Genomic DNA, 55,684 nt, shown 5'->3' on the forward strand with positions numbered 1-55,684 from the left:
CCCAGGATGGTCCGGGGGGCGGCGGCGCGAGGAGCTGCCGCACCTCGTCCCGTACCGCGAGCGCCTGCTCCACGTCCCGGGCCGCCGCCATCGCCGCGTCGAAGACCCGCTCCCCGATCGGCACGGCGTCGCGCAGCGCCCCGTACAGCACGCCGCGCACCTTGCGCCGTACGACGACGGGGACCGCGACGACCGAGCGCAGACCCTCCGCCGAGACGGGGCCGTCGTACTCGTGGGTGATGTGCCGGGCGGAGGGGTAGTCGGTGACCGCGCACGGCCGGGACAGCGCCAGGCACTTCCCGCCGAGCCCGGAACCGGCCGAGATCGCGAGGCCGCGAAGGGCCGGCGTCACCGCCCCGCTGAGCTCGGCGATCCGCATCGTGCGGCCCTCCTGGAGCAGTCCGCCGAAGACCACGGGCAGCCCGCTGCCGCGACGCAGCCGCAGCAGCGCCGTCCGCAACTCCACCGCTTCCATCCGCTCGGGCACGGAACCACTCCTTCACCCCCGAACGGGGGTAGTGAGACCTGGGTCACCGATTACACGATGTCCGGGACAGGTCCCGCAATGAGGAGGACATATGACGCCCACGAGCGCGACCGGCGCGACGGAGAGGTTCCGGGCCGCCCGGGACTTCCTGCTCCAGCACCGTGAGGACTACGAGACGGCCTACGAGGGCTTCGTCTGGCCCCGGTTCGAGCGGTTCAACTGGGCGCTCGAATGGTTCGACGTCATCGCGGAGGGGAACGACCGGACCGCGCTCCACCTCGTCGAGGAGGACGGCTCCGAGACGAAGGTGTCCTTCGCCGCGATGTCCGCCCGCTCGAACCGGGTCGCGAACTGGCTGCGGGCCCAGGGCGTCCGCGCCGGGGACCGGATCATCGTGATGCTCGGCAACCAGGTCGAGCTGTGGGAGACCGTGCTCGCCGCCATGAAGCTGCGCGCCGTCGTCATCCCCGCCACCCCGCTCCTCGGCCCCGCCGACCTGCGTGACCGCGTCGACCGGGGCCACGCCCGCCATGTGATCGTGCGCGCCGAGGACATCGCCAAGTTCGACGACGTCCCCGGGGAGTACACCCGGATCGCGGTCGGCGGCGACGGGACGGACTGGCTGGAGTACGAGCACGCCGACCGCGCGTCCGACGTCTTCGAGCCCGACGGGGTCACCCTCGCCGACGACACCCTGATGCTGTACTTCACCTCCGGCACCACCGCCCGGCCCAAGCTGGTCGAGCACACCCACACCTCGTACCCGGTCGGGCACCTCTCGACGATGTACTGGATCGGCCTCAGGCCCGGGGACGTGCACCTCAACATCTCCTCGCCGGGCTGGGCCAAGCACGCCTGGTCCAACCTCTTCGCCCCGTGGAACGCGGAGGCGACCGTCTTCATCCACAACTACACGCGCTTCGACCCGGCCCGGCTGCTGCGCGAGATGGAGCGCCACGGCGTCACCAGCTTCTGCGCCCCGCCGACCGTCTGGCGGATGCTGATCCAGGCCGACCTGAGCCGGCTGAAGACACCGCCGCGCGAGGTCGTCGCCGCCGGCGAACCGCTCAACCCCGAGGTCATCGAGTCGGTGCGGCGCGCCTGGGGCGTCACCGTCCGGGACGGTTTCGGCCAGACCGAGACAGCCGTCCAGGTCTCCAACAGCCCCGGTCAGCGGCTCAAGGAAGGCTCCATGGGCCGCCCGAGCCCCGGCTTCCGGGTCACTCTCGTCGACCCGGTCAGCGGCCGGCCGGACGCGGAGGAGGGCGAGATCTGTCTCGATCTCTCCGCCCACCCGGTGGGCCTGATGACCGGCTACCACGGCGATCCGGAGCGTACGGCGGAGGCGATGGCCGACGGCTACTACCGCACCGGTGACATCGGCTCCCGGGACGAAGAGGGATACATTACTTATATCGGGCGTTCGGACGACGTTTTCAAGGCCTCCGACTACAAGATCAGCCCCTTCGAGCTGGAGAGCGCCCTCCTGGAGCACGAGGCCGTCGCCGAGGCGGCCGTCGTCCCCGCCCCCGACCCGCTGCGGCTCGCCGTCCCCAAGGCGTACGTCGTCCTCGCGGCGGGCTGGGAGCCGGGCGACGAGACCGCGAAGGCGCTCTTCGCGCACTCGCGCGCGGTCCTCGCCCCGTACAAGCGGATCCGGCGCGTCGAGTTCGCCGAGCTGCCCAAGACCGTATCGGGCAAGATCCGGCGGGTGGAGCTGCGCCGGCTGACCGCGGAAGGCGGCGGCAAGGAGTACGCGGAGGGGGACCTCGCGTGAACCTCTCCTACGACCACGGGACGTCCGGCACAGCCCTCCTGGGCGACACCGTCGGAGCCAACCTCGACCGGGCCGTCGCCGCCTGGCCCGAGCGCGAGGCGCTCGTCGACGTCCCCACCGGGCGCCGCTGGACGTACGCGCAGTTCGGCGCGGACGTCGACCGGCTGGCCGGCTCCCTGCTCGGCAGCGGCGTCCGGAAGGGCGACCGGGTCGGCATCTGGGCGGTGAACTGCGCCGAGTGGGTCCTCGTCCAGTACGCCACCGCCCGCATCGGCGCGGTCATGGTCACCATCAACCCGGCCTACCGGGCCCATGAGTTGGCCTACGTCCTCAACCAGGCCGGGATCTCGCTGCTCTTCGCCTCGCTCGCCCACAAGACCAGCGACTACCGGGCCATGGTCGAGCAAGTGCGCGGTGAATGCTCCGCGTTGCGGGAAGCGGTCTACTTCGGCGACCCGACCTGGGACGCGCTCCTCACCCGCACCGCCGGCGAGCTGCTCCCGGAAGCCCTCTCCTGCGACGAGCCCGTCAACATCCAGTACACCTCAGGGACGACGGGCTTCCCCAAGGGCGCCACCCTCTCCCACCACAACATCCTCAACAACGGTTACTTCGTCGGCGAGATGATCGCCTACACCGAGCATGACCGGATCTGCGTCCCGGTGCCCTTCTACCACTGCTTCGGCATGGTCATGGGAAACCTGGCGGCCACCTCGCACGGCGCCTGCATCGTGATCCCCGCGCCCTCCTTCGACCCCGCGGCCACCCTCCGCGCGGTGCAGGAGGAACGCTGCACCTCCCTCTACGGCGTCCCGACGATGTTCATCGCGGAGCTGAACCTCCCCGATTTCGCCTCGTACGACCTCTCCAGTCTGCGCACCGGCATCATGGCCGGCTCGCCGTGCCCGGTGGAGGTGATGAAGCGGGTCGTCGCCGAGATGAACATGGCGGAGGTGTCGATCTGTTACGGCATGACGGAGACCTCGCCCGTCTCCACCCAGACCCGCCGCGACGACGACCTGGAGCGCCGCACGGGCACGGTCGGCCGGGTCATGCCGCACGTCGAGGTGAAGGTCGTCGACCCGGTGAGCGGACTCACGGTGGAGCGGGGCACGGCGGGCGAGCTGTGCACCCGCGGCTACAGCGTGATGCTCGGCTACTGGGACGAACCGGAGAAGACCGACGGGGCGATCGACAGCGGCCGCTGGATGCACACCGGGGACCTGGCGGTGATGCGCGACGACGGCTACGTGCAGATCGTCGGCCGCATCAAGGACATGATCATCCGGGGCGGCGAGAACGTGTACCCGCGCGAGATCGAGGAGTTCCTCTACGGACACCCGAAGATCGCCGACGTCCAGGTCGTCGGCGTCCCCGACGAGCGGTACGGCGAGGAGATCCTGGCCTGCGTCATCCCCCGCGACCCGGCCGACGCCCCCACTCTGGCCGACGTCACGGCCTTCTGCCGGGACCGGCTCGCCCACTACAAGGTCCCGCGCAGGGTGGAGATCCTCACCGCGTTCCCGATGACGGTGAGCGGCAAGGTACGGAAGGTGGAACTGCGCCGGCTGTACGGGGAGGAGCGGCAGGGCACCGCTTGAGCGAGCCCGCCGTCAGCCCGGAGCGACCGTCCGTCCGGAGCGCCGTCCGTCCGGATCGCCGGGCGGACGGCGGGCCTCCTAGGCGTTCCGTACCTCGCGGCGCATGCAGACGCGGGGCCAGGCGGAGAGGCCGTGGGCCGCCTCCGCCCGGCTGATCGCGCGGAGGCCCTCCGTCAGTGCCGGGTCGGATTCCGTGAGCGGGCGGAAGCCGAGGCGCGTGTAGTACGGCGCGTTCCACGGCACCTCGGTGAACGTCGTCAGGGTCAGCGCCGCCAGGCCCTGTTCCAGGGCGGCCTCGGCCAGGTGCTCGATCAGCGCCCGGCCCACGCCCCGGCGCCCGGCGTCCGGATGCACCGACACCTGCTCGATGTGGGCCGCACCGTCGACCGTGTCGGCGAGGAGGTACGCGACCGGGCGGTCGGCGGTGTCCACCGCCACCCACGCCCGGCCGGCGTGCCGGTACGACTCCAGGACGTCCAGAGGCAGCGGGTCGTCGTCGGCGATCGCCGCCATGCCGAGCGAGCGGAACGGCTCGCCCGCCGCCCGTTCGATGTCCTGGAGCAGCGGGAGTTCGGCCGAGGCGGCCGCTCTGATGCGCATACGACAGTATGGCGCGGCCTCACCCCGGACGGTCACCCGCGGGCGGGACCCGGATCCGTCGGCGGCCGGTTCCGCTCCGCCTCCCCGGGCCGGTCCAGCAGCCCGCCCTCCCGTGAGAACCGCGGCAGGAACATGGCGAGAGCCGGATCGCCGTACAGCGCCACGTACAGCTGGACCAGCCACCCGTCCGTCACCTCCCGCCGATGCGCGGGCAGCGGGTACCGCTCGCGGAGGCCGGCGAGCAGCTGCCGCGCCGCCCGGGTGGTCGGCGGCAGCCGCAGCAGCGCCACCGCCGCGAGCAGGGGCAGCGCGCCCGCGGAGAACACCACGGTCAGAGCCGCACCGGACGGTGCCGTCACATACGCACCGACGCCCAGCGTGAACGGTACGCAGCCGAGCAGCGCCCCGGCCGTCCCCAGCCGCGTGGGCGACTCGAGCAGCCCCGCCGCGCGCAGCTCGCCGCGCAGCGTGTCCACCGCCCGCCGCGCCTCTGGGCGCAGCACGAGGTCCCGCAACGCGAAGGCCCGGCGGAGCGCTCGGTGCACCCCGAGCTGTACGGCGTCCGTGGTGCGCCCCGGCCCGCCGTTGGCCCGAATCGTATGTTTGCGTCCCGCCGCGACCGCCCCGCGCTGGTGCAGCGCCACCAGTGCCACGGTGACGGCCGCCCGCCGCCCGCCCCGCAGCAGCGCCAGGGCCTGCGGCGGCGGCACGACGCCCGTAACCGGCGCTCCGCTTCCCCGGCTGCGGGTTCGCAACAACACGGCGGCGAACAGCAGCTGTCCGCAGGCCGCTCCGATGAACCACCACATCCCCGTCGGCATGGCACCCACCCCCGAGGGTGTTGTGCCCGGGAGAGCGTGATCGTCACGCGTGAATGGCCGGATTCCTCTGTCGAGGCGCGGTGGCCGAGCCCGGCATGATCCAAAAGGCAGGCCCTAGGTGCCGCTCGCGGCCAGGTCGTCGGCGGCGTCGTTCACCGGCTGCGGTGTGCCGGTCAGATCGAGGACGAAGAGCGGGAGATGAACCTCCGCGGCACGTGAACGGGCCTCGGGCGTGTAGCCCGCGAGCGAGAAGCACACGCTCACCGCGGAGGCGCTCAGCCCGTTGAGCCACAGGCACTCGACGGCCTTCAGTCCCGTGGGACGGGTGCTCGGATCGACCTGCGCGACGAGCCCCGGCGCCCGCAGGTCCACGCCGGAGGCGGGGCGCTCCTCCGGCTGGACGACGTCCCGGAACCCCAGCCAGCGGAGATACCCGGCGGCCGCGGCGACCGCGTCCCGCGCGGTCCGGATCGTCACGGGCCGGAAGGCCCCTCGCGCCGGAGCGGGGCGCGGGGCGGTGGGCGGCAGCGGTATGTGCGGCGGATAGCGCTCGGCGAAGGTGCGCGGCACCTCGGGACGACGCCCCGGATTCTCTGGCTGCGGGTGATCGGAGGGGCCGGGGTGACCGGAGCGAGGGGAGGGGCCTGAGGGGCCTGACGGGCCGGGGGACGGTGTGGCGGCGCCGGAGGACGAGGGACTGCCGGGGGCTGTGGGGGCGTCGGCGCCGGGTATGGGGGTGCCCGGACCCGCCGCGGCGGCCCGGCCGGTACCCGTACCCGTACCCGTGTACGGCTCAGCGCCCCCCGCACCCCGCCCGCCCGTACCGGCTCCCGCGCCGCGCCCGCGTGTGGGACCCGTACCGAACCACTCCGCGCCCGGCTCGAACGCCCGGGACGGCGCCGTACCGGAGACTCCCCGCGTGTCGGCTCGGCCGGGGCCGCCCGGCGCCGGTTCCCGGCCGCGCCGCCCGGTCGCCGGAGCCGTACCGGAAGGCCCGGGACCGTCGCCGCCCGGTCCCGTACCGGCCGCCTCCGGCCCGCCGCCCGCGCCCGCTTCCGGTCCGCCGGAGGCCCCGGCGCCCACCGGAAGGACCGGGACCCGCAGGACGGTCCCGCAGGCGCAGCCCAGCTCCGGGTGGGGCCAGTCGCCCGTGCGGCCGCAGGCGCCGCAGCGGACGGTGACCCATTCGTCCGCCCAGTTCCGGCGCGTGATCGGTTCCGCCGTCGCGCCCGCCTTCACGGGTGGCGTCACGGGGCTCCCGCACGCGCAGGGGAAGACGGGTGCCGCGTACGCCTGCGTGCGCTGGCATTCCGGGCAGCGCACGGGTACCGACTCGGCCACAACCAACCCCCTGTCGTTCCGCCCCATCGTCCCCCCATCGGCCACCCGGGGGGAGGGTGTTCGGCCACTTCCGTGATCCCGCAGCGCGGACTTCTCTTGACGGCTCTCCGGAGGCCGACCTACATTGCTTCCGTATAGCAGAACAGTATTTCCGCATTACGGAAACAAGCCGTCCGGGGCCCCGAGCCGACCGGTGGGCTTGGATCCGCCCGGCCGAAGCAGGAGCACTCCCATGCCTCGTATGACCGCCGCCGCAGCGGCCGTTGAGATCCTCAAGCGCGAAGGCGTCACCCAGGCGTTCGGCGTCCCCGGCGCGGCGATCAACCCCTTCTACCGCGAGCTCAAGAACGTGGGCGGCGTCGGCCACACGCTGGCCCGCCACGTCGAGGGCGCGTCCCACATGGCCGAGGGCTACACCCGGGCCAAGGCCGGCAACATCGGTGTCTGCATCGGTACCTCAGGCCCCGCCGGCACCGACATGATCACCGGCCTGTACTCGGCCATCGCGGACTCGATCCCGATCCTCTGCATCACCGGCCAGGCCCCGGTCTCGAAGCTCCACAAGGAGGACTTCCAGGCCGTCGACATCGCCACGATCGCCAAGCCGGTCACCAAGGCCGCCACCACCGTCCTGGAGGCCGCGCAGGTCCCCGGCGTCTTCCAGCAGGCCTTCCACCTCATGCGTTCCGGCCGGCCCGGCCCGGTCCTCATCGACCTGCCGATCGACGTCCAGCTGACCGAGATCGAGTTCGACCCGGAGACCTACGAGCCGCTGCCGGTCTACAAGCCGCGGGCGACCCGGGCGCAGGCCGCGAAGGCGCTGAGCTTCCTCCTGGAGTCCGAGCGCCCGCTGATCGTCGCCGGCGGCGGCATCATCAACGCCGACGCCACCGACCTCCTCGTCGAGTTCGCCGAGCTGACCGGCATCCCGGTCATCTCCACCCTGATGGGCTGGGGCACCATCCCGGACGACCACGAGCTGGCCGCCGGCATGGTCGGCGTCCAGACCGCGCACCGCTACGGCAACGCGACGTTCCTGGAGTCGGACTTCGTCCTCGGCATCGGCAACCGCTGGGCCAACCGCCACACCGGTTACAACCTGGACGCCTACACCAAGGGCCGTAAGTTCGTCCACGTCGACGTCGAGCCCACGCAGCTCGGCAAGATCTTCGCCCCGGACTACGGCATCGCCTCCGACGCCAAGGCCGCGCTCGAGCTCTTCATCGAGATCGCCAAGGAGCTGAAGGCCGCCGGCACGCTGCCCGACTTCTCCGCGTGGGCCGCCTCCGCGCAGGAGCGCAAGGCCACCCTCCAGCGCCGCACGCACTTCGACAACATCCCGATGAAGCCGCAGCGCGTCTACGAGGAGATGAACAAGGCCTTCGGCCCCGACACCCGTTACGTCACCACCATCGGCCTCTCCCAGATCGCGGCCGCGCAGTTCCTGCACGTCTACAAGCCGCGCCACTGGATCAACTGCGGCCAGGCCGGCCCGCTCGGCTGGACGATCCCGGCCGCGATCGGCGCCGCCACCGCCGACCCGGAGACCCCGGTCGTCGCGCTCTCCGGCGACTACGACTTCCAGTTCATGATCGAGGAGCTGGCGGTCGCCGCCCAGCACAAGGTCCCCTACGTCCACGTCCTCGTGAACAACGCCTACCTGGGCCTGATCCGTCAGGCGCAGGGCGGCCTCGGCATCAACTTCGAGGTCAACCTCGAGTTCGAGAACATCAACACCCCGGAGATCGGCGTCTACGGCGTCGACCACGTCAAGGTCGCCGAGGGCCTCGGCGTCAAGGCGATCCGCGTCACCGACCCGGACAAGCTGGGCGAGGCGCTTGAGGAGGCCAAGAAGCTGGCCGTCGAGCACCAGGTCCCGGTCGTCGTCGAGGCGATCCTGGAGCGCATCACCAACATCGCCATGAGCAAGACGGTCGACATGAGCGACGTCACCGAGTTCGAGGAGCTGGCCACCGAGCCCGGCCACGCGCCGACCGCGATCAAGGCCCTCCAGGCCTGACGAGCCTGACCGGCCTCACGGCCTGATCAGGGCGCTGTGACACGGCCCCCGTCCCGAGGAGCACCGGGACGGGGGCCGTGTCACGCTCAGACGCCGGTCCCGGCCCGCTGTGCCCGTACGAGCACCGCGCCCGCCTCCGTCCACTCGTACAGGACCGACCGCCCCGCCCGGTCCCGCCGCACGAGCCCCGCGTCGAGCAGGACCTTCAAGTGGCGTCCCACCGAGCCGAGCCCCTGCCCGGTCAGCGCCACCAACTGGCTGGTGGACTTGGGCGATTGCAGCCGTACGAGCACTCCCGCGCGTGCCCCGCCGAGCAGCGCCCCGAGCGCCTCGGGCACCACCGGCCCGGTTGTGTCCGCGAGGGCGCCGGAGCACGCGTACACGAGCGCGAACCGCTCGGAGCCCTCCCAGGAGACCCAGCCCTGCTTCGGCGTCACAGGGACGAAGAGCAGCCGGCCGCCGTCGACCCGTCTCGGCGGGTACGCCCGGGGGTTGACCTGGAGACGCCCGTCGCCCAGCCAGCGCGTCCTCCCCGGGCACAGTTCGTCGAGCGCCGCCGCCCAGCCGTCCCGTGCGAGACGCGCGGTCCGCGCCACCACATCGGCCTCCAGGACCCGGCGGCGGCGCGGCCAGTCGGGCAGCACCGTCTCCCGCCACACCCACTCGAGGACCCCCGCCATGCGGTGCGGCAGGTCCCCCGCCGTCCGCAGCGGCCCGGGTACGGGACCGCCGACCGCCACCTCCAACTGCGGTACCGCGTCGGCCGGTTCGCACGCGCGGACCGCCACGACCTCCTCCTCGAAGGAGCGCTCTCGGTCGCCCGGCGGCGTCGGCGTCAGGAAGTCGGCGTTCCACGTGGGCCCGAGGGCCGCCCGTACGAGCAGCGCGTCGAGCGGTTCGGCGGCGAGACGCTCCCGGTACGCGGGCAGGTGCGCGGCCAGCCACGCCCGCTCGCCGGGATGCGTACCGGCCGCCGTGTGCAGGGTCTTGAGCGCCGCGACCGTCTCGGCCAGCGGCGAGACGACGAATCTACTCCCGGCCAGCGAGTCCGTACCGATCTGCCACCAGCCCACGCCGCGCCTCGGTCCTTCCGCCATAGTGAGGCGCTCCGGCCCGCGCCTCGATCGTTCGGCCTTCGTGGGGCGCTCCGGCCCGCGCCTCGATCGTTCGGCCTTCGTGGGGCGCTTCGGTCCGCGCCTCGGTCGTTCGGCCTCGTGGGGCGCTCCGGTCCGCGCTCCCGTCCTCCCGCGTCCGCGAGACGACCCGGCCCGCGCTCCCGTCCTCCGTGTCCGTGAGGCGCCCCGTCCTTTCGCCTCCCGGCGAAACAATATCGGCGACGACCGCGCCCCCGGAGACTCCCGGCATGCCCCGCTACCGTGACCTGTTCCGCACGCCCGAGTTCACCCCGCTCTTCCTCACCGGCTCCGCCCACACCGCCGCCCAGACGGTGGCCGGGCTCGGTCTCGCCACCCTCGTGTTCCGGGCGACCGGCTCCCCGCTCCTCTCCGCCCTCGCACTCTTCGGCCCCTCCCTCGCCCAGCTGCTCGGCGCGACGACCCTGCTCTCGGCTGCCGACCGGCTGCCGCCGCGCGGCGCGCTCGCCGGAATGGCGCTCTTCTTCGCCCTGGGCACCGCGGTACTGGCGATACCGGCCCTGCCGACCTGGGCGCTCTTCGTGATCCTGCTCGCCGAGGGGCTCGTGGCCTCGCTGGGCGGCGGCGTGCGCTACGGGCTCCTCGACGAGATCCTCGCCCGCGAGGACTTCCTCCTCGGCCGCTCGGTGATGAACATGGCCGTCGGCGCCTGCCAGATCGGCGGCTTCGTGACCGGCGGCGCGCTGGTCACCCTGCTCTCGCCGCGCGGCGCCGTCCTCGTCGGCGCGGGCCTCTACCTCGCCGCCGCGCTCGTCGCCCGCACCGGCCTCGGGGCGCGCCCGCCGCGTGCCGCGGGGCGCGCGTCGGTCGCCGAGACCTGGCGCACCAACCGGCGGCTGTGGTCCTCGCCCGAGCGCCGCCGCTGCTACCTCGCGCTCTGGGTGCCCAACGGGCTGATCGTGGGCTGCGAGTCGCTCTTCGTGCCGTACGACCCCGGGCGGGCCGGGCTTCTCTTCGCCTGCGCCGCGCTCGGCATGCTGGTCGGGGACGTCGCTGTCGGCCGGTTCGTACCGGCACGGCTGCGCGGCCGGATCCGCTTCCCGCTCCAGGCGCTGCTCGCGGCCCCGTTCCTGGTGTTCGCCCTCGACCCGGCGCTGCCGCTCGCGCTGGTCGCGGTGACGGTTTCAGCGGTCGGGTACGGGGCGAGCCTCCTGCACCAGGAGCGGCTGATGGCCCTGGTGCCGGAGGAGTCGAGCGGGCACGCCCTCGGACTGCACACCTCGGGGATGCTCGCCCTCCAGGGGGTGAGCGCGGCGCTGGCCGGCACCCTCGCCCAGTACACGTCACCGCGCACCGGGATGGTGCTGCTCGCCCTCGCCTCGCTCACCGTCACCCTGGCGCTCGCGCGGGCCGACCGGAGGGCCGGCGGGGCGCCGCCCAGCGAGGCGCCGCCTAGCGAGGCGCCGTCGAGCGGTGCACGACCGTGTCCTCGCACGGCCCGTCGGCGAACAGCTTGAGCGCCTCCATCTCGTCCTTGTCGACCGACAGGCCCCAGCGGAGCTTGGTGCCCACCCACTCGCCGACGTAACGGCAGTACCGGTCCTTGTCCGCGGGCACCCATTCGGCGGGGTCGCGGCCGGCCTTGTCCTTCTGGCTGCGGGCGGTGACGGCGACGAGGGTGGCGGCCGCGCCCTGGTCGTTGGCGTACTTCTCGCGCCGGTCGGCCGTCCAGCCGGACGCCCCCGACTGCCAGGCCTCTTCGAGCGCGACGAGGTGGTCGACGCGGAGGAGGGCCGGGTCGGTGACGTTCTGACCGTCGTAGTACGAGGTCCACATGCCCTCGGTGAGGGCGCAGTCCTTGCCGGTCTTCGGGGCGTCGACGGCCTCGGCGACGAGTACCTCGCCGCGGGTGTCGCAGCCGTCCGCCGGGTCGAGGCCCTGGTTCCAGTGCGGGAACGCCGTCTCCTTGTAGCCGGCCGTGTCCTCGGCGGCCTCGGTGAGTTCGGCGAGCGCGTCGGGGAAGAGGACGATGCCGGCGGAGAGGGCGGGGGAGGGGACGGCGAGCGGGGAGAGGATCAGGGCGAGCGGGGCGAGCCCGCGCATCAGGTTCTTGATCATGTACCAGTGGATAGCGCGGGCCGTGGGGCGCGTAGGACCCGAATCGCGGTGCGCTCCTCCGACCGGGTGCGGATCTTCACCGCAGAAACGATGCGCTGCGGGCCCGTACGCGGACACGGAAGAAGCCCGTACACGGACAAGAAAAAGCCCGTACACGGACACGGAGAAGAGCGCGGAACCAGGGACCGTAAACCTGGTTCCGCGCTCTTCGTCCTGAGACCGCCCGACGGCACGAGGCTGGCGCGACAGGACGTTCGCGCCGCCGGGCGGTGGCTTTGGGGGGCTCCCTCTTCTGGGTACGCCCGTGGGGGCGTTGGGACCGCGGCGGTGTCGACGGGCGCACCGGCCGTCCCTTCTTTCAGGTCAAGAAGGGGGCCCGGCGCCCTTACCACCGCACTGGCTCGGCGCCGCCGCGGTCCTCACGCTTGTCCGGTTCGCCGGCCACCCCTCATCCGGGTCGGCGATCCGGACCACGCACGGCACTGACCTCCCGTCAGGTGCCGTACGCAGTCTGGGTGTCGTGGTGCGGTCAGTCCTCGCGCAGGGCGTTGACCGCCTCCGCCACGCGCTTGCCGTACTCCGCGTCGGCGGCGGCGAAGTGCGCGAGGTTCTTCTCGATGACGTCCTCGCGGGACACCTGGGAGAGACCGCCGGCGATGTTGGCGATCAGACGGCTCTTCTCGTCCTCGGACATCAGGCGGTAGAGCTCACCGGCCTGGAAGAAGTCGTCGTCCTTGGTGTGCTGGGGCGCCTCGTGGGTGCCGGTCCAGCCGTGGATCGCGAGCGGGGCGGAGAGCGCCGCGTCGGTCTGGGCCGGGCCCCGGTACGAGTTGGGCTCGTAGTTCTTGTCGTGGCGCGAGCCCTGGCGGGTGGCCATGGCGCCGTCGCGGCCGTAGTTCTCGGCCACGGTGGCCTTCGGGGCGTTCACCGGCAGCTGGGTGTGGTTGACGCCGAGGCGGTAGCGGTGGGCGTCCGCGTAGGCGAAGAGACGGCCCTGGAGCATCTTGTCCGGCGAGGGACCGATGCCCGGGACGAAGTTGTTGGGGGAGAAGGCGGCCTGCTCGACCTCGGCGAAGACGTTGTCCGGGTTGCGGTCGAGGACCAGACGGCCCACGCGCTGCAGCGGGTAGTCCGCGTGCGGCCACACCTTGGTGAGGTCGAACGGGTTGAAGCGGTAGTCCGCGGCCTCGGCGGCCGGCATCACCTGGACGTACAGGGTCCAGGAGGGGTTCACACCGCGCTCGATCGCCTGCAGCAGGTCGGTCTGGTGCGAGTTGGCGTCCTTGCCGACGAGCTCGGCGGCCTGGTCGGCGGAGAGGCTGCGGATGCCCTGGTTCGTCTTGAAGTGGTACTTGACGAAGAAGGCCTCGCCCGCCTCGTTGGTCCACTGGTAGGTGTGCGAGCCGTAGCCGTTCATGTGACGGTACGAGGCCGGGATGCCGCGGTCGCCCATGAGCCAGGTGATCTGGTGGGTGGCCTCGGGGGCGTGCGCCCAGAAGTCCCAGACGTTGTCCGGCTCCTGCTTGCCCGTGAAGGGGTCGCGCTTCTGCGAGTGGATGAAGTCGGGGAACTTGATCGGGTCCTTGATGAAGAACACCGGGGTGTTGTTGCCGACGAGGTCGTAGTTGCCCTCTTCGGTGTAGAACTTCAGGGCGAAGCCGCGCGGGTCGCGGACCGCGTCCGCGCCGCCGAGCGAGTCGGCCACGGTGGAGAAGCGGATGAACGTCTCGGTCTTCTTGCCGACCTCGGAGAGGAACGCGGCCTTCGTGAAGCCGGTGACGTCATCGGTCACCTCGAAGTAGCCGTACGCGCCCGAGCCGCGGGCGTGCACCACGCGCTCCGGGATCCGCTCACGGTTGAAGCGCGCGAGCTTCTCCAGCAGGTGCTGGTCCTGGAGGAGGAGAGGGCCACCGACGCCGGCGGTGGCGGAGTTCTGGTTGTCGGCGACGGGGGCGCCGGACTCGGTCGTAAGCACGCGCTTCGACATCGTGACCTTCCGTACGGGAGCTCTGCTGAACGGTGCGAGGAGCGTAGATTCGGCTCGAACGTAACGTCAACAGTTTGTTGAAAAGGAAGTGTGGTGTTCCGGTCGGCGGCGGCGCCTGGGCGCGACAGGACAGGTGTCAGCGCCGCCACCGACCGGAAATCAGGGGCCCCGTCGTACCGGGGCGGGGGATCAGACCTGCTGGCCGGAGAGGCGCTCGACGGCGCGCAGCAGGGCCGAGTGGTCCAGACCGCCGTCACCCTGGGCGCGCAGCGAGGCCACGAGCTGGGCGACGACCGCGCCGACGGGGAGGGCCGCGCCGACGTTGCGGGCGGCGTCGGTGACGATGCCCATGTCCTTGTGGTGCAGGTCGATCCGGAAGCCGGGCTTGAAGTCGCGGTTCAGGAAGTTGTCCTTCTTGCGGGTCAGGACCGTGGAGCCGGCCAGACCGCCGTTGAGGACGTCCAGGGCGGCCTGGAGGTTCACGCCGGACTTCTCCAGGAAGACCACGGCCTCGGCGCACGCCTGGATGTTGACCGCGACGATCAGCTGGTTGGCGGCCTTCACCGTCTGGCCGGAGCCGTGCGGCCCGCAGAGCACGATGGTCTTGCCGAGGGCCTCCAGGATCGGGAGGGCCTCGTCGAAGTCGGCCTGCTCGCCACCGACCATGATCGAGAGGACGGCCTCGATGGCGCCGGCCTCGCCGCCGGAGACGGGCGCGTCGATGACGCGGATGCCCTTCTCCTTGGCGTTCTTGGCCAGGTCGACCGAGGTCTGCGGGGTGATCGACGACATGTCGACGATCAGCGCGCCCTGCTTCGCGTTCTCCAGGATGCCGTTCTCGCCATAGGCGATCGCCTCGACCTGCGGGGAGGCCGGAACCATCGTGATGATGACGTCGGCGTCCTTGACGGCCTCGGCGATCGACCCGGCGGCGGTGCCGCCGGCCTTGGCCAGCCGGTCCAGCTTGTCCTGCTCCAGGGTGAAGCCGGTGACCGAGTAGCCGGCCTTCAGGAGGTTCTCGGACATGGGGGAGCCCATGATGCCGAGACCGATCCACGCAATCGCCGGGCGGGTGGGCTGGGGGGAATCAGCAAGGTTGCTCATGGTGAGGGTGCCTCTCGAAAAAACTGGTCGTACGGGGAGGGGGTCGGCCGGTCAGCGGGCCGGGCGGGCCTCGGCGGGGAGCCACGCGAAGGAAGCGGCGGCGTCGGCGGCCTTGTACTCCAGGCCGATCCAGCCGTCGTAACCGGCCTTCCTGAGCTCGTCGAGCAGCTGCTCGAGCGGCAGCTCGCCGGTGCCCGGCGCGCCACGGCCCGGGTTGTCCGCGATCTGGACGTGGCCGGTCTTGGCGGCGTACTCCGCGATGACCTGGCTGACGTCCTCGCCGTTCATCGACAGGTGGTAGATGTCGAGGAGGAACTTGGCGTTGCCGAGTCCGGTGGCCGCGTTGACCTTGTCGACGACCTCGATGGCGGAGGGGGCGCTCACCAGGGGGTAGAGCGGCGACTCCGGCTTGTTGAGGGTCTCGATGAGCAGGATCGCGCCGATCCGGTCCGCCGCACGGGCGGCCAGGACCAGGTTCTCCAGGGCGAGGGTGTCCTGGATCTGCGGGTCGACGCCCTCGACGCGGTTGCCGTAGAGCGCGTTGAGCGCCTTGCAGCCGACCGAGGCGGCGAAGTCGGCCGCCACCTCGATGTTGGCGCGGAAGCGGTCCGACTCGTCACCGGGCACGGAGAGGGCTCCGCGGTCCGGGCCGGGGAGCTGCCCGGCGTAGAAGTTCAGGCCCACCAGCTGGGTGCCGGCGTCCTCAAGAGCCTTCTTGAGGGCGTCGAGCTCGCTCTGCTCGGGGGTGGCGGTGTCGATCCAGGGCCACCACAGCTCGACCGCCGTGAAGCCCGCCGCGGCGGCGGCCGCGGGGCGCTCCAGGAGCGGGAGTTCCGTGAAGAGGATCGACAGGTTCACATCGAAGCGCTGGTCCGTGTATCCCATGAGGGGCGGCGCTCCTTCCGTATAGCGGAAGTAAGTTTCTGTCTGACGGAATGTTGCAAGGTGGGCGCCGCGCTTGTCAAGAGGTCCCCGCAGGTCCGGGGCTCCCCTCGGGCCGGGCGGGGCCGTAGCGTGGGGCCATGGTGCGTTTGAGAGTGGAGTTCACGACCGAGCCGTTCGACCTCGACGAGGCGCCGGCGCACGCGGTCGTGGCCCGTGAGGTCATCCAGTCCGCCGAGCTGGACGCGGTCGACGTCGGCCCCTTCGGCAACACGGCGGAGGGTGGCGCCGACGCGGTGCTCACCGCCGTCGACGAGCTGCTGCGCTCGTCGCTCGCGGCCGGCGCCACCCGCGTCTCGCTCCAGGTGAACGTGATCGGGGAGGGCGAGAAGTGAGCGAGCACCCCTTGGTCGCCGCGGTGAAGCCCCTGGTCGACGCCATGGGTGCCGAGGTGCTGGTCCCCGCGCAGGCGGAAGCCGACGACGTCGTCCTCTCCTGGGAGGGGGAGGACGTGCTCGCCGTGCGGCTGCCGCAGCTGTCCGACTCCCTCGATCACATCCTGGCGGCGATGGAGCGACGGCACGGGATGCCACTGGCCGAACTCGATCGGAAGTCCAAGCAGGAGGCGGTCCGGCTGCTTGAGGCGCGGGGCGCCTTCTCGGTACGTCATGGGGTGGAGACGGTGGCGGGTGCACTGGGTGTCAGCCGCTTCACCGTGTACAACTACCTCAACAGGGAGACCGCCCTGAGCAGGGAAAAGACCCCCAAGGCCGACTAGTTGATCATGTGGTGACCAGGAGCCGTCGTCCGGATGTCGGGACGACGGCTTTTGCGTGGCCGAGTTTTCAACAAAGTGTTGACGTTGTGTTGCGGAGGGCGTTAGCTATCCGCAGCCCGTCCGACGCACAGCGAAAAACAGCCACGGAGGCTTCCCGTGACTTCAGGTACGACACCGGGCCTCACCCGGTTCAACACCTCAACGGACAGCGAGGCCGTCGCCACGCTCCACGAGGTGTGTTCCAGTTCGGCGTGGGGGAGCAAGATCCTCGCCCAGCGCCCGTACACCACCGCCGAAGCTCTCTTCCTCGCCAGCGACGCCGCCATGGCCGAGCTGACCGCCGAGGACCTGGCCGAGGCGATGGCGGGGCACCCGCCGATCGGTCGTCCGAAGGCAGGGGACCCGACCTCCTCCCGCGAACAGAGCGGGATGGCCGGCGCCTCCGCGGAGCTCAAGACCGAGATGCTCGAACTCAACCTGGCCTACCAGGACACGTTCGGACACGTCTTCCTCATCTGCGCCACCGGCCTCACCGGAGAGCAGATGCGCGACGCGCTCCGGCAGCGGATCGGCAACTCGCCCGAGACGGAGCGGGAGATCGTCCGCACCGAACTGGGCAAGATCAACCGCATCCGGCTGACCCGTCTCGTAGAGACCTCCGAGGAAGAGAGCTCCGCATGAGCACCGACACCACGGCCTCGGTGTCCACCCACATCCTGGACACCAGCATCGGCCGCCCCGCCGAGGGCGTCGCCATCACGCTCGCGGCCCGCAGCGGCTCCGGCGCCGAGTGGGTCGCGCTCGGCGGTTCGGCCACCGACGCCGACGGACGGTGCAAGGACCTCCCGGCGCTGCCGGAGGGCACCACCCACGTACGTCTCGACTTCGAGGTCGAGCAGTACTTCGCGAACAAGAAGCAAGCCGAGGCGCAGCAGGACGCCCCCCGCGTAAGGGACAGCGGTGCGTTCTTCCCCGAGGTGGCGATCACGTTCGCCGTCACCCCGGGCGAGCATTACCACGTACCGCTGCTGCTCAACCCGTTCGGCTACTCCGTATACCGAGGGAGCTAGCAGACATGCCCACGATTCTCGGCCAGAACCAGTACGGCAAAGCAGAGAACCGCGTCGTCAAGATCACGCGGGACGGCGACACCCACCACATCAAGGACCTCAACGTCTCCGTCGCCCTCTCCGGTGACCTCGACGACGTCCACCTCACCGGCTCCAACGCCCACTGCCTCCCCACCGACACGACGAAGAACACCGTCTTCGCGTTCGCCAAGGAGTACGGCATCGAGTCCGCCGAGCAGTTCGGCATCCACCTCGCCCGCCACTTCGTGACGAGCCAGGAGCCGATCAAGCGGGCACGCATCCGGATCGAGGAGTACGCCTGGGAGCGCATAGCCCCCTCCGACGCCAACTCCAAGTTCATCGGGGCCGACGAGGTCAACCACTCCTTCGCCCGCAAGGGCCAGGAGACCCGCGTCACCCAGGTCACCTACGACGGCGAGAAGTGGGAGGTCATCTCCGGCCTCAAGGACCTCGTCGTCATGAACTCCACCAACTCGGAGTTCTGGGGCTACATCAAGGACCAGTACACGACGCTCCAGGAAGCGTACGACCGCATCCTGGCCACGCAGGTGTCCGCCCGCTGGCGGTTCAACTGGACCGACGACGACCAGCGGATGCCCAACTGGGAGCGGTCCTACGAGCAGACCAGGAAGCACATGCTCGAGGCCTTCTCGGAGACGTACTCGTACTCCCTCCAGCAGACGCTGTACCAGATGGCCACGCGCATCATCAACCACCGCTCGGAGATCGACGAAGTCCGCTTCTCGCTCCCGAACAAGCACCACTTCCTGGTCGACCTCGAGCCCTTCGGCCTGAAGAACGACAACGAGGTCTACTACGCCGCCGACCGCATGTACGGCCTCATCGAGGCCACCGTCCTCCGCGACGGAGCCACGGCGCAGATCCCGGTCGACATGACCAACCTCTAAGCGGCATCCGCGTGACCGGCCCCGCCCGCCCGCAGTCGGGCGGGGCCGGACCACCGGACCGGAGGGAACCCCCATGGCACAGCCCGCAAAGGGGCCGGCGCACGCCGAAGGCCCGTGTTCCACCTCGCCGTCCACCCCTGCCACGGCCTCGGCCGAGTGTCACCCGGTGGACGAGAAGCTCCCCGCCTCGCGGCTCGTTCCCGCGGCACTCCAGCACATCGCCGCCATGTACGCCGGCGTCGTCACCCCTCCGCTCATCATCGGTCAGGCCGTCGGCCTGGACGCCGCCGCGATGACCCGGCTCATCGCGGCCAGCCTGCTCATCGCCGGCTGCGCGACCGTCCTGCAGACCCTCGGCGTCGGACGCTTCGCCGGCAACCGGCTCCCGTTCGTCAACGCCGCCTCCTCCGCCGGTATCGCCCCGATGCTCGCCATCGCCGAGACCAGCGCCCCCGGGCACCAGCTCCCCGCCATCTACGGCGCGGTGATGGTCGCCGGAGTCTTCTGCCTCGCCGTCGGGCCCTTCTTCGGCAGGCTCCTGCGCTTCTTCCCGCCGCTCGTCACCGGCGTCGTCATCACCCTCATCGGGGTCACCCTGATGCCCGTGCCCGTCGGCTGGGCGCAGGGCGGCGACAAGACCGCCGCCGACTTCGGCGCCATGAAGTACCTGGCGCTCGCCGGATTCACCCTCGTCGTCATCCTGCTGTTCCAGCGCTTCGGCAAGGGCTTCGTCAAGCAGATCGCCCTGCTCCTCGGCCTCTTCATCGGCACCCTCGCCGCGATCCCCTTCGGGATGGCCGACTTCACCGCCCTGCGCGAGGCACCCGTCGCGGCCCTGCCCGCCCCCTTCGCCTTCGGCGCCCCCGAGTTCCAGCCCGCCGCGATCCTCTCCCTGTGCATCGTCATGCTGGTCCTGATGACGGAGTCCAGCGCCGGCATGCTCGCCCTCGGCGAGATCTGCGAGCGGCGCAGCGACGGCCGGACCATCACCCGCGGCCTGCGCACCGACGGCATCGCCACCCTGCTCGGCCCCGTCTTCGGCGGCTTCCCGACCTCGGCCTTCGCCCAGAACGTCGGTGTCGTCTCGCTGACCAGGGTGCGCTCCCGGTACGTGGTCGCCGTCGCCGGCGGCGCCCTGCTCGTCCTCGGCGCCTTCCCCGTCCTCGGCGCGGTCGTCTCGATGGTCCCGATGCCCGTCCTCGGCGGCGCCGGCATCGTCCTCTTCGGCTCGATCGCGGTCAGCGGCATCCGCACCCTGTCGGAAGCCGGACTCGACGACAGCTCCAACATCATCCTGGTCGCCGTCGCGCTCGGCGCGGGCATCATCCCGCTCGCCGCGCCCACCTTCTACGCCGGCTTCCCCGCCTGGGCGCAGACGGTGCTCGGCTCCGGCATCAGCGCGGGCGCGCTCGTCGCCGTCCTGCTCAATCTGTTCTTCCACCATCTCGGCACCCGGAGCCGTCACACGGCCCCGGCACTCAAATCCTCCTAGGGTCCTGCCGTGCCCACTCCACCCCAGAGGAATGAAGGAACCACCGCCATGGCAGCACCTTCGGCAGCCCAGCGCGTCGTCATCGAGAACGCGGCGATCGCGACCGTCGACGCGCACGACACCGAGTACGCCTCCGGCCACCTCGTCGTCGCCGACAACAAGATCGAGTCCATCGGTGCCGGCAAGGCTCCCGAAGGCCTGGAGAACGTGGTCCGGAGGATCGACGCCACCGGCCATCTCATCACGCCCGGTCTCGTCAACACCCACCACCACTTCTACCAGTGGATCACCCGGGGTATGGCGACCGACCACAACCTCTTCAACTGGCTCGTCGCGCTCTACCCGACCTGGGCGCGGATCGACGAGCAGATGGTGCGCGCCGCCGCCCAGGGCTCGCTGGCCATGATGGCCCGCGGCGGTGTCACCACCGCCATGGACCACCACTACGTCTACCCGAAGAACTCCGGAGACCTCTCCGGCGCCATCATCGGTGCCGCCTCCGACATGGGCGTCCGCTTCACCCTCGCCCGCGGCTCGATGGACATGAGCGAGAAGGACGGCTTCCTGCCGCCGGACTTCGCCGTCGAGACCACCGAGGGCGCGCTCGCCGCGACCGAGGAGACGGTCAAGAAGTTCCACGACGCCTCCTTCGACGCGATGACCCAGGTCGCCGTCGCCCCCTGCTCCCCGTTCTCCATCTCCACCCAGCTGCTCAAGCAGGGTGCCGAGCTGGCCCGCCGCCTCGGGGTGCGCATGCACACCCACGGCTCGGAGACGGTGGAGGAGGAGAAGTTCTGCCACGAGCTCTTCGGCATGGGGCCGACGGACTACTTCGAGTCCACCGGCTTCCTCGGCGAGGACGTGTGGATGGCGCACTGCGTCCACATGAACGACTCCGACATCGCGGCCTTCGCCCGCACCGGAACGGGCGTGGCGCACTGCCCGTCCTCCAACGCGCGCCTCGCCGCCGGCATCGCCCGCGTCCCCGACATGCTGAAGGCGGGCGTACCCGTCGGCCTCGGTGTCGACGGCACCGCGTCCAACGAGTCCGGCGAGCTCCACACCGAGCTGCGCAACGCCCTCCTCATCAACCGCCTCGGCGCCCACCGCGAGGCCGCGCTCAACGCCCGCCAGGCCCTGCGCCTCGGCACCTACGGCGGCGCGCAGGTCCTCGGCCGCGCCGACAGCATCGGCTCCCTCGAAGCCGGCAAGCTCGCCGACTTCGTCCTCTGGAAGATCGACGGCCTCGGCCACTCCTCGATCGCCGACCCGGTCACCGCCGTCGTCTTCGGCGCGGCGGCCCCGGTCACCGCCTCCTTCGTCAACGGCAGGCAGATCGTCGAGAACAACCGACTGCTGTTCGCCGACGAGGAGCAGATCGCGCGCGACGCGCGCGCGGAGGCGCAGCGCCTGGCCCGCATCACGGCCCAGGGCTGACCCTCCCCATGGAGTCCGACCGAGGGGGACGGCCCTCGGTCGGTCGCCGCGGACCCGAGCGGGGTCCGCGGCAGCCCGACCGGGAGGTGCCGTACGCAGAAGACGTACGGCACCTCCCGGGACGGTGACACCCGCCCGTACCCCCACCGGGCACCCCGTCACCGCGTCGCGGACTCCCCACGCGCGCACCGCATCGCACCACACCGCATCGCCCCCGCAACGAGCCGCACCTCCTGCACCTCGCACCGCATCGCACCACCTCCCTGAACCCCGCGTCCCCGCCGACGTGTAACCGACCGGAGGAACCGCCGTGGCCGCCAAGCCCCAGGTTCGCAATGCACCAGACGCAGGCTCCGCCCCCGAAGACCGGGAAATACATCCGGTCGACGAGACGCTGCCCCCAGTAAAGATGCTCACGAGCGGCCTCCAGCACGTCGCCGCCATGTACGCGGGCGTCGTCGCTCCGCCCCTGATCGTCGGAGCGGCCGTCGGCCTCTCCGGCACCGAACTCACCTTCCTGACCGGCGCCAGCCTCTTCACCGCCGGACTCGCCACCTTCCTGCAGACGCTCGGCGTCTGGAAGATCGGCGCCCGGCTGCCGTTCGTCAACGGCGTCACCTTCGCCGGCGTCGCGCCGATGCTCGCGATCGTCGACACCACGGAGAACAAGGCCGACGCGCTCCCCGTGATCTTCGGCGCGATCATCGTCGCCGGACTCCTCGGCTTCCTCGCCGCCCCCTGGTTCTCCCGGCTCGTGCGGTTCTTCCCGCCGGTCGTCACCGGCACCGTGATCACCCTCATCGGTGTCTCCCTCCTCCCGGTCGCGTTCGGCTGGGCCCAGGGGCCCAACCCCAAGGCGGAGGACTACGGTTCGACCACGTTCCTCACCCTGGCCGGCATCACGCTCGTCGTCGTCCTGCTGCTCCGCCGCTTCACCCGCGGCTTCCTCAAGCAGATCGCCGTCCTCGTCGGCCTCGTCATCGGCACCCTCATCGCCATACCGTTCGGCGTCACCGACTTCTCCCCGGTGACCGAGGCGGACATCGTCGGCTTCCCGACCCCGTTCCACTTCGGCGGCCCGCAGTTCGCCCTCGCCGCGATCATCTCCATGTGCGTGGTCATGCTGGTCTCCATGACCGAGTCGACCGCCGACATGCTGGCGCTCGGCGAGATCGTCGACCGGCCGGCCGACGAGAAGACCATCGCGGCCGGACTGCGCGCCGACACCCTCGGCTCCGCGATCAGCCCGCTCTTCAACGGCTTCATGTGCAGCGCCTTCGCGCAGAACATCGGCCTGGTCGCCATGACCCGGATCCGCAGCCGGTTCGTCGTCGCCTGCGGCGGTGGCTTCCTGGTCCTCATGGGTCTCTCGCCTGTCGCCGCCTCGCTGATCTCGGTCGTCCCCCGGCCGGTCCTCGGCGGCGCGGGCGTCGTCCTCTTCGGCTCGGTCGCCGCCAGCGGCATCCAGACCCTGGTCAAGGCCGGTCTCGAGAAGGACAACAACGTGCTGATCGTGGCGGTCTCCCTGGCCGTCGGCATCATCCCCATCACGGCGCCGGAGTTCTACCACGCCTTCCCCGAGACGGCGAAGATCATCCTGGACTCGGGCATCTCGACCGGTTGCGTCGCCGCGGTCCTGCTCAACGTGGTCTTCAACCACCTGGGCCGGGGCCGGGACGACGACGAGGTCACCGCGCCGATGGAGCCGGGCGAGGAGATCTCCGGCACCCACACGGCGAAGGCGGCGCACGTCCACTGATCCCGCCCCTCGCCCCACCGCCCGCCCCGGTTCCCGCGCACGCCGCGGGGCCCGGGGCCGTGGTGCTGATCAACCCCAACACCTCCACCGCCACGACCGCGATGATGACCGCCATCGCCCGGCGGAGCCTCGGCCGCACCCGCGAGGTCCGCGGCGTCACCGTGCCCCGGGGCCCCCGCATGCTCACCGACCCGGCCGCGCTGCTCGCCGCCGCCCCCGAGGTCCTCGCCGAGGGCCTCCGCGCCACGGCCGCCGGCGACTGCGCGGCGCTCCTCGTCGGAGCGTTCGGCGACCCGGGCGTGGCGGAGCTGCGCGCGGCGGCCGGCGTCCCCGTGGTCGGCATCGGTGAAGCGGCCCTCAGGGAGGCGGCCGCCGACGGGACCCCCTTCGGCGTCGCCACCACGACGCCGCTCCTGGCCGACGCCGTCACCGCGCACGTGACGGCCCTCGGCCTCCTCGGCCGGTATACCGGTATCCGCCTCACCACAGGGGAACCCGAACAGCTCTCCGCCGACCCGGCGTCCCTCCTCGACCAGCTGGAACGCGCCGTCCGCGCCTGCGTGGAACACGACGGGGCACGGGCGGTCGTCATCGGCGGCGGCCCACTGGGCGAGGCGGCGGAGGCGCTCAGGACCCGGTGCGCGGCCAGGATCATCGCCCCGATCCCAGCGGCCTGCCGGGCGATCGCACGCATGCCGATCCGGTAGCGATCCCTGCCGTCCCTGGAACGATCACGGAGCCGGACCGCGACACGGTTCACCGCTCCCCTCACCGCCCCGGTAGCTGCTCCCCTCACCGCTCCCCTCACCGCTCCCCTCACCGCTCGCCTCGCCGTTCCACCGCGATCCGGCGCCGGCACTCGGCGGCCAGCGCCGGGTACGCGGCACCGATCGCCTCGTACAGCCGCCGCCGCAGCAGTCGCCCGGCCTCTCCGCGGCCGGTCTCCCCGTACAGCCCGTCGAGCAGCACCTCGTACCGTGAGACGGCGTGCCGCAGATACGTCACCTGCCACCGCACGAGGGCCCCGGCGGGCGGCTCGGCCGACGCCCCTGGCGAGGCGCCGGGGCTCCGAGCCGCGAGGAACTGCCGGTGGCGGACGGCCCGCCGCTCCAGCTCGGGTCCCGGCAGCCGGGGCACCTCGATCGGTTCCGCGCGGATCGCGGCCAGCACGGCGGCCCTGCGCCGCTCGGCATAGGCCGCGGCGGCGGAGGACCGGGCGGGGGCGAGCGCCGATGTCTCGGCGAACTCCGGTGTCCGCTCCACCGTCTCGACCCGGGCCAGGAGGTAGAGCCGCAGTGGCGCGAGGGACCAGCGGCGCGGGTCACGGCCCTGCACGTCGGGCGTGCCGAGCAGCTCCCGCACCATCGTGTCGGTCCAGCCCCTGCTGCGTACTCCGGCGAAGCTCACATAGGTCGTACGGTCCGTCATGATTTCCCCCTGGTTCGACTACGGAGAGTGATGTTCTCAGTGAAGCGCACACCACTGACAACGCCCCCTTGCCGTGGTCGACCCGGCTGTGGGATATAGGTCTGGACCTTTTGGGCGGACTGTTTCGGACGGAGGCCGGCCTGTGCAACGCCCGCTCGCCGTAAGCCTGTTGACCTCACTCGCACTCGCCGTCGTGCTCAGCCTCACCGGATGCTCGGGCGCCGCCGAACCCACGCCGAAGGACGGACGCGCCCCCACCGCCCCCACCGGAGTCACCGCGACCGCCGGCAGCGCGAGCACCGTCCACGTCATGTGGAACGCGGCCACCGACGACCGGGCCGTCACCGGCTACACCGTCTACAGCGAGGGCCGCAGGATCAAGGACCTCCCCGCCACCACCCTCATGACCGACGTCACCGGACTCGCCCCGGCCACCCGGCACCGCTTCACGGTCCGCGCCCGCGACGCCGCCGGAAACACCTCACCCGCGAGCGCCACCGTCACCGCCCTCACCCTCCGCGCCGCCGCCGAGGACCGCACACCGCCCACCACGCCGACGGCCCTCCGCGTCACGCCCGATGGCAGCCGCGCCGCCATCCTCCGCTGGTCCCCGGCCAGGGACGACACCCGGGTCACCGCGTACGACGTCCACCAGGCCGACATCCGCATCCACACCGTGCCGGGCACCGCCACCAGCGCCCGCGTCACCGGCCTCCGCCCCGGTACCGCCTACGCGTTCACCGTCCGCGCCCGCGACGCCGCCGAGAACTCCTCCCCGGACAGCGCCCCCGCCGACCTCACCACGGCCCCCGCCCCAGGGGCACCCCCGAACACCGCCCCCACCCGTCTCACCGCGACCGCCGCCGAGGGCGAGATCACCGTCACCTGGACCCCACCGGACACCGGCGCCCCGGTCACCCACCACGAACTCCACCTCGACGGCCGCTTCGCCACCACCATCATCTGGGGCACCACCCCACCACCCGGCCGCGCCACCTACACCTTCCCCGTCCAGGACCCCCCGGGCACCCGCCACACCATCACCCTCCGCGCCCGCCTCCCGGACGGCACCTGGGGCGACTTCTCGGCACCCCGCACCGTGGCGGTGCGCTGACGACGCCGCACGGTGGCGATGCGCTGACGACGCCGCACGGTGGCGGTGCGCTGACGACGCCGCACGGTGGCGGGAATCGCCCCAGGTCGTCCGCGCCCTGCGGAGACGCCTGTGATTCCGCGCCCCGCCCCGCCTGCGTCGTACGCCCGATTCGTCCCCGCCGAACTACCCTGGGAAGCGTGGCCGAGACCGTTCTCACCAACACCGGGCTCGACAGCTTCCTCGACGGAGCGCCCGAGCGCCGCGATCCCGTTTTCGTCCGTGCCGCCGAGGCGGTCCTGGGACTGCTCGCCCTCCGGGGAGCCGACCGGGTGAGCGGACTGCCCGAGCCGACGCCCGCGCTCGTGCGGCAGCTGCTGGTCGAGGACCTGCCCGCGTTCGTGTACGCGGCACCAGGGGAGCTGAACGCCTATCCGGCCGTCCTCGGCGAACTGGCCGGACGGTTCGACGGGGAGCTGCGCGAGCGGGTCGCCGCCGTCGTGGACGAGGCCGGGCCCGACTTCGAGCGGGCCATGTGCGACCCGGGGAACCTCACCTGGCACCGCTGGTACGCCTCCCTGCTGCGGGCCTGCGGCGCCGACCTGAGCGACCCCGAGGACGTCCGGCGCCGGCTCCCCGCCCTCGACGGCGCCCCGCTGCCCGACGGGGTGCACCGGGCCGATCTCATGGGGCGTACGGCGCTCGCGGACGTCGTCCTCGCCGAGGCCCTCACACGCGCGTACGTACGGGACGCCGAGGAGCCGCCACCCGCGGGGCCGCTGCTCACCGATCACGCCGTCGCGACGGGCATCGGCCAGGTGGCCGCGGCGCTCCAGGACCGGTGGACCGCCGCAGGTCTCGCCGAAGAGCTCGCCGGACCGTACGCGCGGTTCGCGCCGGGGCCCGACGCCTTCCCCCACCTCGTGCTCGCCGACGCCCTGCTCGACGAGCACCTCGACCACTACGGCGACATCGCCTGCCCCGTACCCCCGCCGCCCGCGATTGACTCCGGGCCCGTCGAGGAGGACGCCGACACCCTCATCACCGCCGTCGAGGAACTGGCGGAGGAGGAGTTCGAGCCGTACGGCGGGGAGGCTCCGCATCTCCTGTACGTGGTCTACCGGCGTGGCTGCTCGGCCGAGTCCATCGCCCGCAAGGCCGCCGAGTACGAGGACTGGTCCGTCGACCCGGACCTGGAGGACCTGCCCGTACCGGTGCCGGCCGAGGCGTCCGACGGATACGCGCTGCCGCCGCTGCCCGAGCTCGTCCGGCTCCTCGGAACGACCGGGCCGACCGAGGCCGACCGGGCCGGGCTCGAAGGCCCGGCCCGCGACCTGGCCGCCGTCGTCGACCGGCTCGCCGCCACCGGCCTGGTCTTCCGCGCGGGCGACGCCTTCGGGCTCACCCCCCGCGGCGCGGGCGCCGTGCGGTATCTGCTCCGGGTCCGCGGGATCGCCGCGCCCCGAGCCGCCGAGGTCCGGGAGTGGGCGGCCCCCGAGCTGGTCGCCGCCGCGGCGGGCTGGCCCGGCTGTGCCGCCTCCCGCGTCCTCGCCGACTGGCTCCACGCGCGCGTGGACACCGCCGGCGCCTGGTCCCAGCTGCTCACCGCGCTCGGCACCGTGCACGCCGGGACCTCCGACGCGGCGGCCGTCCGGGGCCTCTTCACCGCCCTCGACACCGCCGCCGCCCCGGCCGACGCCCTGCGCGGGGCCCTGCGGGACCCGGTGATCGGCGCGTACGCCCACCAGGCCCTGCGTCTGCGGGGCGAACCGTCCGACCTGATCCAGGTGGGCACCTCGGCGCGCGCCCTGTACATCCTCGACGCGCTGCCCGCCAAGAAGGGCCCCCTGGAAGCCCGCCGTACCGCCTTCGACACGGCGGCCGCCACGTGGCCCGGCGGGTCCGCCGCCCTGGTACGGGCGATGACCGCGGCGGACCGCCACGAGACGGAGCGGGTCCTCGGCCCGCTCGGCCTCGTCCCGTCGTGATCCTCAGCCCGGTCGCCACGAGCCTCAGCCCCGTCGTGACGAGCCTCGGTCTGTCATGACGAGCCTCAGCCCGTCATCATGAGCCTCAGCCCGTCATGACCCCTGTGTTCACCCCGCCGTGAGGTACATCCCCGACGGTCCCGACCCCGCCGTGTTGCGGCAGCTGTGGTTGCCGGTGGGGCGGGCGTGGATCAGGGCCAGGCAGCGGCCGAGGGCCTGCTGGCCGTAGGCGTTGGGGTGCACGGACTCCTGGACGAGCCCCTGGGTGCTCTGGCTGTCGATCCAGCGCGCCCACTCGCTCGTCGTCCCCGAAGCGGGCGCGGTCGAGGTCACCTGGCGGCTCGCCTTCGCGCACACCTCACGCCCCTGGAGCGTGTCGCGCAGGTCCATGAACTGCACGCCCTTGGCCGCCGCGACGCCCTTGAGGCGGTTGGCGATCTGCGGGACGAGGGAGTCGCGGGCCCAGTCGGAGTCGGCGTTCCAGAAGGGGCAGCCGCCGGTGTTCGTGCGGGACCAGCCGCTCTCGGAGTAGCGGTTGTCGGCGGCCCGGGGAATGGGGGAGGGGTACGACTGAAGGACGATCCGGTAGTCGGAGGAGCCGTATCCGGCGGCGGACATGACCGCCCGGATCTCGTCGACGGACTTGCCGACGTCCGCCATCACCCCGTCGATCTTCGCGTCGACCTCGGCCTGCTGGTCGTCGTGGCAGTACGAGTACCAGACGATGTAGTCGGTCGCACAGGTGGTGATGATGTCGGCGAACCCGAGGTCGTTGCCGCCGACGGAGAGCGCGATCAGCTCGACGTCGTGCGAGGCGGCGACGGCCGCCAGCTGGTCGGCCTGAGGGGCCTCGCCCTTGAAGGCCACGCCGCCCCGCGAGGCGCGGAAGACGTTCTCCGTCGTCGCGCCGGAGCAGGCGAGGTTGATGAGGGAGCTCGCGATCGGGCCCGCGCTCTTCACCTCGGAGGTGTCCGAGCGGTGACAGCCGCCCGCGGTGCTTCCGTACACCCGGGAAGGGTCGTAGCCGCTGCCGGTCCAGGCGCGGTCGGTGCCGTTGCGGCTGCCGGAGTTGGTGAGGCTGTTGCCCAGCCAGCGGCCGGCCTCGCCGGAGATGTAGCTGTCGCCCATGGTGACGACGGCGGTGGGCCCGCTGCCGGGGGAGGCCTGGGCGGCGGGGACGGCGACGGAGGCGAGCCCGGCGGCGGTACACAGAGCCAGGAACGCGCGCAGTGCGCGGTGGGGGGTCGAAGGCATGGCTGTGCTCCTGCGGTATGCGGTGCGCAGTGACGTGGGGGACAGCCGCCGGCCGGTGGCATGGCGGAATCTCGCACGCACTGGCTTGTTACCGCTAGGTAGCTGCATATCTCGGTTGCGTCACGTCCCCTGTGGCGCACCAGGCACGCCACAGGGCTCTGCCCCCGGTGCCTGTGCGAGCACCGGGGGCAGAGCCCTGTTTCAGTGAGCTGTTCGGCCGCTGTGCGGTCAGCCGACCAGCTGTTCGTACGCGGGGAGCGTCAGGAAGTCCGCGTAGTCCGCGTCGAGGGAGACATGGAGCAGCAGGTCGTGCGCCTGCTGCCACTTGCCGGCCGCGAAGGCCTCCTCGCCGATCTCGGCGCGGATCGCGGCCAGCTCCTCGGCGGCGACCTTCCGGGCCAGCTCGGGGGTGGCCGTCTCGCCGTTCTCGAACACGACACCCGCGTTGATCCACTGCCAGATCTGCGAACGCGAGATCTCGGCGGTGGCCGCGTCCTCCATCAGGTTGAAGATGGCGACGGCGCCCAGGCCGCGCAGCCACGCCTCGATGTAGCGGATGCCGACCTGCACCGCGCTCACCAGACCGGCGTACGTGGGCCTGGCGTCCAGCGAGTCGATGGCGATCAGGTCGCCGGCCGCGACCGAGACGTCCTCGCGGAGGCGGTCCTTCTGGTTCGGCTTCTCGCCGAGGACGGCGTCGAAGGAGGCCATCGCGATCGGCACCAGGTCCGGGTGGGCGACCCAGGAGCCGTCGAAGCCGTCGCCGGCCTCGCGGTCCTTGTCGGCCTTGACCTTCTCGAAGGCCACCTTGTTGACCTCGGCGTCCCTGCGGGACGGGATGAACGCCGCCATGCCGCCGATCGCGTGCGCGCCGCGCTTGTGGCAGGTGCGCACGAGGAGTTCGGTGTACGCGCGCATGAACGGGGCCGTCATCGTGACCGCGTTGCGGTCCGGCAGGACGAACTTGGCTCCGCCGTCACGGAAGTTCTTGACGATGGAGAAGAGGTAGTCCCAGCGGCCCGCGTTCAACCCGGCGGCGTGCTCGCGGAGTTCGTAGAGGATCTCCTCCATCTCGTACGCGGCCGTGATGGTCTCGATGAGGACCGTGGCGCGGACGGTGCCCCGCGGGATGCCGACGTAGTCCTGGGCGAAGACGAAGATCTCGTTCCAGAGGCGGGCCTCCAGGTGCGACTCCGTCTTCGGCAGGTAGAAGTACGGGCCCTTGCCGAGGTCGATGAGGCGCTGCGCGTTGTGGAAGAAGTACAGGCCGAAGTCGACCAGCGCACCCGGCACCGGCCGTCCGTCGAAGGTGAGGTGACGCTCCTCCAGGTGCCAGCCGCGCGGCCGCATGACGACGGTGGCGAGCTCGCCGGCGGGCTTGAGGGCGTACGACTTGCCCGAGCGGGGGTCGGTGAAGTCGATGTTCCGGGTGTACGCGTCGATCAGGTTGAGCTGGCCCAGGACGACGTTCTCCCAGGTGGGCGCCGAGGCGTCCTCGAAGTCGGCGAGCCAGACCCTGGCGCCGGAGTTCAGCGCGTTGATCGTCATCTTGCGGTCGGTCGGACCGGTGATCTCGACACGGCGGTCGTTCAGGGCCGCCGGGGCCGGAGCGACCTTCCAGGAGTCGTCGGCGCGGATCGCCGCGGTCTCCGGCAGGAAGTCCAGGGTGGAGGTACGGGCGATCTCGGCGCGGCGCTCCGCCCGGCGGGCGAGGAGCTCGTCCCGGCGCGGGGTGAACCGCCGGTGCAGTTCGGCGACGAAGGCCAGGGCGGCCTCGGTGAGCACCTCTTCCTGACGCGGCAGGGGCTCGGCATCGACGACGGCCAGGGGGGACGGCGCTGGTGCGGACATGAACTGTCACTTCCTTCAGCGGACTTCACGGGCGGTGCCAGGCGGCCGCCGGGCGTCGCGGGACGGCACGGAGTGCCGCAGGCGCCGAGATACGGCCGCAAGCGCCTTCTGTACGAGCAGGCGCTTCTGAACAGTGGATACTAGTTTCCTCATGGTGGAAGTTCAATGGTTTGTTGATGTCGAGATTCTCTGGATCGAGGGAACGTGGCGCTCGGTGCCAGGCCGTGTACGCCGCGCTCATGCCCCCTTCGCGCCCCGCTCACGCCCCTCACTCCAGACGGGCCAGATCCGCCTCCGTGTCGATGTCGTACGGCTCGGCCACATCCGAACAGTCCACCGGCGTGATCGCATCCCGGTGCGCCGCCAGATAGTCCCGCGCACCCCGGTCGCCGACCGCCGACTCGGCGATGCCCGCCCAGTGCCCGGCCCCGAACAGCACCGGATGGCCGCGCTCCCCGCCGTACGAGGCCGCCGCCAGCGTCTCCCGCGAGCCGTACGCCGCCCGCACCCGGGCCACCGCCTCCCTCCCGATGCCCGGCTGGTCGACGAGCAGCACCAGGGCCGCGTCCACCCCGCGCGGATCGGTGGCGAGCGACACCAGCCCCGCCCGCAGCGAGGACCCCATTCCCTCCGCCCAGTCCGGGTTGTCCACCAGCACACAGCCGGGCAGCTCGGCCCGCTCCCGCACGGCACCGGCCGACGCGCCGAGCACCACATGCACCACCTCGCAACCGGCCGCGCGTAGCACCCCCACCGCGTGCTCCACCAGGGGCCGCCCCCGATGGGACAGCAGCGCCTTGGGCCGCCCTCCGAGCCGCCGCCCGCCCCCGGCGGCGAGCAGCAGACCGGCGACGACGGGGGTTCGATCCTTCGCAGTTGTCATGGGGAGTGCATACCGCATCAGGCGGAATGACACGGTCGCCTGAATTCCGTCCACCAAGGGTGGCGCGCCGGGGTGGCGAAGGAGTTAACTGGCCCGCGACTCGCGGCGCCCGGCCACCGTCCGCCGGGTCGTCTCGGTCCGCGCGGTCTGTGGTGCGCGGTGTGGGTGATGTGGTCGGTGTGTTCGGAGTACGGCGTTCTGCGCACAGTGTGGTGCGAGGGGGAGAACCGTGTTGCGAAGCGTGGGGCAGAGGCGAGTGACCGGCGAGGGCGTGGACCCCAGGGTGGCCGAACTGCGGTTGGCCGTGTCCCGGCTGCGGCGCGAACTGGCCGCCCACCGGGTGGAGTTCGCCGATCGCGGCATCGCCGAGGACGAGCTCGCCGCCCTGGACGCGATGGCACTCAGCGGCGCCCCCGAGGTACGGCGGCTGCGCCGCTCGCTGCTGCTCGTGGCCGGTTCCGTCGGTTCCGTCAGCGCCCTCGCCGAGGGGCTCGCCGCGGTCCGCCACGCCGTCGAACTCTTCGGGCCGCCGCCCGCCCCGGACACCGGACCCGCCGCCTGACCGGTCTCGGACCACGGGCTGCCTGTCCGGAAGACCCGCGCGAGACCGGCCGGGGACCGCTGCCTGACCGGCCGGAGCCGGCCGCCTCGATCGGCCGGGACCTGCCGCCCCGAACGGCCGGAGCCGGCCGCCTCGATCGGCCGGGACCTGCCGCCCCGAACGGCCGGAGCCCGCCGCCTCGATCGGCCGGGACCTACCGTCTGATCAGCCGGCGTGCCGTGGCCGTCGCCACCGCCGCCGTGCGCGAGTCCACGCCCAGCTTCGCGAAGATGTGCACCAGATGGGACTTCACCGTCGCCTGGCTCAGGAACAGGACCTTGCTGATCTGCTGGTTCGACAGGCCCTCGCCCACCAGCTGGAGCACCTCCAGCTCGCGCTTGGTCAGCGCCTCCGCCGGGGTCCGCATCCGGTCCATGAGCCGGTGCGCCACCGCCGGAGCCAGGGCCGACTGCCCGGCCGCCGCCGTCCGCACCGCCGCCGCCAGCTCCTCCGGCGGCGCGTCCTTGAGGAGGTAGCCGGAGGCGCCCGCCTCCACCGCCGCCAGGATGTCCGCGTCCGTGTCGTACGTCGTCAGGACCAGCACCTTCGGCCCGCCCGGCGCCGCCGTGATCGCCGCCGTCGCCTCGGAACCGTGCATCCCGGAGCCGAACTGCAGGTCCATCAGGACCACGTCCACACCCCCGGCGCCGGCCAGCTCCACCGCGCGCTCGGCGGTGGCGGCCTCCGCGACGACGGCGAAGTCCGGTTCCGTGTCGAGGACCGCGCGCAGGCCCGCCCGTACGACCGGATGGTCGTCGGCCAGGAGAAGACGGATGGTCATGGCTCAGACTCCAGCGGGGAGAGGGAGGGACACGGCGACCGCCGTGCCCTGGCCGGGTGCGGACTCCACGGTGAACGTGCCGCCCAGCGACTCCGCCCGCGAGCGCATCGCCGGAAGCCCGAAACCGCCGTCGGACGAGGGACGGCGTACGGAGGCGGGATCAAAACCCTTGCCGTCGTCGACCACGTCCAGGGTGACCGAGGCGTCCATGAACGACAGGGTGATCTCCGCCCGCGAGGCCGCCGCGTGCCTGACCGTGTTCGCGAGCGCCGACTGCGCGATCCGCAGCAGCGCCACCTCGTACGGCGTCGGCAGCTCGACCGGCGTCCCGCTCACCGAGAAGCGGACCCGGGGCCCGGCGTCACCCGGCCCGTGCGTACCTGATCCGGCCCCCGGCTCGCACAGCCGCTCAAGTGCCCCCGCCAGGGACCCGTGTTCCAGGTCCGGCGGTGACAGCGCGCGGACGAAGCGTCGCGCTTCCGCCAGGTTGTCCTGCGCCGCCCGGCGCGCCCGGTCGATGTGGCCGGCGGCCGGGGAGCCCGGCGGCAGTGCCCGCTCGGCTGCCCGCAGCAGCAGCTGGATCGAGGACAGACCCTGCGCCAGCGTGTCGTGGATCTCCCGCGCGAGACGCTCCCGCTCCGCGAGCGTCCCCGCGTGCCGCTCCGCCGTCGCCAGCTCCGCCCGCGTCGTGATCAGCTCCTCGATGAGCCGGCGCCGCCGCTCGCTCTCCCGGTAGAGCGCCTGGTAGCCGAGGACCGTCGCCACCGCGACCGCCGCGCCGAGCAGCGGCCCGATGAACACGCCCGGATTGAGGGCGGCGCCGTGCCCCACGTACGAGAGGATCGCCGCGCCAGCCGTCAGCGCCACCACCGGCAGCGACCAGCGTGCGGGCAGCAGATGCAGCTGTACGAAGTAGAGCGGGAAGGCCACCCAGAGCGCCTCCGGGGTCTGCCAGAGCAGCGCGAGCCAGGACGCGCCCAGGACCCCCAGCCACACGGCGGCCGCCCGCTGTGACCTCCGTACCGACGGCAGATGGGAACCGGCCGCGTACACCGCTCCCGTCACCACCGCGAGCGCCGTCCCCGCGGCCGAGTCCGCCCGTACCGCCGCGAGCGTGAGCAGGCCCGCCATCAGCAGGTGCAGACAGAGGCGCAGCGCGCGCAGGGCGGGGGTGAGGGCTCGGGGATCCATGATCCCTCCAGCGTAGACACCGGGCGACAATCCGGACTCAACCGAAAGATTGATTACGGAGCCATCCGTGGCGCGATGCCCGCCGGGCACCGATCGGACCACTCTGGTCAGCATGTTCGTGGCATGGAGAGACCTCAGATTCGCCAAGGGGCGATTCGCCCTCATGGGCACCGTGATCGTCCTGATCACCCTGCTCGTGGGGCTGCTGTCAGGGCTGACCGCCGGGCTCGCGCGGGAGAACATCTCCGCGATCACCGGGCTGCCCGCCGACCGGCTGGCCTTCGCGGCGCCGCCGTCCGGACAGTCGGTCTCCTTCACCAGCTCGACGGTGACGGAAGAGCAGTGGCGCCGCTGGTCGGAGCGGCCCGGAGTGACAGCCGCGGCACCGCTCGGCATCCGTACCCTCAACGCCGCCGCCGGAGACCGTACCGCCGCCGTGTCCGCCTTCGGCACCGAGCCGGGGGCCGGGCTCGCACCCGCGGACCCCGGAGCCGGGAAGGCCGTCCTCTCCGAGTCGGCGGCCGAGGAGCTGGCCGTGACCCCTGGCGACCCCGTCCGTCTCGGGCCTCTGGAGCTCGTCGTCGCGGCGGTCGCGGGCGACGCCTCGTACAGCCACACCCCCGTGGTGTGGACCTCCCTCGACGACTGGCAGCGACTCGGCCACAGCGGCACGACCACCCAGGAACAGGCCACCGTCATCGCGCTGCGCGGGGCCGGGGGGACCGACTGGGCCGCCGGTGACAAGGCCGTCGGCACCGAGGCGCGGACCGTCGACGGGGCCCTCACCGCCATAGGGTCCTACCAGGCCGAGAACGGTTCGCTCCAGCTCATGCGCGGTTTCCTCTTCGTCATCTCCGCGCTGGTCATAGGGGCCTTCTTCACCGTCTGGACCATCCAGCGCAGCGGTGACGTCGCCGTCCTCAAGGCGCTCGGCGCCTCCACCCCGTACCTCCTCAGGGACGCCCTCGGGCAGGCCGTCCTCATGCTCGGCGCGGGCACGCTGCTCGGCACCGCGCTCGCCGTCGGCATCGGGGCCCTGGTCAGCGGCGGGAACGTGCCGTTCCTCCTGGAACCGCTCACCGTCCTCGGCCCGGCCGCCGTGATCATCGTCCTCGGTGTGCTCGGCGCGGCGCTCTCCATCCGGCGGATCACCTCCGTCGACCCGCTCACCGCCCTCGGGAGCGCCCGATGAATCCCGCCCTCTGTGCCGTCACCCCGCTCCGGAGCACCCCATGAGTCTCGTCCTCGACGCCGTCACCCTCACCTACCCCGACGGGGACGGCCGCCTCACCGCCCTCGACGACGTCTCCCTCACCGTCCCCGCCGGTACGCTCACGGCGGTCGTCGGCCCTTCGGGCTCGGGCAAGTCCAGCCTGCTCGCGGTCGCCGCCACCCTGGTGACCCCGGACCGGGGCCGGGTCGTCGTCGCCGGTACGGACACGGGGCCGCTCACCCCCGCCGCCCGCGCGGAGCTGCGCCGCGAGCACATCGGGATCGTCTTCCAGCAGCCCAACCTGCTGCCCTCGCTGAGTGCGGTGGAGCAGCTCCAGGTGATGGCCCATCTGTCCGGGCGTACGCCGAAGGCGGTACGGGGCCGGGCCCTGGAACTCCTCGACGCGGTGGGCCTCGTGGACCAGGCCCGGCGCAGGCCGCACCAGCTGTCGGGCGGTCAGCGGCAGCGGGTGAACATCGCGCGGGCCCTGATGAACGAGCCGTCCGTGCTCCTCGTCGACGAGCCGACCAGCGCGCTCGACCACGAGCGGGGGGCGGCGGTCATGGACCTGCTGGCCTCGCTGACGGTGGAGCGGGGCACGGCGACGGTGCTGGTCACCCACGACCGGACCCACGTCGCCCGAGCGGACCACGTGGTGACGGTGCGGGACGGCCGGCTCGTCCGGTGACGACTGGCCACGACGGCGGGAGGGGATCAGCTCCCGCCGTCGTCCGGTGACGACTGTCGACAACGGCGGGAGGGGCTCAGCTCCCGCCGTTCCCCGCCGTGTTCGCCAGGGCCGCCGACAGCTCGCGGGCGACCTCCTGGAGGATCGGGACGATCTTCTCCGTGGCGGCCTCCGTGACCCGGCCCGCCGGACCCGAGATGGAGATCGCGGCCGCGGTGGGGGAGTCGGGCACCGACACCGCGAGGCAGCGGACCCCTATCTCCTGCTCGTTGTCGTCGACCGCGTACCCCGTCTCGCGGACGGAGACGAGCGCGTCGAGGAAGCCCTCCGGCGTGGTGATCGTCTTCTCGGTCGCGGCCGGCATGCCGGTACGGGCGAGCAGCGCGCGGACCTCCTCCGCCGGGGTGTGCGCGAGGAGCGCCTTGCCGACACCGGTGGAGTGCGGCAGCACGCGACGGCCGACCTCGGTGAACATGCGCATCGAGTGCTTGGACGGCACCTGTGCCACGTACACGATCTCGTCGCCGTCGAGCAGCGCCATGTTCGCCGTCTCGCCGGTCTCCTCGACGAGCCGCGCCAGGTACGGGCGGGCCCAGGTGCCGAGGAGGCGGGAGGCGGACTCGCCGAGCCGGATGAGCCGGGGGCCGAGCGCGTACCGCCGGTTGGGCTGCTGGCGCACGTAGCCGCAGGCGACCAGGGTGCGCATCAGACGGTGGATGGTGGGGAGCGGGAGTCCGCTGCTGGCGGAGAGCTCGCTCAGCCCGACCTCGCCCCCGGCGTCGGCCATCCGCTCCAGGAGGTCGAAGGCACGCTCAAGGGACTGGACGCCCCCGCTCGCGGCGGGTTTGGCGGCGTCGGTGGTGCTGGCGCTGGACGTCGGCACGTCAACGGTCCTTTCGAGGCAGGCGGGCAAGGCTGCAGCCTACCGGGCCCCCGGCCGGGGCACATGGCCCCGGTGCCGGCGTACGGGCCGGTCAGGGGGTGTTTGTCCGGTGTCGGCGCGGGCCCGGCGGGGCCCGGGGCCCGCCCCGCATGTGCGGAGCTACGTTCTACTGTACGGAATTCCGATTCCACTTTGTGGAAACATCCAAGCCTGCTTCGTCGGCGCCCGATGCTGGAAGTGTGCCCTTGACGACATGTCGGCCGGAAGTGAACACTCCCTTTCAACAGTTCGTTGAAATATTGCCGCAGTGCTTGAAGAAGGGGTACGGGTGGACGTCAACCTGGTCCTGCGCTCGACGCGTGTCATCACCCCCGAGGGGACGCGCCCGGCGTCGATCGCCGTCTCCGGAGGGACGATCGCGGCCGTGCTGCCGTACGACGCCGAGGTACCCGCCGGCGCCCGGCTCGAGGACGTCGGCGACGACGTCGTCCTGCCCGGACTCGTCGACACCCACGTGCACGTGAACGACCCCGGCCGCACCGAGTGGGAGGGCTTCTGGACCGCCACCCGCGCGGCCGCCGCCGGCGGCATCACCACGCTCCTCGACATGCCCCTCAACTCGCTTCCCCCCACCACCACGGTGGAGAACCTGCGGACCAAGCAGGAGGTCGCCCGCGCCAAGGCGCACATCGACGTCGGCTTCTGGGGCGGCGCCCTGCCCGACAACGTCAAGGACCTGCGGCCCCTCCACGACGCCGGCGTCTTCGGCTTCAAGTGCTTCCTCTCGCCGTCCGGCGTCGAGGAGTTCCCCGAGCTCGACCAGGAGCAGCTGGCGACCTCGCTCGCCGAGATCTCCGGCTTCGACGGGCTCATGATCGTGCACGCCGAGGACCCCCACCATCTCGCCGCCGCACCCCAGCGCCCGGGCGGCGCGTACGCAGACTTCCTCGCCTCGCGGCCCCGCGACGCCGAGAACACGGCGATCGAGAACCTGGTCAACCAGGCCCGCCGGCTGAACGCCCGCGTCCACGTCCTCCACCTCTCCTCCTCCGACGCGCTGCCGCTCATCGCCGCCGCCAAGGCCGAGGGCGTCAAGATCACCGTCGAGTCCTGCCCGCACTTCCTCACGCTCACCGCCGAGGAGATCCCGGACGGCGCCACCGAGTTCAAGTGCTGCCCGCCCATCCGGGAGGCCGCCAACCAGGACGCGCTGTGGCAGGGGCTCGCGGACGGCACGATCGACTGCATCGTCTCCGACCACTCCCCGTCCACCGCCGACCTCAAGACGCCCGACTTCGCCTCCGCCTGGGGCGGCATCTCCTCCCTCCAGCTCGGCCTGCCCGCCATCTGGACCGAGGCCCGCCGCCGCGGCCACACCCTGGAGGACGTCGTCCGCTGGATGTCCGAGGGCCCGGCCAGGCTCGCCGGACTCACCCGCAAGGGCGCCATCGAAGCCGGCCGCGACGCCGACTTCGCCGTCCTCGCCCCCGACGCCACCTTCACCGTCGACCCGGCCGAGCTCCAGCACCGCAACCGGATCACCGCCTACGCGGGCAAGACCCTCAACGGCGTCGTCACCTCCACCTGGCTGCGTGGAGAGCGCATCGTCGACCACGGCACCCTCGCCGAGCCGACCGGCCGCCTCCTCGAAAGGAACAACTGACCCGTGAGCACCGGCATACCCTCCTTCACCGGCGACGCCAGCCCCTACGGCGGCGGCGACCCGTACGCCGACTACCGCACGGCCGACTTCCCCTTCACCCGGTACGCGGACCTGGCCGACCGCCGCCTCGGCGCCGGCGTCATCGCCGCCAACGACGAGTTCTTCGCGGAGCGCGAGAACCTGCTCAAGCCCGAGGCCGCCGAGTTCGACCCCGAGCACTTCGGCCACAAGGGCAAGATCATGGACGGCTGGGAGACCCGCCGCCGCCGCGGAATCTCCGCCCGGCAGCCGCACCCCACCGAGGACGACCACGACTGGGCCCTCGTACGCCTCGGTGCGCCCGGAGTCGTCCGCGGCATCGTCGTCGACACGGCCCACTTCCGCGGCAACTACCCGCAGGCCGTCTCCGTCGAGGCCGCCGCCGTCGCCGGCTCGCCCTCGCCCGAGGAGCTCCTCGCCGACGACGTGAAGTGGACGACGCTCGTCCCGCGCACCGCCGTCGGCGGCCACGCCGCCAACGGCTTCGCCGTCGACATCGAGCAGCGCTTCACCCACCTGCGCGTCAACCAGCACCCCGACGGCGGCATCGCCCGCCTCCGCGTGTACGGCGAGGTCGCCCCCGACCCCGCGTGGCTCGCCGTCCTCGGCACCTTCGACCTCGCGGCCCTGGAGAACGGCGGCCAGGTCGAGGACGCCTCCGACCGCTTCTACTCCCCGGCCACCAACACCATCCAGCCGGGCCGCTCCCGCAAGATGGACGACGGCTGGGAGACCCGCCGCCGCCGTGACAAGGGCAACGACTGGATCCGCTACCAGCTGGCCGCCGAGTCCGAGATCCGTGCCGTCGAGATCGACACCGCGTACCTCAAGGGCAACAGCGCCGGCTGGGCCGCGCTCTCCGTCGCCGCCGAGGGCTCCGAGGAATGGACCGAGATCCTGCCCCGGACCCGCCTCCAGCCCGACACCAACCACCGCTTCGTCCTGGACAACCCGGCGGTCGGCTCCCGCGTCCGGATCGACATCTACCCGGACGGCGGCATCTCCCGCCTCCGTCTCTTCGGCTCCCTCACGGAGGCCGGTACGGCGCGGCTGACCGCCCGCCACCAGGAGCTGGGCGGCTGACCCGACTCCCCGAGAACCGGGCGGGCACGACACCCCGCCCCGGCCCGCGAGGGCGCACCGACCCGACAGCACCGGTGCGCCCTCGCGGCGCCCCCTTTTTTTGGGGCTCGGTTCGCCTCCGGGGCGCTGGAGCCGGGGGAACAGGGCCGACCGTGCTCGACCCGCTCGTTCCTCACGGGCCTCCGCGCGCTCGACCCTGTTCCCCCGGCGCGCCCCTTCGGCTCACTCGCCGGGTCCTACCTGGCGGGCGCGCTCCTGGCCGGCGTCGGGCGTCAACGCCCGCACACGTCCCCGCCCCGGACGTGCCACCCGGCTCACGCCGCGTGTCCGCCGTCCACCGCGAACTCCGCGCCCGTCACGTACCGGCCCTCCGGGCCCGCCAGGAAGGCGACCATCGCGGCCACCTCGTCCGGGGTGCCGAAACGGCCGAGCGCCGTCATCGCCGCCTGGCCCTCCGCGTACGGCCCGTCCGCCGGGTTCATGTCGGTGTCGATCGGACCGGGGTGGACGATGTTGGCCGTGATGCCGCGTCCGCCCAGCTCCCGGGCGAGTGCCTTCGTGAGGCCGACGAGCGCCGACTTGCTCGTGGTGTACAGCGTGCCGCCAGGACCCGGTACCCGCTGGGTCATGCACGTGCCGATCGTGATGATCCGCCCGCCCTCCGGCAGACGCGGGGCGGCGGCCTGCGAGGCGAGGAAGGCGCCCCGGACGTTGACCGCGAGGACCCGGTCGACGTCCGCGAGGGTCAGGGACTCCAGCGGGCCGAGGACCCCCGCACCCACGTTGTTCACGAGGACGTCGAGCCGTCCCAGCGCGTCCGCCGCCCAGTTCACGGCTCCCGCCGCGTCCCCGGCGTCGGCCGCGTCGGCCCGCAGGGGGAGCGCCCTGCGTCCGGCCGCCTCGATCAGCGAGGCGACCTCCTTGGCCCGCGTCTCGTCCTGGACGTAGGTGAAGGCCACGTCGGCGCCCTCACGGGCCAGACGCACGGCCGTGGCCGCGCCGATCCCCCTGCTGCCGCCCGTCACCAGAACCGCCGTGCCGTTCATCGTGCTGTTCGTCGTGGACATCCCGGAACCTCCGTGAGAAGTCATCAAGTGGTTGCGGGTTCAATGAAAGTCGGTGGGGCGGCCCGGCGCTGGCGGGTATCGGACGCCGACCCGGAGACCGATGAGTTCCGTCCGGCGGCGCGGTCGGAGCTTCCAGGACACGATGGTCCGGAGAACAGAAAGGGCACCCACCATGGCCACCCTCAGCCTCACCCAGTTCCTCACCCTCGACGGCGTCCACCAGGCCCCCGGCGGCCCGCAGGAGGACCCCACCGGCGGCTTCGAGCACGGCGGCTGGTCCGTGCCGTTCGGCGACGAGGACTTCGGGCAGTACATGAACGAGGTCTTCACCCGCCCGACCGCCTTCCTCCTCGGCCGCCGCACGTACGAGATCTTCGCGAGCTACTGGCCCCAGCACGACGACCCCGACGACCCGATCGCCTCCAAGCTCAACGCCCTCCCCAAGTACGTCGCCACCACCACCCTCGACTCCGCCGACTGGACCGGGACCACGCTCCTGCGCGGCGACGTGGTGAAGGAGGTCGCCGACCTCAAGGAGAGCGTCGACGGCGAGATCCAGATGCACGGCAGCGGCGGCCTCGCCCGGACCCTGCTCGACCACGACCTGATCGACACCCTGCACCTGCTCGTCTTCCCGGTGGTCCTCGGCACCGGCCGCCGTCTCTTCTCCGACGGCGTCCGCCCCGCGGCCTTCCGCAACACCGCGTCGAGCACCACGGGATCGGGCGTCGCCCTCCTCACGTACGAGCGGGCGGGACGCCCCGAGTACGGCAGCTACTGACACGGAGGCAGCGGAAAGGTGTAGCCACCACGGGCCCCGCCGGGTACGGTGATCGCTCCGAGTGCGAGCCGTCGAAGTCTCCACCCCGCCGCAAGAGTTGGAGAACGGCCCCCATGTCGGCTTCGATCGCCGCCCCCGTGTCCCTCGCCGCCCCGCGCCGCGCCTGGCTCACCGACCTGCCCGTCCTGCTCGTCGCCGTCGTCTGGGGCGCCAGCTACCTCGCGGCCAAGGGCATCACCACCACCCACACCGTCATCGCGGTCCTCGTGCTGCGGTTCGCGGTGGTGCTGCCCGTCCTCGTCGTCGCCGGCTGGTCCAAGCTGCGGGCGCTCAGCGCGGCGCAGTGGCGCGGCGCGGCGACCCTCGGGCTGATCCTCAGCGGGATCTTCCTCCTGGAGACCTACGGCGTCGTCCACACCTCCGCCACCAACGCGGGCCTGATCATCAGCCTCACCATGATCCTCACCCCGCTCGCCGAGGCCGCCGTCACCAGGGTCCCGCCGTCCCGCGCCTTCGTCGCCGCCGCCGCGCTCTCCGTCACCGGCGTCGTCCTCCTCACCCAGGGCGGCGGCTTCACCACCCCCTCCCTCGGCGACCTCCTCATGCTGCTCGCCGCCGTCGCCCGTACCGTCCACGTCCTGGTCATGTCCCGGACCAAGGCGGTCGCGTCGGCCGACTCGCTCTCCCTCACCACCGTGCAGCTCGGCTCCGCCGTCGCCGTCTTCGCCGTCATCGCGGCCTTCCCCGGCACCGGCGCCTCACCCTGGGCCGTGGCCCTCGACTTCGGCCCCCGCGAGTGGGCGGCGCTGCTCTTCCTCTCCGTCTTCTGCACGCTCTTCGCCTTCTTCGTGCAGATGTGGGCGGTCCGCCGCAGCTCCCCGTCCCGGGTCAGCCTCCTCCTCGGCACGGAACCGCTCTGGGCCGCCGCCGCCGGCATCGCCGTCGCGGGCGACCGGCCCGGCGCCGTCGGTGTCGCGGGCGCCGTGCTGGTCCTCGCGGGAACGAGCTGGGGCCGCCGCGCCGCGGACCGGGACGCCCGATAGGTTTCTGCCCCATGCGTTCACTGCCGTACGACATCGACTTCCGTGCCCGGGCCCGCCGTACCCAGGCATGGGGGCTCGGACTCCTCGCCGTGGCCGCACTCCTGTGGATCTGGCTGGCGGTGCTCCTCCTCACGCCCTACCAGAGCGGCGAGTACAGCCGCGAGTGCACCTCCCGGTTCACCAGCGAGAACCTCCACAACAGCGACAGCCGCTGCGTCAACGAGCGCGACTGGCCCGAACTCCTCGCCGTCCTTGGTGCGTCCGTGCCCGTCGCCGTCATCGGCGGCGTCCTCTTCACCAGCGGATCCGTCTCCCACCGGATGGCCGAGCACCTCGCCGAGGTGACCCGCCTCAACGCGGCGAGGGACTGACCCCCGACACGGGCGGGCCGCTCAGGACTTCCTCGGCACCCGGTCCGACACGATCAGGATCACGACGCCGAGGACCGCGATCACGATGTTGGCGAACACCTCCCTGCCCTCCAGGAACCCCACGTTCTCCGTGAGGAACCGGGTCACGCCGAGGAGCCGGAACCAGCCGTCCGTCAGCTCGCGCACCACCCCCGCCACACCGAAGAGGGCGAGCAGGAAACCGGTGACCTCCATGAACTTCTTCATGCGGTGATCATCACCGGGGCGCAGGCCCGACCGCGTCCGCCTCCCGTCCACGGTCACCACTACCGAAGTACAGACCTCCGCGACTTCGGTACCGTCCCGGCCCGCTCATGCCCGCCCGGCGCCCCCGGCTGCGTACATTGCGGACATGACTCGTACGGACCGGCAGCACCGGCTGCTCCCCTCCCACCTGGTCGAACCGGGCGGGAACGGGGCGGCCCGGCTCCGTCGTACCGCCCGCGACTGGTTCGTCGACACCGCGCTCTTCCTCCTCGCGGCCCTCGTCGGCCTCGTCGCCGCCGACGCCGCCGCGGACTACAGCAGCGAGCCGGTCATCCTCTTCGACCAGCTCGCCGGCGCCGCTGCCTGCTGCGCCCTCTGGCTGCGCCGCCGCCGGCCCGCCGGACTCGCGATCGCCCTCTCCCTGGTGAGCGTGGTGGCCCCGGTCGCGGGCGGCGCCGTCCTCGCGAGCCTGTTCAGCGTCGCCGTACGCCGTCCCTTCCGTGAGGTCGCCTGGCTCGGGGCGCTCGCCGCCGCCGCCTCCACCGTCCAGGTGTTCGTCCGGCCCGACCCGACCATCAACGCCGGTCTGTCCATCGGCATCGGTCTCGTCCTCGTCCTGCTCGTCACAGCATGGGGCATGCTCGTCCGCTCCCGCCGCCAGCTCGTCGAGGCCCTCAGGGAACGCGCCCGCCGCGCCGAGGCCGAGGCCGAGCTGCGCGCCGCCCAGGCCCAGCGGCTCGCCCGCGAGTCCATCGCCCGCGAGATGCACGACGTCCTCGCCCACCGGCTCACCCTGCTCAGCGTCCACGCCGGAGCCCTGGAGTTCCGGCCCGACGCCCCTCCCGAGCAGATCGCCCGCGCCGCCGGAGTCATCCGCGACAGCGCCCACGAAGCCCTCCAGGACCTCCGCGAGATCATCGGGGTGCTCCGGGCGCCCGGCGAGAACGGCGACGGCGACCGGCCGCAGCCCACCCTCGCCACCCTCGGCGCACTGATCGACGAATCCCGCGAGGCCGGGACGGACGTCGTCCTCGACACCACCGTGGACGACCCGGCGACCGTGCCCGCCGCCACCGGCCGCACCGTCTACCGCATCGCCCAGGAGGGCCTCACCAACGCCCGTAAGCACGCCCCCGGCACGAAGGTCACCGTCACCGTGCGGGGCCGCCCCGGCGAGGGCCTCACCGTCGGCGTCCACAACCCCGCACCCGCCGGACCGGTCCCGCACGTCCCCGGCTCCGGCCAGGGCCTCATCGGACTCACCGAACGCGCCGCCCTCACCGGCGGCCGTCTCGAGCACGGTCCCGACCCCGACGGCGGATTCAGCCTCCACGTATGGCTACCGTGGCCGGCATGACCATCCGGCTGCTCATCGTCGACGACGACCCCCTGGTCCGCGCGGGCCTCACCCTCATGCTCGGCGGCGCCGAGGACCTGGAGATCGTCGGCGAGGGCGCCGACGGCCGCGAGGTCCCCGAACTCGTCGCCCGCCTCGCCCCCGACGTCGTCCTCATGGACATCCGCATGCCCCTGGTGGACGGGCTCACCGCCACCGAACGCCCCCGAGGTCGTCGTCCTCACCACCTTCCACGCCGACGAGCAGGTGCTGCGCGCCCTGCGGGCCGGGGCCGCCGGCTTCGTCCTCAAGGACACCCCGCCCGCCGAGATCCTCGCCGCCGTCCGCCGCGTCGCCGGCGGGGACCCGGTGCTCTCCCCGGCCGTCACCCGCCAGCTCATGACCCATGTCGCCGGACAGCACGGACAGCACGGACAGGCCGGACAACACCGGCGCGCCGCCGCCGACCGGCTCACCGAACTCTCCGCCCGGGAACGGGAGGTGGCCGTCGCCGTCGGCCACGGCCGCTCCAATGCCGAGATCGGCGCCCGGCTGTACATGAGCGTCCCCACGGTCAAGGCCCACGTCAGCCGCGTACTCGCCAAACTCGGCCTCAACAACCGCGTCCAGATCGCCCTGCTCGTCCATGACGCGGGCCTCCTCGACGAGGACGACCCGGCCTGATCCACCCGAACACCCCGCGGCGGGTCGGCTAGGCTGCGTCGATGTCCGACATCGAACTGGGGGAGTACGGCGGGGACTTCGCCTCCGACCCGTACCCCTTCTACGCGCGGCTCCGTGAGGCCGGCCCCGTCCACCCGGTGCGGCTCCCCGACGGCTACCGGCTCTGGCTGGTCGTCGGTCACGAGGAAGGGCGCGCGGCGCTCGCCGACCCCCGGCTCGCCAAGTCGCCCTCCGTGATCGGCGTACGGCCGTCGGAAGAGGACATCATCGGCGTCCACCTCCTCGGCGCGGACGCCCCCGACCACACCCGGCTGCGCCGCCTGGTCGCGGGCGAGTTCACCGGCCGCCGGGTGGAGAGCCTGCGCCCCCGCATCGAGCGGCTCACCGCCGAGCTCGCCGACGCGATGGAACCGGCCGGCCGCGCCGACCTCGTCGACGCCTACGCGTACCCCCTGCCGATCACCGTCATCTGCGAACTCCTCGGCGTCCCCGCGGCGGACCGCGACACCTTCCGCCGCTGGTCGGCCGAGCTCGTCACCCCGAGCGACGTCACCGGCATCGACGAGGCCCTCAAGGGCTTCGGCGGCTACCTCGACGGACTCATCGAGGACAAGCGGGCCGCGGGACCCGCCGACGACCTGCTCTCCGGCCTGATCGCCGCCCGCGCGGAGGACGGCGACCGGCTCTCCGGGCCCGAACTCCGCGCCATGGCGTACCTGCTGCTCATCGCGGGCCACGAGACCACCGTCAACCTGATCTCCAACACCGTCCGCAACCTGCTCACCCACCCGGGGCAGCTCGCCGCCCTGCGCGCCGACCCCGGCCTCCTCGACGCGACGATCGAGGAGTCCCTGCGGTACGACGGGCCGGTGGAGACCAGCACCTTCCGCTTCACCAGGGAGGCCGTCACCCTCGGCGGCACCGACATCCCGGCGGGGGAGAGCGTGCTCGTGGCCATCGGGGCGCTCGACCGCGACCCGGCCCGCTTCCCCGAACCCGACCGCTTCGACATCCGCCGGGACACCCGCGGCCACCTCGCCTTCGGCCACGGCATCCACTACTGCCTGGGTGCCCCGCTCGCCCGCCTGGAGGGCCGGATCGCCCTCCGGACGCTCCTCGACCGCTTCCCCCGCCTGGAACTCGACCCCGAGGGCCCGCCCTGGGAGTGGCTCCCCGGCCTCCTCATGCGCGGCGTCCGCCACCTTCCGGTCCGGTGGTGACTCTCCGGGTCGGCGGGCGGTGGCGGACGTGACCTGCCGTGGCGGGTGGGACTCCAGGCAGGCAGGCAGGCGGGCGGTGGCGGACGTGACCTGCCGTGGCCGGTGGTGACTCCGGGCCGGCGGGCGGTGGCGATCGCGAGCCGCCGTGCCCGGTGGTGACCGCCGGCCCGTGAGTCCTACCCGGGGGTCCTTTCCACCCGTACCGGACGCCGCTCCCGGCGCGAGCGCTCGCACGCCTCGGCGATCCGCAGCGCCTCAAGGGCCTCCCGGCCGTCGCACGGGTTGTCCGCCTCGCCGCGCACCAGCCGGAGGAAGGCGTCGAGCTCCGCCTCGTACGCGGGCGCGAACCGCTCCAGGAACCCCGGCCAGGGCTTCCCCGGCGCGGCCGGCCCCCGCCGCTCCACCGAGGTGAGCGGGGTGCGGTCGTCCAGACCCACCGCGATCTGGTCCCGGTCGCCCGCCAGCTCCATGCGGACGTCGTACCCCGCGCCGTTGCAGCGGGTCGCCGTCGCCGTCACCAGCGTGCCGTCGTCCAGGGTGAGGAGCGCCGCCGCCGCGGACACGTCCCCCGCCTCCCGGAACATCGCGGGCCCCGCGTCCGAGCCCGTCGCGTACACCTCCACGACCTCCCGGCCGGTCACCCAGCGGACGATGTCGAAGTCGTGCACCAGACAGTCCCGGAAGAGACCGCCGGACAGCGGCAGATAGGCGGCGGGCGGCGGTTCCGGGTCGGACGTCGCCGCCCGTACGGTGTGCAGCCGGCCGAGCCGCCCCGCACGCACGGCCTCCCTGGCCGCCCGGTACCCCGCGTCGAAGCGCCGCATGAACCCGAGCTGGAGCTCGGTCCCCGCCTCCGCCACCGCCGCGAGCGCGCTCCGCGTCCCCGGTACGTCCAGGGCGATCGGCTTCTCGCAGAAGGCGGGGAGCCCGGCACGCGCCGCCCGGGCGATCAGCTCCGCGTGCGCGGCCGTCGCCGACGCGATCACCACCGCGTCCAGGGCGTGCCCGAACAGCTCCGTCACGTCCGGCGCCGCCTCCGCGCCCAGCGCCCCCGCGACCCCGGCGGCCCGGGCGGCGTCCGCGTCCGCCACGACCAGCGACGTGACCTCCGGGTGGCGGGCCAGCACTCCCGCGTGGAAACTCCCGATCCGTCCCGTACCGATGAGTCCGATGCGCATGGCCCCACCGTGGAGGCGTGCCTTCCCGGTGTCAAGGATGTGTCAGGACAACAGGACGTACACGGCTTCCCGTCCTCAGCGCCCCGGGCTACGCTCCCCCCGTGCCCAAGCAGTCCGGCTCGTCCCTGCCCCCGCTCTCCGTGGACCGTGGCAGCCCGGTCCCGCTCTACTTCCAGCTGGCCCGCCAGTTGGAGGACGCCGTGGCGGACGGGACGCTGACACCGGGCACCCTCCTCGGCAACGAGATCGACCTCGCCACCCGCCTCGGCCTCTCCCGGCCCACCGTCCGTCAGGCCATCCAGACCCTCGTCGACAAGGGCCTCCTCGTCCGCCGCCGGGGGATCGGCACCCAGGTCGTGCACAGTACGGTCCGCCGCCCGCTGGAGCTGAGCAGCCTCTACGACGACCTGGACGCCGCGGGACAGCTCCCCGCCACCCGGGTGCTTGTCAACCGCGTCGTCCCCGCCACCGTCCAGGTCGCGGCCGCCCTCGGCGTACCGGAGGGCAGCGAGGTGCGCTACCTCGAACGGCTCCGCACCGCGCACGGCGAGCCCCTGGCGTATCTGCGCAACCACCTGCCGGCCGGGCTCGTGGAGCCGGACACCGAGCGCCTGGAGACCACCGGCCTCTACCGGATGCTCCGCTCCGCCGCGCTCACCCTGCACAGCGCCCGCCAGGCCGTCGGCGCCCGCGCCGCGACCGCCGCCGAGGCGGCGCTGCTCGACGAACCGGAGGGCGCCCCGCTGCTCACGATGGAACGCGTCACCTTCGACGACACCGGCCGGGCCGTCGAGCGCGGATCCCACCTCTACCGGGCCGCCCGCTACTCCTTCGAGTTCCAGCTGATGGTCCGTCCGTAGCCTTGGAAGGCCCCCCTGACCGGCGCCACGACCCGCATGACCGATACTGCAATGCACGCAGAAGGACACAAAGGAGGGCACCGCCTCGTGACCAGGCTTCGGACCGGAGGGGTACGCGCCGTCATCGGCGCCGTGCTCGCGCTCACACTCACAGGGGCGCTCGCGGGGTGCAGCAGCACCGGCGGAAAGCGGGCGGAGGACGCCCGCAAGGCCGCCGCGGCCCAGGGCCGGGCGGCCGTCGACACCCCCCGCTGGACCTTCGCCATGGTGACCCACTCCGGTGACGGCGACACCTTCTGGGACATCGTCCAGAACGGTGCCAGGCAGGCCGCCGCCAAGGACAACATCAACTTCCTGTACGCCCACAGCGACGAGGGCAAGGAACAGGCGCAGCTGATCGACTCGTACGTCTCCAAGGGCGTCGACGGTCTCATCGTGACCCTCGCCAAGCCCGACGCCATGAAGGCCGCCGTCGAGAAGGCCGTCAAGGCCGGCATCCCGGTGATCACCGTCAACTCGGGCGCCGAGCAGTCCAAGGCGTACGGCGCGCTCACCCACATCGGCCAGGACGAGACCGTCGCGGGCGAGGCCGTTGGCGAGGAGCTCGACAAGCGGGGCAGGAAGAAGGCGCTCTGCGTCCTGCACGAGCAGGGCAACGTCGGCCACGAGCAGCGCTGCGCCGGAACGAAGAAGACCTTCGGCGGCGAACTCGTGAACCTGTACGTCGACGGCACCAACATGCCCGACGTCCTGGCGTCCATCGAGGCCAAGCTCCAGTCCGACAAGGACCTGGACGCCGTCGTCACCCTCGGCGCCCCCTTCGCCGACGCCGCCGTCCAGGCGGCCAGGAGCGCGGGCAGCAAGGCCGAGGTCGACACCTTCGACCTCAACGCCAAGGTCGCGACCGCCCTCCGGGCCGGCACCCTCGGCTTCGCCGTCGACCAGCAGCCCTATCTCCAGGGCTACCAGGCCGTCGACCTGCTCTGGCTGTACCGCTACAACGCCGACGTCCTCGGGGGCGGGAAGCCGGTCCTCACCGGCCCCCAGATCATCACGAAGGACGACGCCGCCAAGCTCGTCGACTACGCGGAGCGGGGCACCCGATGAGCTCCACGGCCCCGCCGTCGAACGGAATCGACCACGTCGACGAACGGCTGCTCCGCACCTCCCCGCTGAGGAAGCTCCTCGCCCGCCCGGAACTCGGCTCGCTCGTCGGCGCGATCGCCGTCTTCGTCTTCTTCTCGGTGGTCGCGGACAGCTTCCTGAGCGCCCCCAGCCTCGGAACCGTCCTCTACGCGGCCTCCACCCTCGGCATCATGGCGGTCCCCGTCGCGCTGCTCATGATCGGCGGCGAGTTCGACCTGTCCGCCGGTGTCATGGTCACCAGCTCGGCCCTGATCTCGTCGATGTTCAGCTACCAGATGACGGCGAACGTCTGGGTGGGCGTCGGCGTCTCGCTGCTCGTCACCCTGGCGATCGGCCTCTTCAACGGCTTCATGCTGACCCGTACCAAGCTGCCCAGCTTCATCATCACCCTGGGCACCTTCCTCATGCTGACCGGTCTGAACCTGGGCCTCACCAAGCTGATCAGCGGCACCGTCTCCACCAAGACCATCGCCGACATGGAGGGCTTCTCCTCCGCCCGGAAGCTCTTCGCCTCGCAGCTGACCGTCGGCGGCGTCGAGTTCAAGGTCACCGTCCTGTGGTGGCTCGGCCTCGTCGCACTCGCCACCTGGATCCTGCTCCGCACCCGCTTCGGCAACTGGATCTTCGCCGTCGGCGGCGGCGCCGACGCCGCCCGCGCGGTCGGGGTCCCCGTCCACCGGACGAAGATCGGCCTCTACATGGGGGTGGCCTTCTGCGCCTGGGTCTCGGGACAGCACCTGCTCTTCTCCTTCGACGTCGTCCAGTCGGGCGAAGGCGTCGGCAACGAGCTCATCTACATCATCGCGGCCGTCATCGGCGGCTGTCTGATCACCGGCGGATACGGCTCCGCCATCGGCTCGGCGGTCGGCGCCCTCATCTTCGGCATGACCAGCAAGGGCATCGTCTACGCCGAGTGGAACCCGGACTGGTTCAAGTTCTTCCTGGGAGCGATGCTCCTCCTGGCGACGCTGCTGAACGCCTGGATCCGCAAGCGCGTGGAGGCCACCAAGTGACCACAGGGACCGTCCCGCTCGTCGAGCTCGACGACGTCAGCAAGTACTACGGCAACATCCGCGCCCTCGAAGGCGTCTCCCTGGAGGTCCGCTCCGGCGAGATCACCTGCGTCCTCGGCGACAACGGGGCCGGCAAGTCCACCCTCATCAAGATCGTCGCGGGACTCCACCGGCACGACGCCGGCGTCTTCCGCGTCGAGGGTGAGGAGGTGACCCTCGCCAACCCGCGCGACGCCCTCGACCGGGGCATCGCCACCGTCTACCAGGACCTCGCCGTCGTCCCCCTCATGCCGGTCTGGCGGAACTTCTTCCTCGGTTCCGAGCCCACCAGGGGCTCCGGCCCGTTCAAGCGGCTCGACGCCGGTCTGATGCGGTCCACCACCCGTGAGGCGCTGCTCCGCATGGGCATCGACCTGCGGGACGTGGACCAGCCGATCGGCACCCTGTCCGGCGGCGAGCGCCAGTGCGTGGCCATCGCCCGCGCCGTCCACTTCGGCGCCAAGGTCCTCGTCCTCGACGAGCCGACCGCCGCGCTCGGCGTCAAGCAGTCCGGGGTGGTCCTCAAGTACGTCTCCGCCGCCCGTGACCAGGGCCTCGGCGTGGTCCTCATCACGCACAACCCGCACCACGCCTACCTCGTCGGCGACCGGTTCGTGCTCCTGAAGCGCGGTGTGATGGCCGGCAGCCACACCAAGGGCTCGGTCACCCTCGACGAGTTGACCCGGCAGATGGCCGGCGGCACCGAGCTGGAGGACCTCCGCCACGAACTGGAGAGGCCCTCCACGACGTGACGGAGCACGTCCCGATGTGACGGCCCCCGCACACCCCACCTGGCAGAATCGGAGCCGATGAGTACCTACCGTGACCTCGCCCACCGGGGCTCCGCCCGGGGCACCGTGCTGCGGACCGTCGGCACCCGGGAGCGGCGCTCCCATCTGACGGCGCCCCGCGTGCCGACTGTCGGCATCGACATCGGCGGTACGAAGGTGATGGCCGGTGTCGTCGACGCCGACGGCAACATCCTGGAGAAGCTCCGCACGGAGACCCCGGACAAGTCCAAGAGCGCCAAGGTCGTCGAGGACACCATCGTCGAGCTCGTCCTCGACCTCTCCGACCGGCACGACGTGCACGCCGTCGGCATCGGTGCGGCCGGCTGGGTCGACGCCGAGCGGTCCACGGTGCTCTTCGCCCCGCACCTGGCCTGGCGGAACGAACCCCTCCGTGACGCCCTGCAGGGCCGCCTCGCCGTCCCCGTCATGGTCGACAACGACGCGAACACCGCCGCCTGGGCCGAGTGGCGCTTCGGCGCCGGACGCGGCGAGGACCACCTCGTCATGATCACCCTCGGCACCGGCATCGGTGGCGCCATCCTGGAGGGCGGCCAGGTCAAGCGGGGCAGGTACGGGGTCGCGGGCGAGTTCGGCCACATGCAGGTCGTCCCCGGCGGACACCGCTGCCCCTGCGGCAACCGCGGCTGCTGGGAGCAGTACAGCTCCGGCAACGCGCTGGTCCGTGAGGCCCGCGAGATGGCCGCGGCCGACTCCCCGGTCGCGTACAACATCATCGAACGGGTCAAGGGCAACGTCCCCGAGATCACTGGACCGCTCATCACCGAGCTCGCCCGCGAGGGCGACGCCATGTGCGTCGAACTGCTCCAGGACATCGGCCAGTGGCTCGGTGTCGGCATCGCCAACCTCGCCGCCGCCCTCGACCCCTCCTGCTTCGTCATCGGCGGCGGCGTCTCGGCCGCCGACGACCTGCTCATCGGCCCCGCGCGGGACGCCTTCCGCCGCCACCTCACCGGCCGCGGATACCGTCCCGAGGCCCGTATCACCCGCGCCCAGCTCGGCCCCGAGGCCGGCATGGTCGGTGCCGCCGACCTCGCCAGGCTCGTGGCCCGCCGCTTCCGCCGCGCCAACCGGCGCCGGCTGGAGCGGTACGAACGGTACGAGCGCTACGCCCAGGCGCTGCGCAACGGGACCTCGGGCCGGGCCGCCCGTACCCCCGAGGAACCGCCCTCATGACCGTGCCCCACCAGTCCAGCCCACCGCGCCCCCCGCGGGACAAGCTGCCCGAGGACCGCCGGCACATGATCCGCCGCCGCTGGCTGACGGCCGTCATCATCGTGCTGCTCGTGGGAATCCCGGCCGGCTATCTGGTGATCTCCGCGGGCCAGAGCAGGGACAGCGGCCGTGACAAGGAACGCGAGTCCTCGGCGGCCGGCCTCCAGGACAACTGGCCCTCGCTGATGAAGCGCCGGGTCTTCGAGGTCCCCGTCCCCGGCGGCGCCTGGGGCGTCGCCTACTACGAGACGAGCAACTGGAAGACGAGCCGGCTGTACGTGCAGTTCACGACGACGGCCTACGGCCTCGACGCCTTCCTCGCCGAGTCCGGCACCGGTCGCACCGCGCTCACCCCGGGCCGGATCACGGTCGGCGAGCGTGACGCCGACATCGTTGGCTGGACCTTCGCCGAGGGCATGAACTGGGCGGGCACCACGGTGAAGCGCGAGGCACCGCGCCCGACCACCGACATCACGGTCGACCTGACCGACCCCGCCTTCCCCCGGGTGTACGCGGTCTCCACGACCAGCCCCTGATCCCCGGAACCGGCCGAGCGCCTGCCCCTTCCCGGGTCAGGCGCTCTTCTCCATGCCCGGGCGCAGCCGCGCGAGCAGGGCGTAGAGGGTCGTGCTCTCGTCGGCGTCGAGCGTGTCGAGCGCTCCGCTGGTGGCCTGCATCTCCTCGCGGACCCGGCGGATGACCTCGCGGCCCTCGTCGGTCGCCACGACGTTCTTGACGCGGCGGTCCGAGGGGTCGGGCTCGCGGCGGACCAGGGAGCGGGCCTCCAGGCGGTCGATGATCCCGGTGACGTTGGACGCGTCGCAGACGAGGAGGGTGGCGAGGGCGCGCATCGGCAGCGGGCCGTCGAGCTGGGCGAGGACCTTCGCCTGGGTGGAGGTCAGGCCGTGGTGGGCCGCGGCGGCCGCGAAGTCGCGCCACTGGGCCGTGCCGATGGCGGCGAGGAGCTCCAGGAGCTGGAGCTTCGTGGGGGTCTCGGGGGTTGTGGCGCTCATGGTTCGAGCGTACTCAGAACACTTGACATTATCAATTGTTTACTTGACCACCTCAAGTATCGGGGTCTACCGTCGCTCAAGTACTTGACGACATCAAACATCGACGATCTGAAGCTCTGATGCTCCAGGCACCGAGAAGGCCCCCTCTGTCATGAGTCACACCCCCGCGCCGCCCGCCGCCGACCCCCGGCGCGAGACCGTCATCGTCTTCGCCCTCAGCCTCGCCGCCATGGTCGTGTCGATGATGCAGACCCTGCCCGTCCCGATCCTCGGCCTCATCCGCTCCGACCTCGGCACCTCCACGGCCGACGTGAGCTGGGTGACCACCGCCACGCTGCTCTCCGCCGCCGTCTTCACCCCGCTCCTCGGCCGCTTCGGCGACCAGCACGGCAAGAAGCCCACCCTCGTCGCCGTCCTCGGCGTCATGGTCGCCGGCTCCGTCGTCGCCGCCCTCGCGACCTCGCTGCCCCTGCTGATCCTCGGCCGGGTCCTCCAGGGCGCCGCCACCGCGATCTTCCCGCTCGCCCTCTCCGTCCTCCGCGAGGAGGTCCGCCCGCAGAAGCTCCCCGGCGCCATGTCACTGGTCAGCGGCACCCTCGCCTTCGGCAGCGGTCTCGCGCTCGTCGCGACAGGACTGCTCACCTCCGGCCCCGAAGCCGACTACCGCAACGCCTTCTGGATGGCCACCGGCTTCGCCGCACTCGCCCTGCTCGCCGTCGTCCTCCTCGTCCCCGCGACCCGCCACAAGACCGGCGGCCGCACCGACTTCCTCGGCGCCCTGACCCTCGGCCTCACCCTGCTGCTGCTCCTGCTGCCGATCTCCCAGGGCCACGAGTGGGGCTGGACCTCCGGCCGCACCCTCGGCAGCGCCGCGGGCGCCGCCGTCATGGCCGTCGTCTGGGTCCTCACCGAACTCAGGGTCCGCGACCCGCTCGTCGACATGCGCATGTTCGTCCACCGGCCGGTGCTCATGGCCAACCTCGCCGGCATCCTCGTCGGCTTCGGCATGTTCGCGAACTTCCTCGGCGTCTCCTACCTCGTCCAGATGCCCGAGGCCCTCACCGGCTACGGCTTCGACGCGTCCATCCTCCGCGCCTCCGTGCAGTTCCTGCTGCCCGGCGCGATCGTCTCCCTGCTCGCCTCCCCGATCGGCGGCCAACTCGTCCGCCACCGCGGCCCGCGCACGGCCCTGACCCTGGCCGCCGGCCTCGGAGCCCTCGGCTTCGCCTGGCTCGCCCTCGACCACGGCCACACCGCCTCGGTGATCGGCGCCGGCGTCGTGGTCGGCGCGGCCGTCAGCTTCGGTTACGCGGCCATGCCGGCGGTCATCATGGCGAGCGTCCCGCCCCACCAGAGCGGCATCGCCAACGGCATCAACTCCATCTCCCGCTCCACCGGCAGCGCGATCGGCAGCGCCGTCGTCACGACGATCCTCGCCTCCCGGACCCTCGACCACCTCCCCGCCGGGGCCCCGCCGCTGCCCGCCGAGTCTGGCTTCACCCTCACCTTCTGGATCGGCGCCACGGCCTTCGCCCTCGTCGCCGCCCTCGCGGGTCTGGGCCTCCGCGCCCGGCCGGCCCCCCGCACGACTCCGGCGGCCCGCTCCGCCGCCGATGTCGCCGCCGCGGCCGCCGAGAAGGCGACGGTCGGCTAGGGGGTGTCGTCGCGGGCCGGGCGGGAGGGTGGCGACACGGCCAGGGCCTCGGCCCGGCGGGTGTCACGTACCG

General features: G+C 72.2%; 53 protein-coding genes and 1 pseudogene (2 of these 54 only partly in view). 33 read left to right on the top strand and 21 right to left on the bottom strand.

Annotated features, from left to right (window positions below; all coding sequences use genetic code 11):
* Window positions 1-475, bottom strand: the 5' portion of a protein-coding gene (locus ACFVYX_RS03165; protein ID WP_389680026.1) for a LuxR C-terminal-related transcriptional regulator. It extends 329 nt beyond the left edge of the window; 475 of the gene's 804 nt are visible here — the first part of the coding sequence; it begins with the start codon at window positions 473-475; its stop codon lies beyond the left edge, outside the window.
* Window positions 476-578: 103 nt separating this feature from the next.
* Between ACFVYX_RS03165 and ACFVYX_RS03170 the strand changes: the two genes are divergently transcribed.
* Together ACFVYX_RS03170 and ACFVYX_RS03175 are read left to right on the top strand one after the other, a co-directional pair.
* Window positions 579-2,264, top strand: a complete 1,686-nt coding sequence (locus ACFVYX_RS03170) for an AMP-binding protein (protein WP_389679562.1) — start codon at window positions 579-581, stop codon at window positions 2,262-2,264.
* Complete coding sequence (locus ACFVYX_RS03175) at window positions 2,261-3,865, top strand: AMP-binding protein (protein ID WP_389679563.1); 1,605 nt, start codon at window positions 2,261-2,263, stop codon at window positions 3,863-3,865. Before ACFVYX_RS03170 ends, ACFVYX_RS03175 begins: the two co-directional genes overlap by 4 nt.
* 78 nt (window positions 3,866-3,943) lie before the next feature.
* Here the strand turns inward: ACFVYX_RS03175 and ACFVYX_RS03180 are convergent, their stop codons facing one another.
* The 3 genes from ACFVYX_RS03180 to ACFVYX_RS03190 form a co-directional block, all read right to left on the bottom strand.
* A complete protein-coding gene (locus ACFVYX_RS03180; RefSeq protein ID WP_389679564.1) occupies window positions 3,944-4,465 on the bottom strand; it encodes a GNAT family N-acetyltransferase in 522 nt (173 codons plus the stop codon).
* Between the two features lie 32 nt (window positions 4,466-4,497).
* The gene (locus ACFVYX_RS03185; protein ID WP_389679565.1) at window positions 4,498-5,286 is read right to left on the bottom strand and encodes a TIGR04222 domain-containing membrane protein; all 789 of its coding nucleotides are present in this window, start codon (window positions 5,284-5,286) and stop codon (window positions 4,498-4,500) included.
* Window positions 5,287-5,400: 114 nt separating this feature from the next.
* A complete protein-coding gene (locus ACFVYX_RS03190; RefSeq protein WP_389679566.1) occupies window positions 5,401-5,763 on the bottom strand; it encodes a hypothetical protein in 363 nt (120 codons plus the stop codon).
* Window positions 5,764-6,868: 1,105 nt separating this feature from the next.
* On the opposite strand from ACFVYX_RS03190, the gene gcl reads away from it, so the two are divergent.
* Complete coding sequence (gene gcl / locus ACFVYX_RS03195) at window positions 6,869-8,647, top strand: glyoxylate carboligase (RefSeq protein ID WP_389680027.1); 1,779 nt, start codon at window positions 6,869-6,871, stop codon at window positions 8,645-8,647.
* Window positions 8,648-8,733: 86 nt separating this feature from the next.
* Here the strand turns inward: gcl and ACFVYX_RS03200 are convergent, their stop codons facing one another.
* Complete coding sequence (locus ACFVYX_RS03200) at window positions 8,734-9,720, bottom strand: ArsR family transcriptional regulator (RefSeq protein WP_389680029.1); 987 nt, start codon at window positions 9,718-9,720, stop codon at window positions 8,734-8,736.
* Window positions 9,721-10,010: 290 nt separating this feature from the next.
* Between ACFVYX_RS03200 and ACFVYX_RS03205 the strand changes: the two genes are divergently transcribed.
* On the top strand, window positions 10,011-11,258 hold the full coding sequence (locus tag ACFVYX_RS03205) for an MFS transporter (RefSeq protein WP_389679567.1): 1,248 nt from the start codon (window positions 10,011-10,013) through the stop codon (window positions 11,256-11,258).
* Here the strand turns inward: ACFVYX_RS03205 and ACFVYX_RS03210 are convergent.
* The 4 genes from ACFVYX_RS03210 to ACFVYX_RS03225 all read right to left on the bottom strand — a co-directional run bounded on the left by ACFVYX_RS03210 (window position 11,194) and on the right by ACFVYX_RS03225 (window position 15,835).
* The gene (locus ACFVYX_RS03210) at window positions 11,194-11,859 is read right to left on the bottom strand and encodes an HNH endonuclease (protein ID WP_389679568.1); all 666 of its coding nucleotides are present in this window, start codon (window positions 11,857-11,859) and stop codon (window positions 11,194-11,196) included. The genes ACFVYX_RS03205 and ACFVYX_RS03210 overlap by 65 nt on opposite strands.
* A 529-nt stretch (window positions 11,860-12,388) precedes the next feature.
* Window positions 12,389-13,846 carry a catalase gene (locus ACFVYX_RS03215; protein WP_389679569.1) on the bottom strand — a complete coding sequence of 486 codons (1,458 nt, stop codon included), beginning with the start codon at window positions 13,844-13,846 and terminating at the stop codon, window positions 12,389-12,391.
* A 189-nt stretch (window positions 13,847-14,035) separates the two neighbouring features.
* Window positions 14,036-14,950: a 2-hydroxy-3-oxopropionate reductase gene (locus ACFVYX_RS03220; RefSeq protein WP_389679570.1), complete on the bottom strand. Its 915-nt coding sequence runs from the start codon at window positions 14,948-14,950 to the stop codon at window positions 14,036-14,038.
* 51 nt (window positions 14,951-15,001) lie between these two features.
* Window positions 15,002-15,835 (bottom strand): TIM barrel protein, encoded by an 834-nt coding sequence (locus tag ACFVYX_RS03225; RefSeq protein WP_389679571.1) that lies wholly within the window; start codon window positions 15,833-15,835, stop codon window positions 15,002-15,004.
* Window positions 15,836-15,975: 140 nt separating this feature from the next.
* Here ACFVYX_RS03225 and ACFVYX_RS03230 point away from each other — a divergent pair, with 140 nt between their 5' ends.
* From ACFVYX_RS03230 to ACFVYX_RS03270, 9 genes are all read left to right on the top strand, one after another.
* On the top strand, window positions 15,976-16,227 hold the full coding sequence (locus tag ACFVYX_RS03230) for a hypothetical protein (protein ID WP_351212043.1): 252 nt from the start codon (window positions 15,976-15,978) through the stop codon (window positions 16,225-16,227).
* Window positions 16,228-16,271: 44 nt separating this feature from the next.
* The gene (locus ACFVYX_RS03235) at window positions 16,272-16,610 is read left to right on the top strand and encodes a helix-turn-helix domain-containing protein (RefSeq protein ID WP_389680030.1); all 339 of its coding nucleotides are present in this window, start codon (window positions 16,272-16,274) and stop codon (window positions 16,608-16,610) included.
* 156 nt (window positions 16,611-16,766) lie between these two features.
* Window positions 16,767-17,291: a 2-oxo-4-hydroxy-4-carboxy-5-ureidoimidazoline decarboxylase gene (gene uraD, locus ACFVYX_RS03240; RefSeq protein WP_389679572.1), complete on the top strand. Its 525-nt coding sequence runs from the start codon at window positions 16,767-16,769 to the stop codon at window positions 17,289-17,291.
* On the top strand, window positions 17,288-17,680 hold the full coding sequence (uraH, locus tag ACFVYX_RS03245) for a hydroxyisourate hydrolase (RefSeq protein WP_389679573.1): 393 nt from the start codon (window positions 17,288-17,290) through the stop codon (window positions 17,678-17,680). The genes uraD and uraH overlap by 4 nt, the downstream gene beginning before the upstream one ends.
* 5 nt (window positions 17,681-17,685) lie before the next feature.
* Complete coding sequence (gene pucL / locus ACFVYX_RS03250; RefSeq protein ID WP_389679574.1) at window positions 17,686-18,609, top strand: factor-independent urate hydroxylase; 924 nt, start codon at window positions 17,686-17,688, stop codon at window positions 18,607-18,609.
* Between the two features lie 73 nt (window positions 18,610-18,682).
* A complete protein-coding gene (locus tag ACFVYX_RS03255; protein ID WP_389679575.1) occupies window positions 18,683-20,101 on the top strand; it encodes a nucleobase:cation symporter-2 family protein in 1,419 nt (472 codons plus the stop codon).
* Window positions 20,102-20,149: 48 nt separating this feature from the next.
* Complete coding sequence (locus ACFVYX_RS03260; RefSeq protein WP_389679576.1) at window positions 20,150-21,538, top strand: 8-oxoguanine deaminase; 1,389 nt, start codon at window positions 20,150-20,152, stop codon at window positions 21,536-21,538.
* A gap of 310 nt (window positions 21,539-21,848) precedes the next feature.
* Window positions 21,849-23,297, top strand: a complete 1,449-nt coding sequence (locus tag ACFVYX_RS03265; RefSeq protein WP_389679577.1) for a nucleobase:cation symporter-2 family protein — start codon at window positions 21,849-21,851, stop codon at window positions 23,295-23,297.
* 59 nt (window positions 23,298-23,356) lie between these two features.
* On the top strand, window positions 23,357-24,004 hold the full coding sequence (locus ACFVYX_RS03270) for an aspartate/glutamate racemase family protein (protein WP_389679578.1): 648 nt from the start codon (window positions 23,357-23,359) through the stop codon (window positions 24,002-24,004).
* A gap of 109 nt (window positions 24,005-24,113) precedes the next feature.
* Here the strand turns inward: ACFVYX_RS03270 and ACFVYX_RS03275 are convergent, their stop codons facing one another.
* Window positions 24,114-24,725, bottom strand: coding sequence for a hypothetical protein (locus ACFVYX_RS03275; protein ID WP_389679579.1), 612 nt, complete (start codon window positions 24,723-24,725; stop codon window positions 24,114-24,116).
* 166 nt (window positions 24,726-24,891) lie between these two features.
* Here ACFVYX_RS03275 and ACFVYX_RS03280 point away from each other — a divergent pair, with 166 nt between their 5' ends.
* Window positions 24,892-25,839, top strand: coding sequence for a fibronectin type III domain-containing protein (locus ACFVYX_RS03280; RefSeq protein ID WP_389680031.1), 948 nt, complete (start codon window positions 24,892-24,894; stop codon window positions 25,837-25,839).
* 179 nt (window positions 25,840-26,018) lie between these two features.
* Window positions 26,019-27,806, top strand: coding sequence for a hypothetical protein (locus tag ACFVYX_RS03285; protein WP_389679580.1), 1,788 nt, complete (start codon window positions 26,019-26,021; stop codon window positions 27,804-27,806).
* Window positions 27,807-27,914: 108 nt separating this feature from the next.
* On the opposite strand, the gene ACFVYX_RS03290 is transcribed toward ACFVYX_RS03285, so the two are convergent.
* The 3 genes from ACFVYX_RS03290 to ACFVYX_RS03300 form a co-directional block, all read right to left on the bottom strand.
* Complete coding sequence (locus ACFVYX_RS03290) at window positions 27,915-29,060, bottom strand: GDSL-type esterase/lipase family protein (protein WP_389679581.1); 1,146 nt, start codon at window positions 29,058-29,060, stop codon at window positions 27,915-27,917.
* A 228-nt stretch (window positions 29,061-29,288) separates the two neighbouring features.
* Complete coding sequence (gene aceB / locus ACFVYX_RS03295; protein ID WP_389679582.1) at window positions 29,289-30,911, bottom strand: malate synthase A; 1,623 nt, start codon at window positions 30,909-30,911, stop codon at window positions 29,289-29,291.
* A 268-nt stretch (window positions 30,912-31,179) separates the two neighbouring features.
* The gene (locus ACFVYX_RS03300) at window positions 31,180-31,794 is read right to left on the bottom strand and encodes an NTP transferase domain-containing protein (protein ID WP_389679583.1); all 615 of its coding nucleotides are present in this window, start codon (window positions 31,792-31,794) and stop codon (window positions 31,180-31,182) included.
* Window positions 31,795-32,023: 229 nt separating this feature from the next.
* Between ACFVYX_RS03300 and ACFVYX_RS03305 the strand changes: the two genes are divergently transcribed.
* Entirely contained in the window at window positions 32,024-32,356 is a 333-nt protein-coding gene (locus ACFVYX_RS03305; protein WP_389679584.1) for a DUF5955 family protein, read from the top strand.
* A gap of 193 nt (window positions 32,357-32,549) precedes the next feature.
* Here ACFVYX_RS03305 and ACFVYX_RS03310 read toward each other — a convergent pair whose 3' ends face one another.
* Window positions 32,550-33,176 carry a response regulator gene (locus ACFVYX_RS03310; protein WP_389679585.1) on the bottom strand — a complete coding sequence of 209 codons (627 nt, stop codon included), beginning with the start codon at window positions 33,174-33,176 and terminating at the stop codon, window positions 32,550-32,552.
* A 3-nt stretch (window positions 33,177-33,179) separates the two neighbouring features.
* Complete coding sequence (locus ACFVYX_RS03315; RefSeq protein WP_389679586.1) at window positions 33,180-34,367, bottom strand: histidine kinase; 1,188 nt, start codon at window positions 34,365-34,367, stop codon at window positions 33,180-33,182.
* A 112-nt stretch (window positions 34,368-34,479) separates the two neighbouring features.
* Here ACFVYX_RS03315 and ACFVYX_RS03320 point away from each other — a divergent pair, with 112 nt between their 5' ends.
* Window positions 34,480-35,559, top strand: a complete 1,080-nt coding sequence (locus tag ACFVYX_RS03320; RefSeq protein WP_389679587.1) for an ABC transporter permease — start codon at window positions 34,480-34,482, stop codon at window positions 35,557-35,559.
* A 40-nt stretch (window positions 35,560-35,599) separates the two neighbouring features.
* Window positions 35,600-36,268: an ABC transporter ATP-binding protein gene (locus ACFVYX_RS03325; protein ID WP_389679588.1), complete on the top strand. Its 669-nt coding sequence runs from the start codon at window positions 35,600-35,602 to the stop codon at window positions 36,266-36,268.
* 76 nt (window positions 36,269-36,344) lie between these two features.
* Here ACFVYX_RS03325 and ACFVYX_RS03330 read toward each other — a convergent pair whose 3' ends face one another.
* Window positions 36,345-37,151 (bottom strand): IclR family transcriptional regulator, encoded by an 807-nt coding sequence (locus tag ACFVYX_RS03330; RefSeq protein WP_389679589.1) that lies wholly within the window; start codon window positions 37,149-37,151, stop codon window positions 36,345-36,347.
* Between the two features lie 328 nt (window positions 37,152-37,479).
* On the opposite strand from ACFVYX_RS03330, the gene allB reads away from it, so the two are divergent.
* Entirely contained in the window at window positions 37,480-38,814 is a 1,335-nt protein-coding gene (gene allB / locus ACFVYX_RS03335; protein WP_389679590.1) for an allantoinase AllB, read from the top strand.
* A 3-nt stretch (window positions 38,815-38,817) separates the two neighbouring features.
* Window positions 38,818-39,936: an allantoicase gene (gene alc / locus ACFVYX_RS03340; protein WP_389679591.1), complete on the top strand. Its 1,119-nt coding sequence runs from the start codon at window positions 38,818-38,820 to the stop codon at window positions 39,934-39,936.
* 314 nt (window positions 39,937-40,250) lie between these two features.
* Here the strand turns inward: alc and ACFVYX_RS03345 are convergent, their stop codons facing one another.
* Window positions 40,251-41,003: an SDR family NAD(P)-dependent oxidoreductase gene (locus tag ACFVYX_RS03345; protein ID WP_389679592.1), complete on the bottom strand. Its 753-nt coding sequence runs from the start codon at window positions 41,001-41,003 to the stop codon at window positions 40,251-40,253.
* Between the two features lie 172 nt (window positions 41,004-41,175).
* On the opposite strand from ACFVYX_RS03345, the gene ACFVYX_RS03350 reads away from it, so the two are divergent.
* The 3 genes from ACFVYX_RS03350 to ACFVYX_RS03360 all read left to right on the top strand — a co-directional run bounded on the left by ACFVYX_RS03350 (window position 41,176) and on the right by ACFVYX_RS03360 (window position 43,198).
* Window positions 41,176-41,784, top strand: a complete 609-nt coding sequence (locus ACFVYX_RS03350; protein WP_389679594.1) for a dihydrofolate reductase family protein — start codon at window positions 41,176-41,178, stop codon at window positions 41,782-41,784.
* A 113-nt stretch (window positions 41,785-41,897) separates the two neighbouring features.
* Complete coding sequence (locus ACFVYX_RS03355) at window positions 41,898-42,827, top strand: DMT family transporter (protein ID WP_389679595.1); 930 nt, start codon at window positions 41,898-41,900, stop codon at window positions 42,825-42,827.
* An 11-nt stretch (window positions 42,828-42,838) separates the two neighbouring features.
* Complete coding sequence (locus tag ACFVYX_RS03360; RefSeq protein ID WP_389679596.1) at window positions 42,839-43,198, top strand: hypothetical protein; 360 nt, start codon at window positions 42,839-42,841, stop codon at window positions 43,196-43,198.
* A gap of 21 nt (window positions 43,199-43,219) precedes the next feature.
* Here the strand turns inward: ACFVYX_RS03360 and ACFVYX_RS03365 are convergent, their stop codons facing one another.
* Window positions 43,220-43,444 (bottom strand): hypothetical protein, encoded by a 225-nt coding sequence (locus ACFVYX_RS03365; protein WP_389679597.1) that lies wholly within the window; start codon window positions 43,442-43,444, stop codon window positions 43,220-43,222.
* Window positions 43,445-43,589: 145 nt separating this feature from the next.
* On the opposite strand from ACFVYX_RS03365, the gene ACFVYX_RS03370 reads away from it, so the two are divergent.
* From ACFVYX_RS03370 to ACFVYX_RS03380, 3 genes and pseudogenes are all read left to right on the top strand, one after another.
* Window positions 43,590-44,801 (top strand): sensor histidine kinase, encoded by a 1,212-nt coding sequence (locus tag ACFVYX_RS03370; RefSeq protein WP_389679598.1) that lies wholly within the window; start codon window positions 43,590-43,592, stop codon window positions 44,799-44,801.
* Window positions 44,798-45,464: pseudogene (locus ACFVYX_RS03375) on the top strand (response regulator). The gene ACFVYX_RS03370 and the pseudogene ACFVYX_RS03375 overlap by 4 nt, the downstream one beginning before the upstream one ends.
* Window positions 45,465-45,505: 41 nt before the next feature.
* Complete coding sequence (locus tag ACFVYX_RS03380; RefSeq protein WP_389679599.1) at window positions 45,506-46,684, top strand: cytochrome P450; 1,179 nt, start codon at window positions 45,506-45,508, stop codon at window positions 46,682-46,684.
* A 176-nt stretch (window positions 46,685-46,860) separates the two neighbouring features.
* Here ACFVYX_RS03380 and ACFVYX_RS03385 read toward each other — a convergent pair whose 3' ends face one another.
* Window positions 46,861-47,862, bottom strand: coding sequence for a Gfo/Idh/MocA family oxidoreductase (locus ACFVYX_RS03385; RefSeq protein WP_389679600.1), 1,002 nt, complete (start codon window positions 47,860-47,862; stop codon window positions 46,861-46,863).
* A gap of 140 nt (window positions 47,863-48,002) precedes the next feature.
* Here ACFVYX_RS03385 and ACFVYX_RS03390 point away from each other — a divergent pair, with 140 nt between their 5' ends.
* From ACFVYX_RS03390 to ACFVYX_RS03415, 6 genes are all read left to right on the top strand, one after another.
* The gene (locus tag ACFVYX_RS03390) at window positions 48,003-48,722 is read left to right on the top strand and encodes a GntR family transcriptional regulator (protein ID WP_389680032.1); all 720 of its coding nucleotides are present in this window, start codon (window positions 48,003-48,005) and stop codon (window positions 48,720-48,722) included.
* 87 nt (window positions 48,723-48,809) lie between these two features.
* Window positions 48,810-49,829, top strand: coding sequence for a sugar ABC transporter substrate-binding protein (locus ACFVYX_RS03395; protein ID WP_389679601.1), 1,020 nt, complete (start codon window positions 48,810-48,812; stop codon window positions 49,827-49,829).
* Window positions 49,826-50,881, top strand: a complete 1,056-nt coding sequence (locus ACFVYX_RS03400; protein WP_389679602.1) for an ABC transporter permease — start codon at window positions 49,826-49,828, stop codon at window positions 50,879-50,881. The genes ACFVYX_RS03395 and ACFVYX_RS03400 overlap by 4 nt, the downstream gene beginning before the upstream one ends.
* On the top strand, window positions 50,848-51,672 hold the full coding sequence (locus tag ACFVYX_RS03405) for an ATP-binding cassette domain-containing protein (RefSeq protein WP_389680033.1): 825 nt from the start codon (window positions 50,848-50,850) through the stop codon (window positions 51,670-51,672). The genes ACFVYX_RS03400 and ACFVYX_RS03405 overlap by 34 nt, the downstream gene beginning before the upstream one ends.
* A 57-nt stretch (window positions 51,673-51,729) precedes the next feature.
* The gene (locus ACFVYX_RS03410; RefSeq protein WP_389679603.1) at window positions 51,730-52,905 is read left to right on the top strand and encodes an ROK family glucokinase; all 1,176 of its coding nucleotides are present in this window, start codon (window positions 51,730-51,732) and stop codon (window positions 52,903-52,905) included.
* Window positions 52,902-53,480 (top strand): hypothetical protein, encoded by a 579-nt coding sequence (locus tag ACFVYX_RS03415; RefSeq protein WP_389679604.1) that lies wholly within the window; start codon window positions 52,902-52,904, stop codon window positions 53,478-53,480. The genes ACFVYX_RS03410 and ACFVYX_RS03415 overlap by 4 nt, the downstream gene beginning before the upstream one ends.
* A 36-nt stretch (window positions 53,481-53,516) precedes the next feature.
* On the opposite strand, the gene ACFVYX_RS03420 is transcribed toward ACFVYX_RS03415, so the two are convergent.
* Window positions 53,517-53,957 (bottom strand): MarR family winged helix-turn-helix transcriptional regulator, encoded by a 441-nt coding sequence (locus ACFVYX_RS03420; protein WP_389679606.1) that lies wholly within the window; start codon window positions 53,955-53,957, stop codon window positions 53,517-53,519.
* A gap of 151 nt (window positions 53,958-54,108) precedes the next feature.
* Here ACFVYX_RS03420 and ACFVYX_RS03425 point away from each other — a divergent pair, with 151 nt between their 5' ends.
* Window positions 54,109-55,611: an MFS transporter gene (locus ACFVYX_RS03425; RefSeq protein WP_389679607.1), complete on the top strand. Its 1,503-nt coding sequence runs from the start codon at window positions 54,109-54,111 to the stop codon at window positions 55,609-55,611.
* Between the two features lie 63 nt (window positions 55,612-55,674).
* Here the strand turns inward: ACFVYX_RS03425 and ACFVYX_RS03430 are convergent, their stop codons facing one another.
* Window positions 55,675-55,684: the end of an ROK family protein gene (locus ACFVYX_RS03430; RefSeq protein ID WP_389679608.1), read on the bottom strand. The gene runs 1,202 nt beyond the window's last position; only the last 10 of its 1,212 coding nucleotides appear in the window; its start codon lies beyond the right edge, outside the window; the stop codon is at window positions 55,675-55,677.

Source organism: Streptomyces sp. NPDC058326 (assembly GCF_042879855.1).
Lineage (GTDB): Bacteria > Actinomycetota > Actinomycetes > Streptomycetales > Streptomycetaceae > Streptomyces.

Excerpts from the sequence above, each read along its gene's own strand:
- ACFVYX_RS03170 (WP_389679562.1), top strand. The coding sequence starts at position 579 with ATGACGCCCACGAGCGCGACCGGCGCGACGGAGAGGTTCCGGGCCGCC.
- ACFVYX_RS03180 (WP_389679564.1), bottom strand. The coding sequence starts at position 4,465 with ATGCGCATCAGAGCGGCCGCCTCGGCCGAACTCCCGCTGCTCCAGGAC.
- ACFVYX_RS03185 (WP_389679565.1), bottom strand. The coding sequence starts at position 5,286 with ATGCCGACGGGGATGTGGTGGTTCATCGGAGCGGCCTGCGGACAGCTG.
- gcl (WP_389680027.1), top strand. The coding sequence starts at position 6,869 with ATGACCGCCGCCGCAGCGGCCGTTGAGATCCTCAAGCGCGAAGGCGTC.
- ACFVYX_RS03205 (WP_389679567.1), top strand. The coding sequence starts at position 10,011 with ATGCCCCGCTACCGTGACCTGTTCCGCACGCCCGAGTTCACCCCGCTC.
- ACFVYX_RS03210 (WP_389679568.1), bottom strand. The coding sequence starts at position 11,859 with ATGATCAAGAACCTGATGCGCGGGCTCGCCCCGCTCGCCCTGATCCTC.
- ACFVYX_RS03215 (WP_389679569.1), bottom strand. The coding sequence starts at position 13,846 with ATGTCGAAGCGCGTGCTTACGACCGAGTCCGGCGCCCCCGTCGCCGAC.
- ACFVYX_RS03220 (WP_389679570.1), bottom strand. The coding sequence starts at position 14,950 with ATGAGCAACCTTGCTGATTCCCCCCAGCCCACCCGCCCGGCGATTGCG.
- ACFVYX_RS03225 (WP_389679571.1), bottom strand. The coding sequence starts at position 15,835 with ATGGGATACACGGACCAGCGCTTCGATGTGAACCTGTCGATCCTCTTC.
- ACFVYX_RS03235 (WP_389680030.1), top strand. The coding sequence starts at position 16,272 with ATGGGTGCCGAGGTGCTGGTCCCCGCGCAGGCGGAAGCCGACGACGTC.
- uraH (WP_389679573.1), top strand. The coding sequence starts at position 17,288 with ATGAGCACCGACACCACGGCCTCGGTGTCCACCCACATCCTGGACACC.
- pucL (WP_389679574.1), top strand. The coding sequence starts at position 17,686 with ATGCCCACGATTCTCGGCCAGAACCAGTACGGCAAAGCAGAGAACCGC.
- ACFVYX_RS03255 (WP_389679575.1), top strand. The coding sequence starts at position 18,683 with ATGGCACAGCCCGCAAAGGGGCCGGCGCACGCCGAAGGCCCGTGTTCC.
- ACFVYX_RS03260 (WP_389679576.1), top strand. The coding sequence starts at position 20,150 with ATGGCAGCACCTTCGGCAGCCCAGCGCGTCGTCATCGAGAACGCGGCG.
- ACFVYX_RS03275 (WP_389679579.1), bottom strand. The coding sequence starts at position 24,725 with ATGACGGACCGTACGACCTATGTGAGCTTCGCCGGAGTACGCAGCAGG.
- ACFVYX_RS03290 (WP_389679581.1), bottom strand. The coding sequence starts at position 29,060 with ATGCCTTCGACCCCCCACCGCGCACTGCGCGCGTTCCTGGCTCTGTGT.
- aceB (WP_389679582.1), bottom strand. The coding sequence starts at position 30,911 with ATGTCCGCACCAGCGCCGTCCCCCCTGGCCGTCGTCGATGCCGAGCCC.
- ACFVYX_RS03300 (WP_389679583.1), bottom strand. The coding sequence starts at position 31,794 with ATGACAACTGCGAAGGATCGAACCCCCGTCGTCGCCGGTCTGCTGCTC.
- ACFVYX_RS03310 (WP_389679585.1), bottom strand. The coding sequence starts at position 33,176 with ATGACCATCCGTCTTCTCCTGGCCGACGACCATCCGGTCGTACGGGCG.
- ACFVYX_RS03315 (WP_389679586.1), bottom strand. The coding sequence starts at position 34,367 with ATGGATCCCCGAGCCCTCACCCCCGCCCTGCGCGCGCTGCGCCTCTGT.
- ACFVYX_RS03320 (WP_389679587.1), top strand. The coding sequence starts at position 34,480 with ATGTTCGTGGCATGGAGAGACCTCAGATTCGCCAAGGGGCGATTCGCC.
- ACFVYX_RS03325 (WP_389679588.1), top strand. The coding sequence starts at position 35,600 with ATGAGTCTCGTCCTCGACGCCGTCACCCTCACCTACCCCGACGGGGAC.
- ACFVYX_RS03345 (WP_389679592.1), bottom strand. The coding sequence starts at position 41,003 with ATGTCCACGACGAACAGCACGATGAACGGCACGGCGGTTCTGGTGACG.
- ACFVYX_RS03350 (WP_389679594.1), top strand. The coding sequence starts at position 41,176 with ATGGCCACCCTCAGCCTCACCCAGTTCCTCACCCTCGACGGCGTCCAC.
- ACFVYX_RS03355 (WP_389679595.1), top strand. The coding sequence starts at position 41,898 with ATGTCGGCTTCGATCGCCGCCCCCGTGTCCCTCGCCGCCCCGCGCCGC.
- ACFVYX_RS03360 (WP_389679596.1), top strand. The coding sequence starts at position 42,839 with ATGCGTTCACTGCCGTACGACATCGACTTCCGTGCCCGGGCCCGCCGT.
- ACFVYX_RS03365 (WP_389679597.1), bottom strand. The coding sequence starts at position 43,444 with ATGAAGAAGTTCATGGAGGTCACCGGTTTCCTGCTCGCCCTCTTCGGT.
- ACFVYX_RS03370 (WP_389679598.1), top strand. The coding sequence starts at position 43,590 with ATGACTCGTACGGACCGGCAGCACCGGCTGCTCCCCTCCCACCTGGTC.
- ACFVYX_RS03380 (WP_389679599.1), top strand. The coding sequence starts at position 45,506 with ATGTCCGACATCGAACTGGGGGAGTACGGCGGGGACTTCGCCTCCGAC.
- ACFVYX_RS03385 (WP_389679600.1), bottom strand. The coding sequence starts at position 47,862 with ATGCGCATCGGACTCATCGGTACGGGACGGATCGGGAGTTTCCACGCG.
- ACFVYX_RS03400 (WP_389679602.1), top strand. The coding sequence starts at position 49,826 with ATGAGCTCCACGGCCCCGCCGTCGAACGGAATCGACCACGTCGACGAA.
- ACFVYX_RS03410 (WP_389679603.1), top strand. The coding sequence starts at position 51,730 with ATGAGTACCTACCGTGACCTCGCCCACCGGGGCTCCGCCCGGGGCACC.
- ACFVYX_RS03415 (WP_389679604.1), top strand. The coding sequence starts at position 52,902 with ATGACCGTGCCCCACCAGTCCAGCCCACCGCGCCCCCCGCGGGACAAG.
- ACFVYX_RS03420 (WP_389679606.1), bottom strand. The coding sequence starts at position 53,957 with ATGAGCGCCACAACCCCCGAGACCCCCACGAAGCTCCAGCTCCTGGAG.
- ACFVYX_RS03425 (WP_389679607.1), top strand. The coding sequence starts at position 54,109 with ATGAGTCACACCCCCGCGCCGCCCGCCGCCGACCCCCGGCGCGAGACC.